Genomic DNA, 45,560 nt, shown 5'->3' on the forward strand with positions numbered 1-45,560 from the left:
GCGCGAGGCATGGCTGAAGGCGCGCAATCCCTATCAGGAGACCGAGGTCTACCGGTTCGGCAATCCGATCGTCGATGAGTGGGAGGGCAAGGTAAACGCCTGGCCGCTCGACGAGGGCCTGATCGATTATGTCGACCCGAGCTACGGCACGGAGAGCGATGAGAATGCGCTCTTCGTCGCCAATGTTATCGCCAGCAAGACGATTAAGATCGATGGCAAGGATGTCGATGCAACCAGAATCACGCCGGAATTTCTTGCCGGCACGCTGCAGGAGGCCGGCGGCATCGAGGCGAATGTCGCAACCGGCTATCACGCGATCGAATTCCTGCTGTGGGGCCAGGATCTGAACGGCACCGGCCCGGGCGCCGGCAACAGGCCCTATACCGATTTCGACACCAAGGCCTGCACCAACGGCAATTGCGACCGCCGCGCCGCCTATCTCAAGGCCGCAACCAGCCTGCTCGTCTCCGATCTCAAGGAGATGGTCGCCAACTGGACGCCGGAGGGCGAGGCCGCCAAGGCGGTCGAAGCCGATCCCAAGGCGGGCATCGCCGCGATCCTCACCGGCATGGGCTCGTTGTCCTATGGCGAGCTCGCCGGCGAACGCATGAAGCTCGGCCTGCTGCTCCACGATGCGGAAGAGGAACATGATTGCTTTTCCGACAACACCCATAACTCGCATCTGCACGACGCGATCGGCATCCAGTCCGCCTATACCGGTGAATATACCCGGATCGACGGCACGAAAATCGCCGGTCCCTCCCTCTCCGAACTCGTCGCCGCCAAGGACTCCGATCTCGACAAGGAGATGAAGGACGATCTCGCGACCACGGTCGAGAAGATGCAGGCGATGGCCGAGCGTGCCGAAACCATCGAGGCCTACGACCAGATGATCGGCGAAGGCAACACGGAAGGCAATGCGACCGTCCAGGCGGCCATCGACGGCCTGGTCGCCCAGGCCAAGACCGTCGCGCGCGCAATTACGGCACTCGACCTGGGGCAGATCGAGCTTGAAGGTTCGGACAGCCTGGATAATCCTAACGCCGTCTTCCAATAGGCGAAAGCCGGGCCGCTTCCGGTAGGCGGCGGCCCGATCCTTGTCCGATGAACGCACGCACCACCCGCTTCCTGGCGCTTCCGATTGCACTCCTCAGCCTCGCTGCATCGGCGGCGGGCGACGCTTCGCCCCACTCGGTCGGTACCCCCCTCTGCCCTGCCCGGTCCACCCTCCGCAGCTGCAGCGCAGCTGCTGCGGAGGACGGGCAGGGCAGAGGGGGGTGCCCCCCTAGGCAGATCGCAGATGCTGCGTCGCGCGAATCACCGAGACGCTCCAATCAAATTCCGTCGCGCTCCGAACGCGACGAGCTTTCAAACGACGATCTCGACCGCGTACTCAAGGTGACGCGGCCGACGACGGACTTCTCCAAAGCCGAACAATTCGAGGCCATGTCCGGGGGCGCGACGACGACGATCGCGTCGATCGATGAGAAGGTTTTCTCGCAGCTGCTCGCCAACCTGCCCTTTGAGGCCGAACAGAATTTCAAGCTCGGCAAGGCGCTGTTTGAAAAGCTCTGGGTCTCTTCCCCCTCCTCGACGCAGGCCTCCGACGGGCTCGGGCCGCTCTACAATGCGCGGGCCTGCGCGAGCTGCCATCCGCGGGACGGACGCGGCCGTCCGCCCGAGGGAGCGGTTGCGGACGCGACGTCGATGTTCTACCGCCTCGCCCGCCCGCCGCGCGACGCGGCCGAGCGGCAGATGATCGCCGCCCATGAGGTGCTCAACTTTCCGGATCCGGTCTATGGCGCGCAGATGCAGGACAGCGCCGTGCCGGGGCTCGCAGCCGAAGGCCGGATCGTCATAACCTATGAGGAAGTGCCAGTGACGCTTTCCGGCGGCGAGCCTGTTACGCTCCGAAAGCCGCATTATGCGGTGGCCGATCTCGGCTATGGCGCCATGGATCCGGAGACGACGCTGTCGCCCCGAGTGGCCCCGGCGATGATCGGCCTCGGCCTGGTCGAAGCGATCCACGAGGCGGATATCCTCGCCAATGCCGATCCGGACGACAGAAACGGCGACGGCATCAGCGGCCGGGCGGCACTCGTCCGTGACCGGCAGAGCGGCGCCGTCACGCTTGGCCGTTTCGGGTGGAAGGCTCAGAGCCCCACCGTTCTTCAGCAGGCGGCCGATGCCTTCGCTATCGATATCGGCATTTCCACCCCCGGTCTTGATCTGAGCCACGGCGACTGCACCGCGGCGCAGGCCGCCTGCCTTCGGCTCCCGACCGGCGTACAGCCGCGGCTCGGACCAGTGGAAGCCCCCGATCCTGTCCTCGGGCTCGTCACCTTCTATTCCGTCAGCCTCGCCGTGCCCGCCCGGCGCAAGGCGAGCTTTCCCGAGACGCTGAAGGGAAAGCGGCTTTTCTACGAGGCGGGCTGCCCTGCCTGTCACACGCCGAAATATGTGACCCGCCGCGACGCCGCGCACACGGAGGTGGCCTTCCAGTTGATCTGGCCCTATTCCGATTTCCTGTTGCACGACATGGGCGAGGGCCTGGCGGACGGCCAGCCGGTCGGGATCGCCAACGGACGCGAGTGGCGCACGCCGCCGCTCTGGGGGATCGGACTGACGAGGACCGTCAGCGGCCATACCTTCCTCCTTCACGACGGGCGTGCGCGAAATTTCGCCGAGGCCGTCCTCTGGCACGGCGGCGAAGCGGAAATGGCCCGCAACGCTTTCGCGGCCATGAGCGGGGACGACCGCAAGGCCCTCTTGACCTTCCTGGAGTCGCTCTGATGCGCCTGACCCTGTTCCTGCCCCTTGTACTTCTAAACCTTGCTATTGCCGGCGCCCCCGCGGCGGCACAGGAGGGCGAGGCCCCATTGCCACGCGTCCTCGACGAGGCAGCGCTTCCGGGGGTGATGGCAAGGGCGGTGGACGACTTCATCCTTCCCGGCTACCGCGATCTCTCGCAGTCGACGGCGGCCCTTGCGCAAGCAGGCGGAGCGCTTTGCGAGGCCCCTTCCGTCGCCATACTCGATGCGGCTCGGTCGGCCTTCACGGATGTCGTGGGAAAATGGTCCGCGGTCGAAATCATCCGTCTCGGGCCGGCGCTCGAACAGAATCGCTTCGAACGCTTTCTCTTCTATCCGGACCGGAAAAGCACCGGCCTGAAGCAAGTCCAGGCCATCCTCGCCAAAGGCGACGAGAGCGCGACCGACATCGAAAGCCTCAGAATAAAGAGCGTTGCGGTCCAGGGCCTCGGTGCGCTTGAATATGTGCTCTACGGCACGGGCTCGGAGGCGCTTTCGGGCGGCGAGGGCGGCTTTCGCTGCCGTTACGGCCGCGCCATTGCAACGAACCTCGAAACCATTGCCCGCGAACTGCTTGCCGCCTGGGAAAGCCCCGATGGAATCCAGGCCGCATGGAAAAGGCCGGGACCGGACAATCCGCTCTTCCGCGACGACCGCGAGGCCGCAACCGAATTGCTCGGTATCCTCGTCCACAGCGTCGAGATGGTGAAGGACCAGAGGCTACGTCCCTTCTACGCCGGAACGGTCGACGGCAGGCCGGGCAGGAACAATCCGAAACTCGCCATCTATTGGCGTTCCGGCAACACAATGGCGTCCCTGTCGGCAAATTTCCGCGGACTGCAGGCGCTCTTCAACCTGGCCGGGATGGAAAACCTGCTCCCCGCCGACAGCCGCTCGATCGCCGGCTCGGTGGATTTTCTCCTGAAGACGCTGGCGCGTGCTGCCGACCGGGTGGACGGGCCGATCGATGCTGCGCTTGCCGACGGCAGGCGGCGTGCGACGCTCGATTTCATCGCGCTCAACACCGCCGACCTGCTCGACAGGCTCAACCGCGATTTTGGCGGCGCCATCGGTCTTGGCGCAGGGTTTTCCTTCGCCGACGGCGATTGACAAGCGGCTCTTTTGGGCGCAAATCGCATCCGTGTCCGCACTGCGGGCATGATGTCACCCACAAGGATCAATTCAAATGAACCCCGACAGTCGAAGTCGAGCCTTCGTGCTCGCGGCCGTCCGGACCTGAATGATCAGGGCTCCCGGCGGTCGGACGACTTGGCCCCATGGAGCCCAACATGCTGCGCATCTACAAAAGCCAGAACAGCCATCTCGCGCTCGTCGACCACTCCGCCGGCTTTGCCGCCGAGGAGACCGTGACCTGGTTCGACCTCTTCAAGCCTTCCGCCGATGAGACGCGGCTTGTGGAGGGGCATCTCGGCATAGCGATCCCGACCAGCGACGAGATGCAGGAGATCGAGCTTTCCGATCGGCTCTATCAGGAGGACGGCGCCGAGTTCATGACTATCACGGCGACCGCCAAGCTCGACAGCGATCAGCCGGGCAAGGCGCCTGTGACCTTCATCCTCAAGGGGGGGAGCCTCGTCACCGTGCGCCACGCGGATCCGAAGCCGTTCCAGCTCTACGCCAATCGCATCCAGAAGCCGAACGGGGCCGTTTGTGAAACGGGCGAGCTCGTGATGCTCGGCCTGCTCGAGTCGATGATCGACCGTATCGCCGATGCGCTGGAGCGCGCCGGCGACGAGGTCGACGCGATCTCGCGCGAGGTCTTCCGCAAGTCTCATGTCAGCGCCACCAAGAAGACGCGCGATCTGCAGTCGCTGATCGAGCAGATCGGCCAGAAGGGCGACCTGCTGACGACCATCCGCGAAAGTCTCGTCAGCATAGGCCGGCTCGTCGCCTATCACGTCGCGGCCGAAGGGAGCGGCCCGCGCAAGGCGGGCAAGGAAAGCCGACAGCGGATAAAGCTGATCCAGCGCGATGCGACGTCGCTCGGCGATCACGCGCTGTTCCTGTCGAACAAGATCAATTTCCTGCTCGATGCAACGCTCGGCCTCATCAATCTCGAGCAGAACCAGATCATCAAAATCTTCTCGGTGGCGGCGGTGGTCTTCCTGCCGCCGACCCTGGTCGCCTCGATCTACGGCATGAATTTCCAGGCTATGCCGGAACTCGCCTGGCGGCTCGGCTACCCCTATGCGCTCGGCATGATGGTGCTTTCGGCGCTGGTGCCGTATCTCTATTTCAAGCGCCGGGGATGGTTGTGACAATGGCTCACTTCCTCCGCCCCGAAAATCAAATCTCAACCACGAACCTCATCGACAGACGCAGCTTCGTCAAGATGGCCGGTGCCGCGTTCGTGGCGACGCTCAGCTCCCGTAGCGCCTTCGCGCTCGATCGCGCAGACGCCGTCTTCGCCGCCGCCTTCATGGCGCCGGACGGCCGCTATGGCGTGGCGACGCTGACGGAAGCGGGCGAGATCGTCGAACGCACCCTCTTGCCGGCGCGCGCACACGGCATGGCCTTCTCGCCGGCGGGCCGGCAGATGGTCGCCTTCGCGCGCCGCCCCGGCACCTATGCGATGATAGGCGCAATGGACCGACCGGCCGAACCGGTGGTGATAACCGCCGCCGAAGGCCGCCACTTCTTCGGCCATGGCTGCTTTTCCGCCGACGGCCGGCTGCTCTACGCCACGGAAAACGATTTCGCCGCCAATCGCGGCATGGTGGGCGTCTATGACGGAACGGCGGGTTTTGCGCGGATCGGCGAGTTTCCGACCTACGGCATCGGCCCGCACGACATGGCGCTCTCTCCAGACGGGCGCACGCTGATCATCGCCAATGGCGGCATCGAGACCCATCCGGACTTCGGCCGCACCAAGCTCAATCTCGACCATATGGAGCCGAGCCTCACCCTTGTCGACACGGCGACGGGCGCCCTCGTCGAAAAGCACGCGCTGCCACCGGCATTGCGGCAGCTATCTACCCGGCATGTCGATATCGGCGCCGATGGGCGAGTCTGGTTCGCCTGCCAGTACGAAGGCCCGCGCAACGATCTGCCGCCGCTCGTCGGCCATTTCGAAAAGGGCGAGGCGCCGACCTTCGTCGACCTGCCGGAGCGCACCACGCTGGCGCTTGCCAATTATGTCGGCGCCATCGCCGTGAACCGCCGCGAGGGGCTTGTCGGCCTTACCTCTCCGAAGGGCAACACCGCCGTGACGCTCGAGGCGAAAACCGGCGCGGTGGTGAGAGAGGAGCGCATAGCCGACGCGGCGGGCGTAGCTGCGGCCGAACATGGCTTTGCGGTCTCTTCCTATCGCGGAAGTTTCAAGGGACATCCGAATGCTGTCGCCTGGGACCAGCATATCGTCAGGCTTGGCGGCTAAGAGACTTACAGACCATCGCATGCCGCTTAGATCACGCCGCCTCCGGCACCCGAAAGCGCCGCGAGATCGTCCCAGCGATAAGCGACTTGAACAAGGCGTTCCCCGCCGACGCCGACACGGCCCTCACCGACGGCGCGCGCGCCCACGCGTTCGTAGAATAGCCTGTTCGGATTGTCCGCCAGAACCCAGGCAAAAAGCGAGGAAGCTCCCATTTCCCGGCAATGGGCCGCAACCGAGCGCACCAGCGCCGAGCCGACGCCGGCGCCATGATAGTCCGGCAGGATGTAGAGCTCGTAGAGCTCCCGGTCGAAGGCCGGCGGCATGCCACGCGCCCGCCCATAATTGGCGAAGCCGATCACCCGGTCATCCGAAAGATCGACCGCAACCGTGAGGAAACTCCCCGGAACGCGCATCCGCCGCGCATGCCCGATGGCCTGGTTCCCGACCGTCATCGCATCGAGATAGGCATCGGATATGATGCCGCGGAAGGTTGCACGCCAGGTCGTGACCAGGACCGAGGCGACCTCCATGAGATCGTCGGGATCGGCCGGCCTGATCTCGATAGGCTTGATGCTTTTCATCTGGGAGATATATGGACGCGCCGTGCCTGACAAAAGCCTGCACGCCGCCCATTCGCACGGCAGTCCGCCATCTGGCGAAATGCGCTTGTTCTCCGGCAAGACGCGTGCAAGTGTCGGGCCTGAAGAAATGGGGTTTGCGCGAGGGGCAGTTGCATTGAAAGTGGACAGCGAACCATATGATTTTCGCGCTCGCGCCCGCGAGAGTTTCGGCCGCCAGGCGGCGATGCGCACGATCGGTGCGGAACTGACGCGCGTCGAACAGGGAACGGTCGAGATCGAGCTACCCTTCGACGCCAAGCTGACGCAGCAGCATGGTCTCCTGCATGCCGGCATCATTTCCGCCGCGCTCGATGCGGCCGGCACCTACGCGGCCTATTCGGTGATCGATCCGGACGCATCGCTGCTGACGATCGAGTTCAAGGTCAACTTGCTCTCGCCCGGCCGCGGAGAACGCTTCCTCTTCCGGGGCGAGGTCACGAAGCCCGGCACCACGATCATCGTCTCGGACGGGCGCGCCTATGCGGTGAAGCCGGATGGACCGGCAAAGTTGATCGCCTCGATGACCGGAACGATGATGGTCGTGCGCGGACGCGAGGGGATCGAGGGATGAGTTTCGAGCTGAAGACGGTGGCCGGCAGGAAGATCCTCTATGTGATGGCGGTGGACCCGGAATATGGACCCTGCCTCAACGCCCGCATCACGCCGCTGATGACCGGTGTCGGCCCCGTCGAGGCCGCCGTCGCGCTGACGAAGGCGCTGGCCGAGCTTCGTGCCGCCGACAAGCTGCCGGATCTCGTCGTTTCGCTCGGCTCGGCCGGCTCGGCAACGCTCGAGCAGGCCGAAATTTACCAGGCCAGCTCGGTTGGCTACCGCGACATGGATGCCTCCCCGCTCGGCTTCGCGAAGGGCGCCACGCCCTTCCTGGATCTCCCGGCCGTCGTGCCCTTGCCACTGCGTATCCCCGCAATAAAGGACGCGCGTCTTTCGACCGGCGCCAACATCGTTTCCGGAAAAGCCTACGACGAAATAGATGCCGACATGGTCGAGATGGAGACCTTCGCGGCCTTGCGCGCCTGCCAGGCCTTCGGCCTTCCGCTGATCGGGCTTCGTGGAATATCGGACGGCAAGGCGGAACTGAAGCATGTCGACGACTGGAGAGAGTATCTGCACATCATCGACGAGAAGCTTGCCGAGGCGATCGACAGGCTGGAAGCGGCCCTCGAAACCGGCGAAATCCGGCTCTGAACGTTCCCGCGGGCGCTAAATTGTCCGGGTGCAATGTAATCGTTGCGCCCGCCGCGGGCTTTCATTAAAGGCTCGACATCACCAAGCTTGAAGGCCCGCCATGACCGAGACAGCCCATCCCGATACCGTCCTCATCGTCGATTTCGGCAGCCAGGTGACGCAGCTCATCGCCCGGCGCGTGCGTGAAGCCGGCGTCTATTGCGAGATCGTGCCGTTCCAGTCGGCCGAGGAGGGCTTCGAGCGCCTGAGCCCGAAGGCGGTCATCCTGTCAGGCAGCCCGGCTTCGACCCTCGACATCGGTTCGCCGCGGGCTCCGTCCGTCATTTTCGAAAGTGGTGTCCCGGTCTTCGGCATCTGCTACGGTCAGCAGACCATGTGTGCCCAACTCGGCGGCAAGGTGGAAAGCGGCCATCATCGCGAATTCGGCCGCGCGTTCCTGGAAGTGGAGAAGGACTGCGAGCTCTTCGAAGGCCTCTGGTCAGTCGGCTCCCGCCATCAGGTCTGGATGTCGCATGGCGACCGGGTCACCGCGTTGCCGCCGGGCTTCGGGGTCGTCGCCACTTCGCCGAACGCCCCCTTTGCCTTCATCGCCGACGAGACACGCAAATATTACGCCGTGCAGTTCCATCCAGAAGTCGTGCACACGCCGGACGGCGCTAAGTTGATCGCCAACTTCGTGCACCACGTCGCCGGCATCAAAGGCGACTGGACGATGTCGGCCTATCGGGCCAGGGCGGTCGAGGCAATTCGGGAGCAAGTCGGCGACAGGAAGGTGATCTGTGCGCTTTCGGGCGGCGTCGACTCGTCCGTCGCCGCGCTCCTCATCCACGAAGCCGTCGGCGACCAGCTCACCTGCATCCTCGTCGACCACGGCCTGATGCGCAAGGACGAGGCGGCGAATGTCGTCGCCATGTTCCGCGAGCACTACAATCTCAGCCTTCTCCATATCGACGCCTCCGACCGCTTCATCGGCGAATTGGAGGGCGTCAGCGATCCGGAAACGAAGCGCAAGATCATCGGCCGGCTCTTCATCGAAGTCTTCGAGGAGGAGGCGAAGAAGCTCGGCGGCGCCGATTTCCTCGCGCAGGGCACGCTCTATCCGGACGTGATCGAAAGCGTTTCCTTCACCGGCGGCCCGTCGGTGACGATCAAGTCGCACCACAATGTCGGCGGCCTTCCGGAGCGCATGAACATGCAGCTCGTCGAGCCGCTGCGCGAACTCTTCAAGGACGAGGTGCGCGTGCTCGGCCGCGAGCTCGGCCTGCCGGAAAGCTTCATCGGCCGCCATCCCTTCCCCGGTCCGGGCCTTGCGATCCGCTGCCCCGGCGGCATCACCCGCGATAAGCTCGAAATTCTGCGCGAGGCGGATGCCATCTATCTCGACGAGATCCGCAAGGCCGGGCTTTACGATGCCATCTGGCAGGCCTTCGCGGTGCTGCTGCCGGTGCAGACGGTCGGGGTGATGGGCGACGGGCGTACCTATGAGTATGTCTGCGCATTGCGCGCCGTCACCTCGGTCGACGGCATGACGGCCGACTTCTACCACTATGACATGGAATTCCTGGGCCGCGCCGCCACCCGCATCATTAACGAGGTCCGCGGCATCAACCGCGTGGTCTACGACGTGACGTCGAAGCCGCCGGGCACGATCGAGTGGGAGTGAGGGACGGAGAGCAGGCGGCGTCTGTCTGCGGCATCAGGCCCCCTCTCCCTCCACGGATCTTGCCCCGTCCTGCGCCGCCATCATGCGTGCCGATGCCAGACCTTGTTGATAATCAGCCATCGGCCCTCTACCTTGAGCAGGGTCAGATAGTCCGTATGGCGCGAACCCGCGAATTCATTGACGACCTTCACGCTTGCCGCATCGCCGGTAATTTCGATCATCTCGACATCCATGAAGGGCTGGCTATCCGGCGGTGCCGCTCCCTCTTCCACTATGGCCGAGATGAATGCGTCGCGCGTCAGCCATTCGACGGAGTCCTCGTAATTGCCGACGATGGACGCGTTCGGATGGAAGGCCTTGCGCAACGCCGCCTCGTTGGCAAAAGCCATGCCGTCTACATAGAGATGGACAACCGCACTGACGGCCTGCTCTTCGGACATTCGTCAATTCTCCATTTCCCGCGGCCGGAACTCCTGACACCACTCGCGCCGCATGAGGACCCACAGCGCCGCGCGTCCTAGCAGACGCTCAAAGGTCGCTGCAGCAGTTTTGAATTGGTGCATGCCTCTAAATCGAGATCGATCAAAGGAGACATGCAATAGATAAGTAGGGTATCGCAACGGAATTGCGATACCCCACCGCCGGCACGGATCGCCGGAACAGTCAGAGCGTTCTCACCGATTTGTCAGAGCCAGAGATTGATCCGAGTAACGCTTGCCCGCAACAAGCTCCGGAGACATGGCGTTGCCGAGCTGGGCCCGTTCGTCTTCCGCGAGCACGATACCGGCGGCGGCAACATTCTGCTCCAGGTGATCGAGCTTTCGGGCGCCGGGGATCGGCACAACGTCATCGCCTTGATTGACGACCCAAGCGAGAGCGAGCTGCGCGGCCGTTACGCGCCTGTCCTTTGCGAGTTCCTGCAGCTTTTTCACCAGGGCAGCATTGGTATCGAAATTTTCCGCTTGGAAGCGCGGCAGCGATCGCCGGAAGTCATTCGTCGCGAGATCGTCGGCCTTGCGGATGGCGCCGGTCAGCATGCCTCGCCCGAGCGGGCTATAGGGAACGAAGCCGATGCCGAGCTCACGGCAGGTGGCAAGCACCTCTTCTTCCGGATCGCGCGTCCAGAGGGAATATTCGCTCTGGACCGCCGCGATCGGGTGTACGGCATGGGCGCGGCGGATGGTGGCGGCGCTCGCCTCCGAGAGACCGATCGCCCGCACCTTACCGGCAGTTACGAGATCCGCCATAGCGCCGATGGTTTCCTCGATCGGCACGGCCGGGTCCACTCGATGCAGGTAGAACAGGTCAATCACGTCGGTGCCGAGCCGCTTCAGCGACGCCTCGGCGACCGACCTGGCATTTTCCGGGCGGCCATCGACGCCCCTGATCGCCTCCGCGGCGGACACTCCCGGCTGGATGCGGAAGCCGAATTTTGTGGCGATCACCACCCGCTCACGACGATCCCTCAGTGCCTTTCCAACGAGTTTCTCGTTTTCATAGGGCCCGTAAACCTCCGCCGTGTCGAAGAGGGTGACGCCGAGCTCAACGGCGCGGTGGAGTGTGCGAATGGCTTCTCCCTCGTCCGTTGCACCATAGGCGAAGCTCATGCCCATGCAGCCGAGGCCAATCGCAGACACGGTGAGTTCGTTGCCGAGCTTGCGGGTTCTCATGGTGTTTCCTTTCAGGATTGGAGTCCGTGCTCCGGAGAGGCACGTAATACTCGCATCGATTAGGTTAGGAGGTCGCCGCACGGCGCAATCTGGCGCCGACGTTGACGACAAGGAGAAGATAAATCGGCAGCGTGAGGCTGAAAATCACTGTCAATCGTCACAGCTTGTTCTATTATTTCGATCAATGAACCGCACTCAACTTTCCCAGCTCGCCGTCCTTTCGGCCGTCGCAGCTGAAGGTAGCTTTCGCGGAGCGGCTAGGGAGCTCGGCATCGCACCATCGGCTGTCAGTCACGCCGTTTCCAGCCTGGAGGAAAGTCTTGGCATTCGCCTGCTCGCGCGCACAACGCGCAGCGTCGCTGCGACCGAAGAGGGAAAGCGGCTCTTGGAGCGGCTGCGACCGGCGCTCGATGAAATCGCCCATGCGCTTCAACGCGCGGCCGACGCGAGAGAGCGACCGGCCGGCAACCTGCGCATCACGGCGCCGCGTTTCGCTGCCGACCTTATCCTCGCGCCGCGCCTCGGCGCTTTTCTCGCCCGCTATCCCGATATCGTGCTGGAGATCGCCAATGAGGACGGTTTCACCAACATCGTCGAGGAGGGTTATGACGCCGGTATCAGGCTTGGCGAGAGCCTCCAGGCGGACATGATCGCAGTGAAAATCGGGCCGGACCTGACCAGCGCCGTCGTAGCTGCCCCCTCTTATTTCGAGCGCTTTACCCGGCCCCTCCATCCGCGCGACCTCGCCGTCCACCGCTGCATCCGTCGGCGCTTCTCCAACGGTGCGGTCTATCGCTGGGAATTCGAGAAAGGTGGAGAGGAAATAACTGTTTCGGTCAATGGACCGCTAATCCTGGGCGAAGACCGGCCGATCATCACGGCGGCCATCGGCGGGGCGGGCCTTGCCTATCTCTTTGAACCGCGGGTCAGCGGCCATATAGCCGAAGGTAGGCTGGAACGCGTGCTGCAGGATTGGTGTGCGCCCTATGCCGGACCCTACCTATATTACCCAAGCCGCCGCCAGATGCGCCCGGCGCTCAGAGCGTTCATCGACTTCTTTCGACACTTGGGGTGAAGTCTCATCTCCTGCTTTTGGGAAAGCGGGTGGTCAAAGCCCTCTGCAGTCATTAGCCTTTCCTTCCATTTGTCGGAGAACCTGGTCCCGGAGGAAGGATGAGAAAGCCGGCGTCAATGAAGTCGCTGGAGGAGCTTGGCCGCGTCCGCCTATCGGAGAACTTCTTCCTGCGGGACTTTCTGCATTCGGAGATTGCCGAATTCTACGGGATCCCGAACATTCCGGACGACCCGAACCTTACGATCGAGGCGGGCCGGAAACTCTGCGAAGAACTGCTGGAGCCGCTGCAGGCGAGTTTCGGCCGTCTGCACATCCGCTCCGCCTATCGGAACCGCGCCGTCAATGCCTTCGGCAATCGCAACAGGCTCAATTGCTCGACCAATGCGGCGACCGCCGCCGACCACATTTGGGACATGCGGGATGGCGACGGCTTGATGGGCGCGACGGCCTGCATCGTCGTTCCCTGGGTCTGGGACCGGGAGCGGCAAGACGGCGGCTGGCAAAGCCTTGCCTGGTGGATCCATGACCACCTTCCCTATGCCTCGCTCTGCTTCTTCCCGAAGCTTTGGGCCTTCAACATCCAGTGGCACGAGCGGCCATGCCGCACGATCCGCAGCTATGCCGAGCCGCGCGGACTCTTGACCAAGCCGGGCATGGCAAATCACGAGGGCAGCCATGCCGCCTTTTATCCCGGCTATCCCCAACCAGAGACGGCGGCCGCACCGGCACTATACCCTGCTATTCGCTGACGTCGTTCAACCGGCGGATCGCCTCGTCCGAAAGCTCGAGTTCTGCCGCCCTGATCAGGCTTGCCAGCTGCTCGACGCTGGTGGCGCTGGCGATCGGCGCTGTCACGCCCTCTCGAGTCATGATCCAGGCAAGCGCGATTTCGGCTTGTTTGGCGCCGCTTTCCTCCGCAATCTTGTCGAGAACGCCGAGAATGCGCATGCCCCGCCCGTCGAGATATTTTTCCACGCCGTTGCCGCGCGCAGACCCTTCGAGGTCCTTGTGCGAGCGGTACTTGCCGGACAGAAAACCTCGGGCGAGACCGAAATAGGTGATGACGCCGATATCTTCGGCGATGCAGAGATTGCGCAAAGGGCCCTCGAAGGACGCCCGGTCGTAGAGATTATATTCGGGCTGAAGCACCGCATAGCGCGGCAGGTCATTCGCAGCGGAAACGTCAAGCGCCTCTCGCAACTGTGCGGCGTCGAGGTTTGAGGCACCCACCGCACGGATCTTGCCTTGCGAGAGGAGCCTGTCATAGGCGGCGAGCGTTTCCTCGTAAGGCGTATCGGGATCCGGCCAATGCGACAGATAGAGATCGATGTAGTCGGTCCGGAGGCGGGTGAGCGAATCCTCGACCGCCTGCATGATCCACCGCCGCGAAAGACCCTTGCGGTCCGGCCCGAGTTCGGAGCCGACCTTTGTGATGATGATCGCGCTGTCACGGGCTCGTCCGGATTGCTTCAGCCATTTGCCGATGATCGTCTCGGACTCGCCGCCCCTGTTGCCGGGCACCCAGGCGGAATAGGCGTCGGCCGTATCGATCGCGTTGAAGCCCGCGTCGAAAAAGGCATCGAGCAGCGCGAATGACGTCTTCTCATCTGCCGTCCAGCCGAAGACATTGCCGCCGAAGACGAGCGGGGCGATCGAGAGGCCGGTCCGGCCGAGTCTGCGCATTTCCATGGTCTCGCTCCACTTGGATTGAATGAAACATGTGCGATCGGGAGGATTTTCGGAAGAACATAGGTCAGCTCCCGCGAGAGTGACAACGGCAGCCGGCGGTTTTCTCGTCCGCTTGCCGCTTGTCTGGGTACGTACCTCGGCTATAGTCTCGCGCGGTCTGACCACGGGAGATCCCGGTCAACCGCAAAAGAGGCGGGAGGGAGACCGCTTCCGATCACTCTTCCCGCTCCAGAAGGAGTCTGCCCCATGCTACGCTTTGGAATTCTGTCGACGGCCAAGATCGGCCGCGAGCTCGTCGTGCCCGCCATTCAGGACGCGGAAAATTGCGTCGTCTCGGCGATCGCCAGCCGCGATCCGGCCAAAGCGAGGGCCATGGCCGAGCGCTTTTCCGTGCCGCACGCCTTCGGCTCCTACGAGGAGATGCTCGCCTCCGACACCATCGACGCCGTCTATATACCGCTGCCGACCTCGCAGCATGTCGAGTGGGCGATCAAGGCGGCCGACGCCGGCAAGCATGTGCTGTGCGAAAAGCCATTGGCCTTGAAGGCCGACGAGATCGACGCGGTGATCGCGGCGCGCGACCGCAACAGGGTGTTGATCTCGGAAGCCTATATGGTGACCTACAGTCCCGTCTGGCGGAAGGTGCGCTCCCTGATTGCCGAGGGGGCCGTCGGCAGGCTCCGGCATGTCCAGGGCGCCTTCACCTATTTCAACCGCGATCCCGCCAACATGCGCAACATTCCCGCGCTCGGCGGCGGCGGCCTGCCGGACATCGGCGTCTATCCGGCAATCACCACCCGCTTCTCGACCGGCAAGGAGCCGCTGCGGGTGCAGGCCAATACGGAGCGCGATCCGGAATTCGGCACCGACGTCTATTCGAGCGTTCGCGCCGACTTCGGCGACTTCGAACTGAGCTTCTACATCTCCACGCAGCTCGCCGCCCGCCAAGTCATGGTCTTTCATGGCGACCAGGGCTATATCGAGGTGAAATCGCCCTTCAACGCCGACCGTTACGGCCGCGAGGAGGTTGAGCTTACCAATCAGAACCATGGCCAATCGCAGCTTTTCCGCTTCCAGGATGCCCGCCAATACAAGCTCGAGGCGGAGGCATTCTCGAGAGCAGCGCGCGGCGAAGCCGAGGAGGTGGTGACGCTGGAAAGCTCGCGTTTAAATCAGAAGTTCATCGATGCGATCTATCGCGCAAGCGAAAGGGACGGATGGGAGCGGGTCTGAAGCCGGCTAACGACATCGATCAAGGGGCGGTCTACCTATTTTGGGTCGCGGATATCAGGAATTGATGAGAAGCATGCCGCCGATGATGAGCACGGCGCCGGCGGCATAGCGAAGCGTGAGCGCCTCACCGAGAAACACAGCGGCAAAGATCGGGACGAAGCAGAACGTCAGCGCCATGAACGAGTAGGCGAGCGTCAGCGGCACCGTTTTCAAGATAAATATCGAGATCAAGGTGCCCAGTCCATAAAGCGCCAAGGCTATCAGGAGCGTCGGATTCGAAGCGAGCGACACCAGGTCCCGCAGGTTGAGACCGCCCGTCTTGGCGCTGGTCAGCTTGAACAGGATTTGCCCGCTCGATATCAGGACCGGGGCCACGACGGTGAGCGCCGCGTTCTTCCTGACGGTTCCGCCACATCTCTATGGCGCCGTGACATGCGACAGTCTTTCCCTCGCCTTCTTCTCGCTCTCGGCGCTCGGCGGTGGATTGCTTGCCGTCTCCGCCCTGGCGGCGAGCCGCCTTGGACGGGCCGGACGTTTGCTTGTCCTCGGCCTCAGCGGCGTCGTCATCGCCGGTTTCGCCTTCGCCATGGCGCCGCAGTGCCTCAAAAATCCGCTTGCCGATCTGGACCCGCTGCTTTGGGAACTCTGGCCCGACAACGTCACCGAGGCCCAGTCGTTCTTCGCCTTGGCGAAACAGGGGTCGGGTGGTCTCGGTGCCTTCTATTTCTCGGGTTTCTTTGCGCTCGCGATTTGCGGATGGCGGATCCAGCGCCGCGACCGCATTGCCCTGCACCTGATTCTTGGCTCGCTGGTGCTCGCTACCTGGTGCATCGCGCTGGTGCAGGTTCGCGGTGCCGTCTTTGCCAACCTCATCGCCATTCTGCCGGCCTCGCTCCTGCTCGTCGACTTGCGGGAAAACTCGATCCGGGAGCCGCAGCGAGTCCTTGCCTCCCTCTTCTACGTGGTCGCGGTTCTCATCTCCGTTCCGGCAGTCTGGGCACTGGCGGGCGAGGTGGCCACCAATGGCACTGCGGATTTGGCTGGCAATAGCGACAGACGCGGAGCATCGGCACGCTGCACTTCCGCTGAAGCAATGGCGGATCTTCGGCAATTCCCCGCCACGCTGGTTGTGGCCCCCTCGAATATGGGCGCCTCCATTCTCCGCTTCACCGACCATCGCGCCTTGAGCGCACCCTACCATAGAAATCCGGAGGGCATGCTGGCGGAGCTTCGTATCGGTTTGGCAGCGCCCGAGGAGGCGGCCGCCTTGCTGGGGCGGTTCGGATATCCGGTGATCGCCTTTTGCGCCAAGGATCCGCAAACGAGACTGGTCATCAAGAAGGCACCCGACGGGGTCTACAGCCAGCTCAATGCCGGCAAGGTCCCGGATTTCCTCGACGTTGTGCCGGTGACGGCCTCAACCGGCCTCAAGCAATTTCGGTTTGCGCCGGAATCGAGGGGTGCCTCGCCGGAAAATCCGTAGATAGGCGCGTCTTGCTGCTGATCTTCCAGGCATCGTCGGCTACAAAGAGCGCATGAGCTCGTTCTTTGATTCCGATTCTCCCACCAACGTCGCCGAGTATTCGGTGTCGGAGTTGTCCGGTTCGATCAAGCGCACGATCGAGCAGACCTTCGAGCATGTGCGGGTCCGGGGCGAGATTTCCGGCTATCGCGGCCCGCATTCCTCCGGCCACGCCTATTTTTCGCTCAAGGACGATCGCGCCCGGATCGATGCGGTCATCTGGAAGAGCGCGTTTGCGCGACTCAAGTTCCGGCCGGAAGAGGGCATGGAGGTGATCGCGACCGGCCGGATCACCACATTTCCCGGCTCGTCGAAGTACCAGATCGTCATCGAGTCGCTCGAGCCGGCGGGCGCCGGCGCGCTGATGGCGCTCATCGAGGAGCGCAAGCGCAAATTCGCGGCCGAGGGCCTGTTCGACGCCGCTTGCAAGAAGCCGCTTCCCTTCATGCCGCGGGTGATCGGCGTCGTGACCTCGCCGACGGGTGCGGTGATCCGCGATATCCTGCACCGGATCGCCGACCGCTTCCCGGTCCACGTCATCGTCTGGCCGGTGCGGGTGCAGGGCGACGGGGCGGGCGACGAGATCGCGGCCGCCATCCAGGGCTTCAATGCACTGGAGCCCGGCGGCGCCGCTCCGCGGCCGGACGTGCTGATCGTCGCCCGCGGCGGTGGCAGCCTCGAGGACCTCTGGTGCTTCAACGACGAGGCCGTGGTGCGCGCGGCGGCCGCCTCGGGCATTCCGCTGATCTCGGCCGTCGGCCACGAAACGGATTGGACCTTGATCGACTATGCGGCCGACCAGCGGGCGCCGACGCCGACGGGGGCGGCCGAAATGGCGGTGCCGGTCAAGGCGGAACTCGAGGCGCAGGTTGCAAGCCTCGGCGCTCGCCTCAAGGGCGCCGTGATGCGGCAGATGGACCACCGGCGCCACGGGCTGCGCGCGCTCGCCCGCGCGCTGCCGTCGCTCGACCAGCTGCTGGCGCTGCCGCGGCGCCGCTTCGACGAGGCGTCCGCCGGTCTCGGCCGCGGATTGGAGATGAACACGGCCAATAAGCGGCGCAGCTTCGAGCGCACGGCCGCCCATCTGCGCCCGGAGCTCATCGGAACGCGGATTGGCGATCGCCGGCAGCGCGTTTCCGATCTCGTGAATCGCGCAGAGCGGTGCGTCGAACGCCAGCTCGACCGGCGTCAGTCGCGCGTTTCCGCCGCCGATGCTTCGTTACGCGCACTGCCTTCGCGTCTCGTCGGACAGATCCACCGTGCCCAGGATCGCGTCTCGGGTCTCGGCGCACGGGGCGACGCAGCGATCGGGGCGGAGCTCCGCCGGCTGAAAGGCGCGCTCGCCGCGCAGGACCGGGTGCTTCAGTCCCTCTCCTATCGCAACGTGCTCGGGCGCGGCTTTGCGCTCGTGCGGGACGCCGAAGGTGAACCCGTCAAACAGGCGGCAGCCGTGAAGCCGGGCATGGTCCTCTCGGTGGAGTTTGCCGATGGTCGGGTATCTGCAGTCGCGAGCGAAGACGACGCACCGCCCACGCCGGCTGCACCGAAGAGGCGAGCGGCGCGGGCCGTGGAACCCTCCAAGCAGGGCAGCCTGTTCTGATTACAGCGACGCGCACCTGAAAAGACGCGCGGCGCTGCACTTCTTTGGATATGCGCATCAAAGTTTCCGAGAATCGGGTACGATTTTCGGGCCGATGCGCTGCCCGGCGCGGTTTCGTTTGGTTTCGTTCGAACGAGACGAGCAGCTTTTGGAGCAGCGCGTCAAGCGCCTGCCTGTCCTCGGCCTCAAGGCCATGCAATAGCCGACCCTGGTTCGCGACGTGGGCGGCCACCGCCATGTCGACCCGTTTCAGGCCTCCAGCCCCGCTTCGCCCTTAGCCTGCCGCGACAAGACATGCCGCGGCAGGGGTCGGGAACCCGTGCAGCCTATGCCCACTCGCCCCTGCGCATCACCGGCACGCGGGCGCCGTCGCTGCGAACGCCATCGATATCGACCTCGCCGGAGCCGATCATCCAGTCGATGTGAATGAGGCTCGAATTGCCACCTTGAGAGCGGATCTGCTCCTGGCTGAGACTGGCGCCGTCGATGAAGCACTCCGAATAGCACTGGCCGAGCGCGATGTGGCAGGCCGCGTTCTCGTCGAAGAGCGTGTTGTAGAAGAGGATGCCGCTTGCCGAGATCGGCGAGGAATGCGGCACCAGCGCCACTTCGCCGAGCCTGCGGGCACCCTCGTCGGTGTCGAGCACCTTCTTCAGCACCTCCTCGCCGCGCGCGGCCCTGGCCTCGACGATGCGCCCGCCTTCGAACCGCACCTCGATCTTGTCGATCAAGGTGCCCTGGTGCGACAGCGGCTTGGTGCTCGATACATGGCCTTCGACGCGCAAGGCATGCGGCGTCGTGAAGACCTCCTCGGTCGGGATGTTCGGATTGCAGGTGATGCCGTTCTTGGCGGTCGAGGCGCCGCCGTGCCATTCATGGCCGTCGGCCAGACCGACGGAAAGATCGGTCCCGGGGCCGGTGAAGTGCAGGGCCGCGAAGCGCTGCTCGTTCAGCCATGACGAACGCCGGCGGAGATTGGAATTGTGCTCGGCCCAGGCAGCAACCGGGTCATCAACCTCGACGCGGGAGGCCGCGAAGATGGCATTTGCCAGCTTCTCGATGGCGACCATCTCCGGGTCGTCGGGGAAGACCTGCCGCGCCCAGGAGGGATTCGGATAGGAGACGATATTCCAGTTGATGTCGAAGTTGGAGATTTTTTCGAGCGCCGGTTTGTAGGCGGTCGAGTTCGCCCGGTTGGCGCGCGCGACCTTCTGCGGGTCCTGCGAAGCGAGCAGCATCGGATTGTCGCCGGCGATCGCAAGCCGCGCCGCGCCATTGGCAAAGGCCTTGGCCATTCCCTGATAGAGCCAGTCGCTCGCGCGATCGAAGCTCTCGTCCGGCGCATGCGCGTAGCGGGCAAGCGTCGCCTCCTCATCCGCATAGAAGGCCGTGACCAGTCCGGCACCGGCCTTGTAGGCATGCTTGGTGATGAGGCGCGCCAGCGGCAGTGCGGCGATCGGCGCCGTCAGCACCAAGTCCTGACCTCGCTGCAATTGCAGGCCGACCTTGACGGCGAGTTCCGCCAGTTTTTCGAGCTTCAATGGATCGATAGCGTTTTTGGCGGTTTGAAGGGGGGCGTTCATTGCTGCTCCTGCTCTTCTCAGGGTGTCATCGCGGTTTTATACATACCGTACATGAGGTTGCTGCTCCCCGGCGGGCGGGTGACCCTTTCGCTGGTGATTCGTAGGAACGAATGGAGAGCGGCGATGACGATGTTTGCAGGATTGGATGTCGGTGGCAAGCGGACGGCCGTATGCGTAGTCGAGGCGGCGGGCAAGGTCGCGTGGCGCGGGATGGTCGACACGCGTCCCGGAACCGATAGAGCTCCTGCGGCGGGCTTCTCGGGCTGTCTGGCGCCTCGAGATCTTTGGTCCTCGGGTTAACCGGAGGATGCAAAAGCATCGTTCCTAGCCAGACAGCCCGATCGAGCCGGGTCCTATCGGTTCCTATCATCGGGACTTGGTATTATTTAGAGCCCGTCGAGCCGAAGCCGCCGGCGCCGCGTGCGGTGGCACTGGCCCCGTCCGCCTCGCGGATGTTCGCCTGGATCACGGGCGCGATCACCATCTGGGCAACGCGCATGCCGCGCTCGACGAAGAAAGCCTCTCCGCCGAGGTTGACGAGGAGCACCTTCACTTCGCCGCGATAATCGCTGTCGATCGTGCCCGGCGTATTAAGGCAGGTGATCCCGTGCTTGAAAGCGAGGCCGGAGCGTGGCCGAACCTGTCCCTCAAAGCCGGTCGGAATCTCGAAGATGAAACCGGTCGGCACCAGGGCTCGGCCGCCCGGCGAGATATTCAACGGCGTCTCGGCCGGTACCGCCGCGCGCAGGTCCATGCCGGCCGCGCCCACTGTCTCATAGGCCGGCAGGTCGAGGTCCTCCGCATGCGGCAGGCGGATGAGGGTGAGGGCGGGGTGGTTTTCGGGCGCGCTCATAGTCATGCCGCCCATAAGGGCGATGGGCCCGGCTGCAGTCAATTGCATATTGGCCTGCGAGCCTGTAAAGGACGCCGCAACTCACAGGATACTCGATCATGGCCGAAAGCATTGCCGAGGCGGTTTCCCGCCGCCGAACATTTGCGATTATTTCGCACCCGGACGCCGGTAAGACCACGCTCACCGAAAAGCTGCTGCTCTTCGGCGGCGCGATCCAGCTCGCCGGCGAAGTCAAGGCCAAGAAGGATCGCATTCAGACCCGATCGGACTGGATGAAGATCGAACGCGAGCGCGGTATCTCGGTCGTGACCTCGGTGATGACATTCGAATACGACGACACGGTCTTCAACCTGCTCGACACGCCCGGTCACGAAGACTTCGCGGACGACACGTACCGTACGCTGACGGCGGTCGATGCCGCTGTCATGGTCATCGATGCAGCCAAGGGTATCGAGCCGCGGACCCTGAAGCTCTTCGAGGTCTGCCGGCTGCGCGACATCCCGATCATCACCTTCGTCAACAAGATGGACCGCGAAAGCCGCGATACCTTCGAGATCCTGGACGAGGTGGAAGAGAAGCTGGCGCTCGACTGCGCGCCGGTCACCTGGCCGATCGGGCGTTCGAAGACCTTCTGCGGCACCTACCATCTCGCGACGAACGAGGTGCGCGGCGCCGATACGCAGGAGCATCTGACCAAGGTCTCCGATCCGGAAATGGCCTCCCATCGCCTGCCGGAGAATGAGCGCGACGCTTTCATCGAGGAGACGACGCTCGCGATCGAGGCCTGCAAGTCCTTCGACCGCAAGGCCTTCCTCGAAGGTCATCTGACGCCGGTCTTCTTCGGCTCGGCGCTCCGCAATTTCGGCGTCCGCGACCTGATCAACGCGCTCGGGGAATTCGCGCCGCCGCCGCGCGCCCAGGTCGCCGACATTCGCACTGTCGAGGCAACGGACGCCAAGATGACGGCCTTCGTGTTCAAGATCCAGGCGAACATGGATCCCAACCATCGCGACCGCATCGCTTTCGTGCGCGTCTGCTCGGGCAAGCTCGAGCGCGGCATGAAGGCGCGGCTCTCGCGCACCGGCAAGCAGATGGGGCTGACGGCGCCGCAATTCTTCTTCGCCTCGCAGCGCCAACTCGCCGACACCGCCTTTGCCGGCGACGTCGTCGGCATACCGAACCACGGCACGCTCCGGATCGGCGACACGCTGACCGAGGGCGAGCCGCTCGTTTTCCAGGGCGTGCCGAACTTCGCGCCGGAAATCCTGCGCCGTGTCCGGCTTGAGGACGCGATGAAGGCGAAGAAGCTGAAGGAGGCCTTGCAGCAGATGGCGGAGGAGGGCGTCGTGCAGCTCTTTTCCCCGGACGACGGCGCGCCGGCGATCGTCGGCGTCGTCGGTGCGCTGCAACTCGACGTCCTGAAGGAACGCCTGCAGGCGGAATACGGCCTGCCCGTCTCCTTCGAAATGCCGCGCTTCTCCGTCTGCCGCTGGATTTCCGCCGACAGCCCGGCCGACCTCGAAAAGTTCGTCTCCGCCCACCGCGGCGACATCGCGCGCGACCTCGATGGCGATCCGGTTTTCATGGCGCAGGACGGTTTCTCGCTGCGCTACGAGGCGGAGCGCTATCCGGCGATCAAGATGGTCGCGATCAAGGAGTACCACGTCGCCAAGGCGGCGTGATATCGCAGAGGCCTTTTCATCATACACAGGCTCTTCGCTTTCATCTGGCTTCGGATTGTCTTTTCAGGCGGCTCCGCTTCCTGGGGACAGGGAGCGCCAAGATGGCGACCGCGGCAAGGACGAAGCCGATGCCGAGCATCTGGTTGGAGGTCAAGGGCTCCCCGAGTATCACGGCGGCAAGGAGCACGGCGGAGACGGGCGCAACGGCCGTGAAGACCGAAGCTTCGGTGCCGCTAACTTTCGCAAGCCCGGCATACCAGAGCAGGAAACCCCCAACCGTCGGCACGAGGGCGTAATAGGCGACGGCGACGAATGCCGACGCGGTGACCGTTTCCCGCACGGAAAGCTCCGCAAGCGCAAGCGGGGCGGCGATCGCCAGGCCGAGGATCGCCATCAACGTCGACAGGGCGAGCGGTGGGATCGCAGCTTCAAGCCGCTTGTTGAGGAGGATGAACAGGCCTTCGCAGACGACCGCGCCGAAGATCAGAAAGCTGCCGGCGAGCGAATAGGCGCCGCCGGTATGCGGCCGGAAAACGATCGCCAGAACGCCGGTCGCGGCAAACGCGATGGCCAGAAACACGAAAAGGTGGGGGCGCTCGTTGAGCACGACGACGGCGATCGCGGCGGAGACGACCGGAAGCGTGCCGATGATCACACCGGCATCGGCGGCGGAGGTGAGTTTCAATCCGGCAATTAGCAGCGTCGTATAGCCGACGCTGCCGGCTCCCGCCTGCAGCAAGAGTATCAAACGGTCGCGTCTCGTCGGCCGCGGCCATCGCGTCCCGGTTGCCCGCATCAGCAGCAGAAAGAGGGGCAGGGCAATGGCAAAGCGCAGCGCCGTTGCCGTGAAGGGCGGCAGGCCGGAGGCGATGACCTTGCTCGCCACCACCGTGCTGCCGACCAGTGCCATCGCGAGCGACAAATAGAGATAACCGTGAAGCTGCCTTGTCATTTCCGCTGCCATTTCGAGATCGACGGCGGCAGAAGAGCCGATCGGAGCGTGCCGGTCTTGAACAAAATTGCAGGGATCTCAATTCATGGCTTGCGCATAGGCGCCGGGCGTAAAGCCATACTTGCGCACGAAGACGCGCGTCATATGGCTCTGGTCGGCAAAGCCGCCTGCGACCGCGGCGTCCGCCAGCGGCGTACGCTTGGCGATCAACTGCCGCACGATGTCGATCCGCCGCTGGACGAGATAGGCGTGCGGCGTAAGACCCGTCGCCCTTGTAAAGCCGCGCACCACCTGGAATCGGCTCAAGCCGCTTTGACGGGCGAGGTCCGCGAGCGAGAGAGGCGCCAGTGGATCGTCGTCGATCAAGCTGATGGCGGCGGCGATGGCTCGTGGCTCCCTGAATGACGAGCTTCCTCCGGGGACAAGCCGCAACGCCTGCGCCAGCAGGGCGAAAGCCGAAACCTCCCAGCGCAAAGGCGAGTCCGCGCAATCCGTCGCCGTCGCGGCAGCAAAGATCGAGCGGAAGCGGGCCGCAAGCATCGCATCGCTGATCACTGGATCTGCGAATTCGCCGCGCATCCTTCGCCCTTCCGTGATATCGCTGACGATTCCTTCAACGAGAAACGGTTCCAGATACAGCATTTGCCAGGTACGTCCGGCATCGCCAATCGGCATGCCGTCATGCACTTCTCCGGGATTGACCGTGATCACGTCTCCCGCCTGCGCCTCAACGGTCCCACGGCCGCTCAGCGATTTCTGGGCTCCGTGCTGGATCAGGCCGATGCCGAACTGATCATGCGTGTGGCGCTGGAAGCTACAACTGGTCTGAGCCTCCACGACGTCGACGCCGGCGATGCGCCGCGGCAGCACTCTGAATTGGCCGTTCCTCACAATGCGTCCGGATTGTCTTTCGTTGAGCCCGATCCTGATATAGCGTTTTCCGCTCCTGCGGCAAAGCGGAGACGACCGCGCGCTTCATCCAAGGAGGTTCCCGATGTCTTTCACTGCAAGGATGCTGAGGCGTCTGCGGCTCTTGCGCGGCATGAAGCAGAGCCATGTGGCGGAACTCCTGAACGTGACGCAGGCAACCGTATCGCGTTGGGAGGCGGGTCTCTTGAGGCCTTCGGAGCGCCAGCAGATAGCCCTCGAACGCGTTTTTGCAGAGCTCGCCCCGTCGGCCGATGCCGCGCTGAAGCGGCTGGTCGAGACCTCGTCTGTCCGGCTTCATCTGATTTGCGACCTTTCTCACCGGCTGCTGGCGGCTTCGCCTCTCCGCCGCTCGGAGTGGCGGCGCGAGATGCTGGGGATGCAGATGTTCCGTTACGCATCGGAGGAAATCCGCAGCGCGGAGAGCGCGCTTGAGAGCCTCGGCTGGTACGAGAGCGGCACCGCATCGCTGGTGGTCGAGACAGGGCCGAACGGACGCGACGATGTGCCGATCGCTGCCGGACAGGTGCTTTGGGAGCGAATTCCGCTTGCGGATGGCGCCATGGCCCGCCTCGTGACGACGCTCGGCTGATTGCGACGCATAATTTATGCCTTGTCTCCCAAGTCGCGCCGCAACTAAGCAGGCTCGGAAAGGTGTATTAAAGCCAGGAGTGACGAATGACGATACTGGTGACGGGAAGCGCCGGGCATCTCGGCGAGGCGTTGATGCGCACGCTCCGCGGACAGCGTCGCCCCGTGTGCGGCATCGATCTCAAGCCTTCGGCCTTCACCGATCTCGTTGGTTCGATCACCGATCCCGCCTTCGTCCACCACGCACTGAAGGGGACGCGCGCGGTGGTCCATGCGGCGACGCTGCACAAGCCGCATGTCGCCACGCACAGCTATTCCGAGTTCGTCGACACCAACATCGCCGGAACGCTCAACCTGCTCGATGCGGCGGCGAAAACCGGGGTCGACGCTTTCGTCTTCACCAGCACCACCAGCGCCTTCGGCTCAGCCTTGACGCCGGCTCCCGACGCGCCGGCGGCCTGGATCACCGAGGAAGTCGCATCCATTCCGCGCAATATCTACGGCACCAGCAAGGTGGCTGCCGAAGGCTTCTGTGAGCTCTTCGCCCGCCGACATGGGCTACCGGTCATCATCCTGCGCACCTCGCGCTTCTTTCCCGAGGCGGACGACGACGCCGATATCCGCAGCCGCTTCGAGACGGCCAACGCCCAGGCGAACGAGCTGCTCTATCGCCGCGTCGACATAGAAGACGTGGTAAGCGCCCACTTACTCGCGGCGGATCGGGCGAAGGCCGTCGGATTCGGCCTCTTCATCGTCTCGGCGCCGACGCCGTTCGCGCGCGATGATCGTTTGGAACTGCGCCGCGACGCCCCCTCCGTCGTCCATCGCCTCTACCCCGAATGCCAGGCGCTCTATGCTGAGCGCGGCTGGCAGCTCTTCCCGTCGATCGACCGGGTCTATGTCAGCACGCGCGCCGGCGAAACGCTTGGATGGAAGCCGAAATACGACTTTCGCCACGTACTCTCCTCGCTTGCTCGCGGCAAGGATTTCCAAAGCCCCCTGGCGCGCGCGGTCGGCTTGAAGGGCTATCATGGCACGGTCTTCGCCGATGGACCCTATCCGGTCGCGTGAGGTCATCTAGGACTCAGGTCTGCCCGGCAGTTTGCCGACATCGATCCAGGGCAGGGCGGACGAGCACCAGATCTGCGAGCGCGGCGTCAAACCCCGCCGCTGGTTGATCGTGCCTACGCGAATGCCGATCTCCTCGGCATCGTCACCTTCACCCGTCGTATAGATCGGCGAGCCGCATTCCGGGCAGAAGAATTGCAGCCGCTTACGGCCGTTGTCGGCGATCTTGATGTAAAGCTTCGGCTCGCCTCCGGTCAGCCGAAACGAGGAACGCGGCGTGCCCACCGTGACGCGAAAGGCCGAGCCGGTCAGCTGCTGGCAGTCGGTGCAATGGCAGATCGATACCTCGTCCGGATCGATTTCCGCCTCATAGGTCACAAAGCCGCAATGGCACTGGCCGTCGATATGCATGGAAAGCGCCTCGTTTCCATCAGATTTTCAATCGGTCTCTATTCAATGCCAATTAGGCGGCGATTTCAAAATGCAACAGCGCCGCACGTCGGAAATGACGCACGGCGCGCTAGTCGAATACGACTGACGTTCGGAGGCTTCCGGACGGCCGACCGGCTCAAATGCCGGTGAACAACCACTCGTGTTCCTTGGCGTTGTGGAACTTCCAGATACGCCTCGGCCCCGCCATGACGTTGAGATAGTAGGAATCATAGCCGTGTACCGTGGCAACCGGGTGATACCCTTTTGGCACTAGCGTGACGTCGCCGTCTTCCACCGCCATGGTTTCATCGAGCGAGCGGTCGTCCGTATAGACGCGCTGCATCGCGAAGCCTTGCGGCGGGTTCAGGCGATGATAATAGGTCTCCTCGAGATAGCTTTCGGCTGGCAAGTCGTCCTGGTCGTGCTTGTGCGGCGGATAGGAGGAGGTGTGCCCGCCGGGCGTGATCACCTCGACCACGAGCAGCGACTGCGCCGATCCGTCATCCTCCGGCATGATATTGGTGACGTAGCGGGTATTGGTACCCTTGCCGCGGGTCATCCGCGGATGCGTACCGGGGCGGATGACCTTCGACTTGAAGCCTTCGCCGCCGGGCGCTGAGCAGACGGCGAGATCGAGATCGGTCGTCGCCTCCGCCTGCCAGCGGCTGCCTTTCGGCACATAGACCGCATAGGGTTGCCCCTCGAAGGGCGTCATGCGTTCGCCGAGCTCTCCGAACGCCTCGCCATCTACGGAGATCTTCGCCTTGCCACTGACAAGTACGAGGCAGAGTTCCTTCTCGCCGGCCTCGCCACCAGTCGTCTCGCCCGCCTTCAGGCGGTTCAACGCGAAACCGACATAGGTCCAGCCAGCGCTCTCGGGCGTGACATCCTGCATCAGGCCGGACTGTGCCTTGGGTTTGACGAGCAGTTTGGACATTTCGGTCTCCTGATCTTGCGTACTTGTGTGCCTACCCCCTCTCCCCGCTCGCGAGGAGAGGGGACGCGGCGGCGGCGCGGCATATCCCTTCTCCCCGCAAGCGGGGAAAAGGTGCCCGGTCCACCCTCCGCAACTGCTGTGGAGGACGGGCAGGGCGGATGAGGGGCGTTCCTGCCAGGCGCGGCGGCCGGATGAGCTTACCTATCCAACCCCGCCTCCTTCGCAAACGCCTTCAGCGACTTCAGCCCGAGCGACTGGTATTCGAACGGGTTGCGCACCGCCGAATCCTGTTCGGCCTCGATGACCAGCCAGCCGTCATAGCCGTGCTCGGCGGCGATTTTCAGCACCGGCAGGAAGTCGACGCCGCCCTCCGCGTCACCGGGCACGGTGAAGACTCCGCGCCGCACCCCTTCGAGGAAGGAGAGCCCTTCGCTCTCGACCACCTTGCGGACGGCCGGGCGGACGTTCTTGCAGTGGATGTGGCGGACGCGATTCATGTATTTGCGCGCCAATTCCGCCGGATCGGAGCCCCCGAACAAAGCATGGCCGGTATCGAGCAGCAGCTTGGTCGCAGGACCCGTGTGCTGCATCAGAAGGTCTATCTCTTCGCCGGACTGGACGATCGTGCCCATGTGGTGATGATAGACGAGGTCGATACCCTGGGCGGCGCAATATTGTGCGACCGCCTCGAGCTCGGCGCCGAACTTCTGCCACTGGTTCGCCGGCAGCACCGGCTTGTCCTTGACGAGCGATTTGGAGTCGTCGCCGTGGATCGCGTTCGAGGTCTCGCAGACGATCGCCACCTTGCAGCCATTGTGCTTCAACAGGTCAAGATGCGGCTGGATCGCCTTCTTCTCGGCCTCGACGTCATGGGTGAGCAGGTTGGTGGAGTGCCAGCCGGAAACGAAGACGAGGTCGTAGGAGGCGAGCTTCTGCTTCAATTCCTCCGGATCGGCGGGCATCTTGTGGCCCTTCTCGATGCCGTCGAAGCCGATCCTCTGGCAATCGGAAAGGCAATCCTCGAGCGTCAGATGCGCGCCGATCGTTTGGTCGTCGTCATTGCTCCAGGCAATCGGGTTGGTTCCGTAGCGGATCATCGCTTTTTACTTTCTGTTTCGCGTCTGCTTGATAGTTCGTTGTCTGTTGCGGGCGGGGGCGACGGCGCTCCTCATCCGGCTGCCCGTGCTCCGCAGCAACTGTTCCTACAACTGCGGAGAATGGGACCGCCACCCTCTCCCCGCTTGCGGGGAGAGGGCTAGTCCCGGGTTGAACCCGAGGAGAGGGGCCATTGCCGTGCTTAGCCGAAGCGCTGCGACATCAGCGCCTTCTCGTAGCCCTTCCGCGCCGTTTTTACCTGTTCGCGCTCAGAAACCTCCGGAACCGCCACGTCCCACCAGTGACCTCCGGCTTCCGTCGTGATCAGCGGGTCCGTGTCGATGACGATGACGGTCGTGCGCGGTTCGCTGGCGGTTTCCGCAAGCGCTGCTTCCAGTTCCGGGATCGAGCCGACCTTGCGGGTGACGGCGCCCATCGCAGCGGCATGCGCGGCAAAATCGATCTGCGGCAGTTCCACGTGGTGGGTGTCCCTGAGCAGATTGTTGAAGTTGGCGCCGCCGGTTTCCACCTGGAGCCGGTTGATGCAGCCGTAGCCGGCATTGTCGAGGAGCACGATGGTGAACTTTGCGCCGAGCATGATGGACGAGGCGATCTCGGAGTTCAGCATCATGTAGCTGCCGTCGCCGACCATGACGATCACGTCGCGCTCCGGCTGGGCGAGCTTGACGCCGAGGCCACCCGCCACTTCATAGCCCATGGTCGAGAAACCGTATTCCAGATGGTAGCCGCCGGGCTCTTCCGCCTGCCAGAGCTTGTGCAACTCGCCGGGCAGCCCGCCGGCCGCGCAGACGAGCGTCGTCTTCCGGCCGCCGCGGGTGCGTTGCACGGCGCCGATCACCTGGGCGTCCGAGGGCAGGGCCGCATTGGTAGTTGCCGTTGCCTTGTCGGCGGCCTCCATCCACTCGGCCTTCGCAGCCTTGGCCCTCTCGGTCCAGGCGCTGTCGGCCTTGTGCTCACCAAGCCCCGCCGAGATTCGGGCGAGCCCGACTCGCGCGTCTGAGATCAACGGCAGGCCGTCGTGCTTGGCGGCGTCGAAGGGCTGGATGTTCAGGCCGACGATCTTCAGTCCGTCATTCTTGAAAAGCGCCCAGGAACCGGTGGTGAAGTCCTGAAGTCGCGAGCCGACGGCAAGCACCACATCGGTCTCTTCCGCAAGCCTGTTGGACGCGGAGGTTCCGGTGACGCCGACCGAACCCATATTGAGCGGATGCGAATGCGGCAGCGACGACTTGCCGGCCTGCGTCTCGACCACCGGAATGCCGTGCTTCTCCGCGAAGGCGGCAAGCTCCGCGCTCGCCTCCGAATAGAGCACGCCGCCGCCGGCGATGATAATCGGCTTCTTCGCGCCCTGAAGCGTCGCGATCGCCGCGGCGAGCTCGTCGGGATCGGGCTCGATGCGGCGTGGCACCCAGACCTTCTCATCGAAGAAGGATTGCGGATAGTCATAGGCCTCCGCCTGGACGTCCTGGCAGAGCGAGAGCGTCACCGGGCCGCAGTCGGCCGGGTCGGTCAGAACCTGCATGGCACGACGAAGCGCCGGTATGATCTGCTCGGGCCGGGTGATGCGGTCGAAATAGCGTGAGACCGGCCGGAAGCAGTCATTGGCCGAGATCGAGCCGTCGCCGAAGCTTTCGACCTGCTGCAGCACCGGATCCGGTCGGCGATTGGCGAAGACGTCGCCGGGCAGGAACAGGACGGGCAGACGGTTGACATGGGCAAGCGCTGCCGAAGTCACCATGTTAAGCGCGCCCGGACCGATCGAGGTCGTGCAGGCCATGAAGCGACGCCGGAAACTCGCCTTGGCAAAGGCAATGGCTGCGTTTGCCATGCCCTGTTCGTTCTGGGCACGGTAGGTCGGCAGGGTTTCGCGCACGGAATAGAGCGCCTCGCCGACGCCGGCGACGTTGCCGTGGCCGAAAATAGCGAAGACGCCACCGAAGATCGGTACGCGCTCGCCCTCGATCACCGTCATTTGCCGTGTGAGGAACCGCGCCACGGCCTGTGCCATGGTCAGGCGCACGGTTTTCTGACTCATTTCCTGTTTCCTCCTGGTGGCGAAGTCTTGGCTTCGCCCTTTTTTACTTGATGCCGCAGGCAGGTTATCCCTTACGCAGCCTTGGTTTCACCCAGTCGCAGCCACAGATCCACCAGCGCCTTGAACTTCGCCGCCATGTCGGCGACGGCCTGTTCATCGCTCATCGAGCCGGTGAGCCAGGCCTTGGCGGCATCGGCGAAGATCGTCCGGCCGACCGCGAACCCCTTCACCGTCCTCGATGTCCTAGCGGCGGCAAAGCCGTCCTTCAGGACCTCATAGGGCGCTTCGAGTCCCAGGAGGACGACGCCCCGGCAGAGGGGATCGCGCGTTTCGATCACGGCATCGATGGCAGCCCAGGCCGCGCGGCTTGCCTGCGGCTCGAGCTTCCACCAATCGGGCTTCAGGCCCGCATCATAAAGCTCGTTGAGCGCGCGCGGAATGGTCTGGTCGTCGAGCGAGCCGTGCTTGCCGGCGATGATCTCGATCAGGATCTCGCGGCCGACCTTGCGAGCGGCCTCGAAGGCAGAGCGCAGCTTGGCTATCTGCGCCGCCTTGAGCTCGGCCGGGTCGTCTGGATGGAAGAAGGAGAGCACCTTGATGCAATGGTCGACGGGCCAGTCGATCAGGCGGCTACCGAGATCCTGACTGAATTCGAACTGCAGCGGACGTGAGCCTGGAAGTTCGATCGGCTTGGCAATCCAGAAGTCGCGATGGGCGCCGGCGGCGAAAAGCGCGTCGCGACCATATTTGTCGTCGATCAGCATGCCGAATCCGGGGCGGCCGCCCGCAACATCCGCAGCCGCCTTGACGGCCAAGGCCTTGAAGGCCGGAATCCGCTCCAGGAGCTCCGAATTTCCTTCGGCGATGTCCTCCAGCTGGCTGCGGTGGTCGATGGCGAGCGCCATCAGAAGCGGGATCTCGCGCCGGCGTGTCGTCGCCCAGTGGACATGGTTGATCGCCTCGTCCTTTCGCAGCGCCTTTTCCTTGCTGCCGTGCTCGAGGAAATACTGCAGTTCGACCCAGGTCGGGATCTCCGGTGCGCAGAGCAGGCGGGAGACCGCGAAGGCGCCGCAGGCGTTGGCCCAGGTGGCGGACGTCGCGTGCGGCTCTCCGGTGAGCCATCCGCGCAGGAAGCCGGACATGAAGGCGTCGCCGGCGCCGAGCACGTTATAGACCTCGATCGGGAAGCCCTTGCCGACGATGCCGTCTTCGAGATTGTCCGAAATCGGCCCGTCATAGACGATGCAGCCCATCGGGCCGCGCTTCAGTACGATCGTGGCATCGGAAAGCGAGCGGATGGTCTTCAGCGCCTGGAGCAGATCGCTTTCGCCCGACGCAATCAGAACCTCCTCCTCCGTGCCGACGATGAGGTTGCAATCGCCAAGCACCGTCTTCAGATGCGCCGAGACGAGATCCGAAGCGATGTAGCGGCTCTCGCCCGCGTCATGACCGGCAAGGCCCCAAAGGTTGGGGCGATAGTCGATGTCGAAGACGATCCTGGCGCCGTTTTCCTTGGCGATTCGCATCGCCTTGCGCTGGGCGGCATCCGTATTCGGCTTGGAGAAATGGGTACCGGTGACAAGGATCGCCCGAGCGGCGCGGATGAATTCTTCCGAGATGTCGTCTTCTGAGAGCGCGTTGTCGGCGCAATTGTCCCGGTAGAAGAGCAGCGGGAACGATTTCTCGTTTTCGACAGCCAGGATCGCCAGCGCCGTCAGGCGCTCCGGATCGGTGACGATGCCCCGGGTCTCGACACCTTCGCGTTGCAGCTGCTCGCGAATGAAGCGGCCCATCTGCTCGTCGCCGACGCGCGTCAACAGCGCCGATTTCAGTCCGAGCCGCGCCGAGCCGACCGAGATGTTGCAGGGGCAACCGCCGACGGACTTGGCGAAGCTTCCCACGTCTTCGAGGCGAGTGCCGATCTGCTGGCCGTAAAGGTCGACCGAAGCTCTGCCGATGGTGATGATGTCGAGGGGCTTGGCGCCCAATTCCGATGGAATTCCGGCCGATGGAACCTGGCTCACTGCTTCCTCCCCGCGGGCGCCCTGCCGGCGCCGACAGTTATCCATATGTAATGGGCGATGAGGTTATGAAACATAAATTCCGTCACTTCGTCAATATGGAATTTCTATTCTATAATGGTTTCCCGGCTTCGGCGTGGCGGCGGCGCTTCTCGGCGATCGCCACGGTAAGCGCCATGGCGAAGGCCATGCTGGCGGAAAGCGAGCGAAAGCCGGCATGATCTGCCTCCACCAATTCGAACCAAACCTTGGAAGATTCGGCGAGCGGGGAAAATGCGGAGTCGGTCAGCGATACGACCGGCACTTTGCGATTGGCGAGGAAGCGTGCCTGGGTGGCGCTCTCCGAGGCATAGGGCGAGAAGCTGACGGCGAAGGCGGCATCCTGCCTCGTCGCCATCGCCAGCATGTCGTCGTCGATGCCGGCGGCCGTGCCCACATGCTGGTACTTCACCCTAAGCTTGCCGAAGGCATAGGCCATATAGCTGGAGATCGGATAGGAGCGGCGTTTGGCGATCAGATAGATGGTATCCGCCTTGGCGAGGATGTCGACAGCCCGTTCGAAAGCCTGCGGACCGATCGAGGTTGCAACATTGTCGAGCGAACGGTGGGCGGCCGCGACGAAGCCGTTGAAGATCGAGCCGCTTTCGAGCTTGCTGTGATCGTTGCCGCGCAGCGCCTTCAGCCGGTCCTCGTAACCGGGCGTGCGCTCGCGCAGGCGCGCGCGAAAGATCTGCTGCAGGCTTGAAAAGCCCTCAAAGCCGAAATGTTGGGCAAAGCGCACCAACGTCGAAGGCTGGACATCGGCGGACGTGGCAATGCTCGCCGCCGTGCCGAAGGCGATTTCGTCAGGATGATCGAGCGAATAGGCGGCGACCTGCTTCAGGCGCTTCGGCAGTTGCGCCTTGCGCTCGAGAATGACGGCCTTCAGCGCCTCGAAGTCCTGGGGGATATCGGTGCTCGACTCCGGTGTTGGCATCGTTCAGCGTCTCCAAGTCCTCGCGTGCGCGCTCGTGTTGCGTTTGCCTCATCGTAATCGATCAGGAGCGTTCTGGATAGAACGGACGTTCCATTTTAAGTGCCTTTCCCAGGCCTTACAGCGCCGCGCGTCAGACGCGTCAGACGCGCAAAGGACGCCTTAACTCTTTGAAGCCGCGCATCGTACGTCCCGAAAATCGGGCCCGACCTTCGGGTCGATGCGCTGAACGCGGATCAGCCGACGTCGACCCACCTGTTGCTGCGAGCGGATTGATACGTAGCGGATAGCACTTTCTGAACTTCGTAGCCCTCCCGGAAATCCGTCGTCGGCCTGCGGCCATTGACGATGGCGTCGAGGAACTCGTTCACTTCGATCGCCTTCAACTCGTTGAAACCGATCTGATGGCCGGGCGCCACGCAGAACGCACCATAAGGGGGGTGCTCGGGTCCCGCCCAGATGGTGCGGAAGCCGCGGCTGCGTACATCGTCGCCGGCATAATAGATCCTGATTTCGTTCAGTCGCTCCTGGGTAAAGACGATGCTGCCCTTGGAGCCGTAGATTTCGAAATCATGCTGCATCTTCCGGCCGGTGGCTATCCAGTTCGCCTCCAAGCTGCCGCTCGCGCCGCTATCGAAGCGGACGAAGGCGCGGGCGATGTCGTCGACCTCGACGGCGCGTGTCTCGGTCGCGCCTCGCGAAACGGGGCGCTCGGGGATATGGATGACCGTCTCGGCGAGCACCGACCTGATCGGCCCGACAAGGTGGCGCATGCAGGCGATCATATGGCTGCCGATATCGGCGAGAGCCCCGCCACCGCTGCGCGGGTCGAGGCGCCATGCCCAGGGAATACTGGCATCGGCCATGAAGTCTTCCGCGTGGACGCCACGGAAAGAGCGGATATCGCCGATCTCGCCGCTTTCGATGATCTCCTTGGCAAGGAAGATCAGCGGATTTTTCAGATAGTTGAAGCCGACCTGCGTGACGACGCCGGCCCTTTCGGCAGCGGCGAGCATCTCAGCGCAGTCGTCGACCGTAGGCGCCAGTGGCTTTTCGCAATAAACGTGCTTGCCATGCGCGACCGCCGCAAGCGCCATCTCCTTGTGCATCAGGTTGGGCGTGGTGATGTCGATGACGTCGATATCGGGGTCGGCCAGGAGCTCGCGCCAGTCGGCCGTCGCCTTGCGGAAGCCGAGCCGCGCGCGTGCGGCTTCGGCGCTCTCGGCAGTCACGTCCGCCACCGACACGAGGTCGATTTCGTAAGGCAAGTCGAAGACCCGCGCCGCGATGGTGAAGCCGAGCGCATGGGCTTTGCCCATGAAACCGGTCCCGATCAGGCCTACACCCAATCTGCGTTTGTCGCTCATCTCGTCTCCTCCCGGGGCAGCGGCCTCATGATCGAAGAAAATGAAATGAACTGTGCGATCAATGTCAATATGGAATATTTATTCGAAAACTTCCTCGGCAGCTGGGGAATGCAGCGCCGCGGGTCTTTTCAGACGCGCAAAGGCCGCTGTAGCACTTTGAATTGCTGCATGTCCTTTTCCTCGAATGGAGGTCGATTAAGGAGAGATGCAGTAGCGCGTCAGGCCGCCGGACGTCATCACCAAAAGGCGAATTCGTTAACGCAATTTTACCATGTTTCGCGGCAAGATCGCCGCTGACGATGGTTGACGAATCGCCCCATTACCGCGCGGATTGGGGAAAACGTCCAGACGTACCGGAGTGATTGACGCATGTGCCGTTGGGCCGCCTATCGTGGAGAACCGCTCTATCTGGAGGAACTGGTAACGTCTCCGGCGCACTCGCTGATCGAGCAATCCCATTGCGCGACCCGTGCAAAGACGGCCACCAATGGCGACGGCTTCGGCATCGCCTGGTATGGCGATCGTCCGGAGCCAGGGCGCTATCGCGACATCCTGCCCGCCTGGTCCGATTGCAACCTGAGAAGCATCGCGCGGCAAATCCGCTCACGCCTGTTCCTCGCCCATGTGCGCGCGGCGACCGGCGGCGGTACGCGCCGCGACAATTGCCACCCCTTCGTCCATGGCCGCTGGTGCTTCATGCACAATGGCCAGATCGGCGATTTCGAGCATCTGCGCCGGCCGATGGAAAACATGCTCGACAACGATCTCTACGCGGCGCGCACCGGCACCACCGATTCGGAACTGCTCTTCCTTCTGGCGCTGCAGTTCGGTCTCGACGGCGATCCGCTCGGCGCCATGGCGGAGGCGCTCGGCTTCGTCGAGCGGCTTGCCGAAGAGATGGAACGGCCGGCACTCGTCCGCTTCACGGCCGCCTTCTCGAACGGAGATGAACTCTATGCGGTTCGCTATGCCTCCGACCAGAAGGCGCCGACGCTCTACGCCGCACCGATGGGGGAGAATGGCGGCTATTGCCTCGTGTCCGAGCCGCTCAACGACGATAATGCCTGGGCCGAGATCCCCGACGGCTCCGCGGTGGTCGTCGGCGAAAACGGCGTCGATGTGCTTCTCTTCGGGGCAGCCGATATTGCCGTTCGCGAGCGTCTTGCGGTCGCGGCGGTTCCGCCTGCTGCGGCAGGCAATCTGCAATTGAACTGAGTAGATATCAGACGGAAAGTCTCGCGGCGATCAGCGCCGCGAGTCTCTCGGCCACCTCGTCCTTGCCCATCTCCGGCCAGTCCTCCGTGCCGTCGCGGCCGACCAGCTTCACCGTATTGCGCTCGCCCCCCATGATCCCGGTTGACGGCGAAACGTCGTTGGCAAGGATGTAATCGGCGCCTTTCCGTTCGAGCTTCGTTCGGCCGTTGTCGGCGACATTCTCCGTCTCGGCGGCAAAGCCGATCACCAGCTTGGGGCGCGAGGCGTGGTGGCCGACTGTCTTCAATATGTCCGGGTTCTCGGCAAGCAGGAGCGGCTGCGGGGCCTCGCCCGGCCGCTTCTTGATCTTGTTGCCGGCGGTCGCGGCCACGCGCCAGTCGGCGACGGCGGCGACCATCACGGCAATATCGGCCGGAAGTGCGGCGAGCACCGCATCGCGCATCTCCTCGGCACGCTCGACGTGGACGACGCGTACACCCACGGGATTCGGGATCGTCACCGGCCCCGACACGAGGGTGACCTCCGCTCCAAGTCTCGCAAGCGCCGCCGCGATCGCATGACCCTGCTTGCCGGAAGAGCGATTGGCGATATAGCGCACCGGATCGATGGGTTCATGCGTCGGCCCGGAGGTGACGATCGCCTTTCGCCCGGCAAGCGGTCTTTCTTCCCGGACGAGCAATCGCTCGATCGCGGCGACGATCTCGAGGGGCTCGGCCATTCGGCCTTCGCCCGCCTCGCCGCTCTCGGCCATTTCCCCTGCGGCCGGGCCGACGAAAAAGATGCCGTCGCCGGCAAGGGTCGCACGGTTGCGGCGTGTCGCCGGGTGCATCCACATCCTCGGGTTCATGGCCGGCGCGGCGAGCACCGGCCGGTCGGTCGCAAGCAGCACGGTCGAGGCAAGGTCGTCGGCATGGCCATGGGCCATCTTCGCCATCAGATCCGCCGTGGCGGGCGCAACAACGACGAGGTTGCAATCGCGGGCGAGGCGGATATGGCCGACGTCCTGCTCGTCCTCGCGCGAAAAGAGATCGGTGAACACATGGGAGGCGGAGAGCGCGCCGACGGCGAGCGGCGTCACGAATTGTTGCGCACCGGCCGTCATCACCGGCCGAACTTCCGCCCCGCGCTCGCGCAGTCGCCGGATGAGGTCGAGGCTCTTATAGGCCGCGATACCGCCGGAGATGATGAGAAGAATGCGCTTGCCAGCCAATGTCGTTTCGTTTGGGATCATTCCGCTTCGGCCTGTCGCCGCTCCCGTTCTTTGACGGCGAACCTAGCGCAACGGCCCGAAAATCGGAACCGATTTCGAAAGGCTCGATGCGCAGATTCAAAGAGTTGCAGCGACTTGGCGCGTCTGAAAAGATGGGCGGCGCCGTGGCCGAGGGGGCGGCCGTGTGCGTTGGAGCGCCCCCCCCGAGCGGGGCGGAAGGAAAATGCGCCAGCGGTGGGGAGCCGCCACCGGCAGGGCACTTTGCCCGGAGTGCGCGTCAGCGCTCGTATTCGACCTCGATCGTCGCCTGGTCGAGTGAATTTGCCCGGACGAAGAAACCAACCATGGCGGCGGGTACCTTGCCATCGAGGGGGAGCTTGTCGAGCGACAGCGCGTGCACGGTGAACTGGTAGCGGTGCGGTCCATGACCTTCGGGCGGGCAAGCACCGCCATAACCTGAGGCGCCGAAATCGGTGCGGCCTTCCACCGCGCGTGCTGGAAGTTTCTTGTCTCCGCTCGCTCCGCTTGCGAGCTCCGTGACATTGGCGGCGAGGTTGAACACCGTCCAGTGCCACCAGCCGGAACCCGTGGGCGCATCCGGATCATAGGCCATGATGGCGAAGCTCTTGGTGTCCGCCGGCGCACCCGACCATGAAAGGTGCGGCGAGATATTCCCCCCGCTGCAACCGAAGCCGTTGAAGACTTGCGCATTGGCCATGGTCTCGCCGGGCGTCAGATCCTTCGAAGTCAGTTTCATTTCGGCCTGGGCGGCCGTGGCGCCGAGCAAGCTCAGGCCGAGAATTGCAATGATGAAGCGCATGGTGTTTTCCTGCAGTTACGAACGCAGCAGGCCTACTGCTCAACGGAGATTTCGTCTCTCCCGATCCGCGCAACTTCTGTCCCAATTCGCTCAATTATATCCGGATCTCCCCGCACGTCGCGCGGATTGACGCCAAATCGCTCCTTGAAGCGTACCGCAAATTGGGATGGAGAGTCGTATCCGACTGCCAAGGCGACGTGGGCGACGGGCAGGGTCGTCGTATGCAGGAGAGCCAGGGCACGTGTCATGCGGGTGTCGCTCAAGGTTTCGGTGAAACTGGTATTTTCCGCGGCCAGCTTGCGCCGCAACGTCGCCTCGCTCATGTGGAAGCTGCGGGCGGCGTGCCCGGAAGTCCAGTCGTAGGCCGGGTCCTTCTCGATCATCTGGCGCAGGCGGTCCTGCAAAAGCAGGTCTCCACGCTCGCCCAATATGGCCCCGCCGAGCGCGAACCAGGTAATGAGTTCCATCAGGCGCACCGAAGCCACGGCGGCGGGCAATGTCGCCAATCTTTCGGGAGAAGAGCAAAAGTCGAACAGCGCCACCGCCTCGACGGGTAGATCCCGAGCCTTCATGGGAACCGCCGTCCGCGGGGGCGTGATGCAGCCGACGCGAAGATAGGTCTCTTCGAATAAGGAACGGGGGATTGGCAGGACACGCGCTTCATAGTTCTGAGGTGACTTGGGAATGTTCTCCATCGTCATGGGCCGATGGTCGGGCAACAGGCCAAATTCGCCGGCCAGGAGGCGCAGAGAGGTATCGCGGACGACCACGACCTTGGTTCCCGAACGCACCTGGACAAGAACCGGCATTGTGCTCACGAGACGATGAAAACATGCTCGTCCCCTTTGGCGGAGGAAGGCACCGTTTGGAAGAGAAGGGGCTTCGTGCTTCATGAGTCTTCTGGTCTTCAGTTGTCGGACGGCATGACATTTTCGGAGGGCCGCCGCAAGGAGCAGGGGCTGTGACCGGTCCGCTCTTGCCTGCCGGCCGGAAGGGCCGCTTTCCGACTACTCTCTGATCCGCGCCATGGCGAAGACGTCCGCGAGCATCCCGTCACGCAGAGCGTAGGATTTCAATACGCCCTCCGTGACGAACCCCGCCTGGCGGTAGAGCCCGATTGCCGCCTCGTTCTCGGTGAAAACCGTAAGCTCGAGGCGCGCGATGCCGAGCCAGCGGTCGGCGGCCTCGATCAGGGCGTTGAGCATCGCCCTGCCGATACCGCGTCGGCGATAATCGTCGTGGACCGACATGCCGAGTTCGGCGGCATGCTGGCGCCGGCCTTTGTGACGATGCAGTCCCGCAAGGCCGACGATCGTTTCCTCGATCTCCGCGACGATGACCATGTCGCCTTCTCCTCGGTTCTCGAGCCATTCGCGCGTCCGTTCCGGCGGTGCGAAGGGTTGGCGCAGCGTTCCTGCCCGGACGCCCGGCAGATCCCTGAGGAGGGCGAGCGCCTTCCAGTCGGCAACGGATGCGGCACGAATGTGGAGATCAGGCGATGGTGCATTCATTGTCTCGTTTCCTCTGTCGATAGATCCGAGGAAACAGAGCCCGGCCCTGCTCGCTCGGCAGGGTTGGCTGGAGAACAGTTCGCTTAAGACAACAGCTCTCCCGCATGCCCTGAGGTCTGCGCGGTCACCATCATCACGAGCAAGAAGCGACTGTCCATGGGCGGACATTATTCCACGTTGCGGGAATTGAGAAGAGCTATTTGGCGCTCAAACGAGCCGCCAGGCGATATAGACGAGCGCCGCCGCGATCACCCAGAGCGCGATGCGGCCCGAGCGTGCGTGGCGCGCTTCCGCCTTGCCGATCGCCTCGGCGGTCGCCGCATCGAACCGCAGGCCTTTCTCGCTCATCGCCATGATGTCCTTCGAAAAGCGCTCCGTGCGGGCCGCGATTTCGGGAACGGCTTCGGCGACGCGAAGGGCTGCGTGCAGGCCGTCGCGCAGGTCGGTGACGATGCGCTTCGGGCCGAGATTGTCGCGGATCCAGCTGCCGACGACCGGCTCCGATGCCCGCCACATGTTGAAGCGCGGGTTGAGCGTGCGGGCGACGCCTTCGACGACGACCATCGTCTTCTGCAGCATGACGAGCTCCGGGCGCGTCTGCATGTCGAAGAGCTCGGTCACCTCGAAAAGCAGGGTCAGGAGCTTTGCCATCGAGATCGTTTCGGCCGGCTGCCCGTGGATCGGCTCGCCGATGGCGCGGATCGCCTGGGCAAAGCTTGCGGCGTCGTGATGCGACGGCACATAGCCGGCCTCGAAATGGACATCGGCAACGCGCTGGTAATCGCGCATGATGAAGCCGTAGAGGATCTCGGCGAGGAAGCGGCGCTCCTTCTTGCCGAGCCGGCCGACAATGCCCATGTCCACGGCGACGATATGGCCCGCCTCGTCGACGAAGAGGTTGCCCTGATGCATGTCGGCATGAAAGAAGCCATCGCGTAAGGTATGCCGCAGGAAGGACTGGATCAGCGTCTCGGCGAGGCTGTTGAGATCATAGCCGGCGGACCTCAGGCCCTCGATATCCGACATCTTGATGCCATCGATCCATTCCATGGTGACAACGTCGCGCCCGGTCCGCTCCCAATCGACCTTGGGCACGCGGAAGCCGGAATCTTCTTTCGTGTTCTCGGCGAGCTCGGAAATTGCCGCAGCCTCCAGCCGCAAGTCCATCTCGACCTTGGTCGTCTGCTCGAGCGTCCGCGTCACCTCGACCGGCTTCAGCCGGCGGGTATAGGGCAGGAACCGCTCCTGCATGCGCGAGACCAGATACATAGCCTCAATATCGGCGGCAAAGCGCTGGCGGATGCCGGGCCGGATCACCTTGACGGCGACCTTCTCGCGTCGGCCTTCACGCAGGATGACGGCCGGATGGACCTGGGCGATCGACGCGGCCGCCATGGGCTCGTGAAATTCCGCGAAGAGTGTGTCGACGCTGCGGCCGAGCGAACCTTCGATCGCTGCCTTGGCCGCACTCGGTGGGAAAGTTGCCATCTGGTCCTGCAGTTGCGAGAGGTCGGCGGCGAGTTCCGCGCCGACCACGTCAGGACGCGTCGCCAGGAACTGGCCGATCTTCACATAGGAGGGCCCGAGCCGCTCGACGGCGCGGGCAAGCCGGCCGCTGCGCTCTTCGAACCGTGCCTTGCGGCGGGCGAGCAGGCCGGCGACCTTCTTTGCGAAGCGCGCGGAGGGAGGCAGGTGCTCAGAGGGGATCGCTGCAAATACGCCTTCGCGCGTGAGCACCCAGCCGATCCGCACGAGACGGAAATATGCTCCAGGCGTGCTCATGCGTTCAGATTTTCCAGCCCGAATGCAGCGCTGCAATGCCGCCGGTGTAATTGGTGAAGGAGACGCGGGCGAAGCCCGCCTCGTGGATCATCGCCGCGAAATCGCGCTGGTTCGGGAATTTGCGGATCGACTCGACCAGATACTGATAGGGCGCGTGGTCGCCGGTGATGAGCTTGCCGAATCTGGGGATCGCATGGAACGACCAGGCATCGTAGAAGCTGTCGAGCAAAGGCATCTCCACCTCGGAGAATTCCAGCACCAGCAGCCGCCCGCCGCGCTTCAGTACCCGATAGGCCTCTCTTAGCGCCACCTCGATGCGCGGGACGTTGCGGATGCCGAAGGCGATCGTGTAGGCATCGAAGGAATTGGCGGCGAAGGGCAGGTCCTCGGCATTGGCTTCGACGAATTCGAGACTGGCGTCGAGCCCCTTCTTTCGCGCGCGCTCGGCGCCGACCGCAAGCATCGAGCCATTGATGTCGAGTACGGTCGCATGCGCCTTTCGGCCGGAAGCCTCGACGATGCGGAAAGCGATGTCTCCGGTGCCGCCGGCGACGTCGAGCACCCGGTAGCCTTCTCGGCGTGGCGGGTTGAGGGCAGCGATCATCGCATCCTTCCAGACCCGATGCAGGCCCGCCGACATCACGTCGTTCATGATGTCGTAGCGTTTCGCGACCTTGTGGAAGACATCGTTGACGAGCGGCTGCTTTTCGTCCGCGCCGACTTCGCGAAAACCGAAGGAGGTCTCCATTCCGCCATTCGCCGATACGCGCTCATCCGTCATCCGAATACTCCACTTCATACAAACGCGCCGGCACCATAGCGAAAACACCCGATCCGCGCTATCTCAGCGACGAGGTTCCGGCTGCGGCATAGCGCACCTATAGGTCATTGCTCCGGCGATGGGAATGCATGTATCCGGACGGAATGAACAGAGGATAAAGGAAGACGGCGGTGCCCGAATTGCCCGAGGTGGAAACGGTCAAGCGCGGATTGGCGCCGACCATGGAGGGGGCGCTGCTGCTGCGCGCCGAATTGCGCCGGCCGGACCTGCGCTTTCCTTTTCCTGAAAACTTCTCTGCCACCGTTTCCGGCCGCCGTATTGTTTCGCTGTCCCGGCGCGCCAAATATCTGACGATCGATCTGGAGGGAGGCGACGTGATCATTGCGCATCTTGGCATGTCCGGCTCTTTCCGAATCGAGAGCGGCGCGTCGCCCGCGACCCCCGACGCCTTCCACCACCCGCGTGGAAAGGACGAGAAACACGACCACGTCATCTTCCACCTCGATGCCGGGGTCGGGCCGGCGCGCGTCATCTATAACGATCCGCGCCGCTTCGGCTTCATGGATCTGGCAAGGCGCGATACGCTCGCTGATCACGCCTTCTTCCGCGACCTCGGCGAGGAGCCGACGGGGAATGCGCTCGACGCCGCCTATCTGGCGAGCCGCCTTGCGGGCAGGGCGCAGCCGCTGAAAGCGGCGCTTCTCGACCAGAGGACCGTTGCGGGTCTGGGCAACATTTATGTCTGCGAGGCCCTGTGGCGAGCCGGGCTTGCGCCCACTCGGCCGGCGGGCACGCTGGTCGACAGCCGCGGCCGGGCGAAAGCGGGCCTTTCCGGCCTGGTGGAGGCGATCCGCGCGGTGATTGCCGACGCGATTGCCGCCGGCGGGTCCTCGCTCAAGGACCATATCCAGGCGGATGGCAGCCTCGGCTATTTCCAGCATGCCTTCTCCGTCTACGACCGGGAGGGCGAGGCTTGCCGGACGCCCGGCTGTGGCGGTACGGTCGCCCGCATCACGCAGGCGGGGCGCTCGACCTTCCATTGCCCGCGCTGTCAGAAATAGCCTTGGAACGCCGATTCTAGGAGGAGACGACAATGAGCTACGAGACCCTGCTGGTTGAGATGCACGGGCGTGTGGGCCTGATCACCCTCAACCGTCCGCAGGCATTGAATGCGCTGAATGCGACCGTCATGCGCGAGCTCGACGCGGCCCTGAAGACCTTCGATGCCGACAGGAATATCGGAGCGATCGTCATTGCCGGATCGGAAAAGGCCTTCGCCGCCGGTGCCGACATCAAGGAAATGCAGTCGCTCGATTTCGTCGACAGCTATCTCGGCGATTTCCTCGGCGGCTGGGAGCATGTTGCGGACGCCCGCAAGCCGATGGTCGCGGCGGTCTCCGGCTATGCGCTCGGCGGCGGTTGCGAACTCGCGATGATGTGCGACTTCATCATTGCTTCCGAAACCGCCAAGTTCGGCCAGCCGGAAATCACCCTCGGCGTCATCCCGGGCATGGGCGGGTCGCAGCGCCTGACGCGCGCCGTCGGCAAGGCGAAGGCGATGGACCTGATTCTCACGGGCCGGATGATGGATGCGGCCGAAGCCGAGCGGGCAGGGCTGGTTGCCCGCGTCGTCGCGCCGGAGAGGCTCGTGGAAGAGGCGCTCGCCGCCGCCGAGAAGATCGCCTCCTTCTCGCTTCCCGCGGTAATGATGGCGAAAGAGGCGGTCAACCGCTCGCTCGAAGTGACGCTCGCCGAAGGCTTGCGCTTCGAGCGGCGGCTCTTCCAGTCGCTGTTCGCGACCGAGGACCAGAAGGAGGGGATGGCCGCCTTCGTCGGCAAGCGCAAGGCGGAGTTCAAACACCGCTAGGGACGTTTTCTCAAATTGCGCGTTGACGCGGGACTGGTTTCCCTTTATACGCCGCCCACAGTCTGGAACGCCTCACGCGGGCTTTCCGAGAATGCTCCCGAATTGCTTGGATGACAGGTCGCAGTGACCCGGCACGGCGAAGGCGGAGTTCATGTCAGGTTTTCGAAGAGAGGCATCAATGGCCAATACAACTTCGGCGAAAAAGGCGACCCGCAAGATCGCACGCCGTACCGCAGTGAACAAGGCCCGTCGTTCGCGCGTCCGTAGCTTCGTCCGCAAGGTTGAAGAGGCGATCGCTTCCGGAGATCAGGCCGCCGCCGCCGCCGCCCTCAAGGCGGCTCAGCCGGAACTGATGCGTGCTGCCACCAAGGGCGTGCTGCATGCCAACACGGCATCGCGCAAAGTCTCCCGTCTGGCGCAGCGGGTGAAGGGTCTTTCGGCCTAACCCGGCTAAATAAAAATCTGTTTACAAACAGCCTGGCGTCTTGCGCCGGGCTTTTTCGATTCGTATTTCGGCCATAGTCATGGTTAATTTGTCCACTAATGCTTGTGTCATTGGTGTGACAGAAATTATTAAGTGATTACAGCGGTTTGCGCGAGCTTGTCGGACTCGGGGCATCGGTTTTGGTGCACGTATCGGCTGCAAAATGAGTCAAGCGATTTTTTATTTTTTTCTTTTTCGCCAGCTAAGCAAGAAGGGCGAAAATCAAAACCCTTGATTCAAAAGCGATTCTTTTGAGACTCGGGACGCGCATGCAAAACCCAGCATGAGAGTCAACCGGCCGCGCTTAAAGAGCGGTAAAAAACCCGATTGATCTTGCCCGCCGATCCTGCCTAAATGGCTTCCACAGGGGACACGGACCACATCTGTTTAGAAGGTCTTCGAAGTCATTTCCTAGAAATGGCTTACGGGCTTTCTGTTCCCTGCGGCGGGGCATATCCACGTCGCTCAATCAAAAAAGCCGAGGTAGAGAAGCCGAGCGAGTCTTCGCGTCGGAACGAGAATTCTTCGCCTTATGATTGCAGCGCGGGTGTGGCCTCGGATTTGTTTTGAGTCGAGGCGTTGGAGGAAGAAGATCAGGTTGCCCGCACATGCGAGGGTGTGGAGCAACTGCGATGAGGAAAGTCTGCCCTTCGGTCAGAATGCTGCCGCAGGGTAGCCAAGTGCAAAGCGCAGGGGACATCCGCTCGGCACGATGAGCGGGTGAGCGCGACGCGCACCGCGACGGGATTATGAGGAGCCCGGATCGGTGTCATGGGCGTCCGTTCGACGCGGCATGGCCTTCGAGGAGGCGGCCGCGGCCGGCGGGCATAAGAAGATGAGGCCGGCAGCGATGACGGCATCGGAGAAT

General features: G+C 63.5%; 43 protein-coding genes (1 of these 43 cut by a window edge). 21 read left to right on the forward strand and 22 right to left on the reverse strand.

What is annotated here, in order from left to right; all coding sequences use genetic code 11:
- From EKH55_RS17385 to EKH55_RS17405, 5 genes are all read left to right on the forward strand, one after another.
- Positions 1-1,057: the 3' portion of an imelysin family protein gene (locus tag EKH55_RS17385; protein ID WP_069459796.1), read on the forward strand. It extends 224 nt beyond the left edge of the window; the window shows 1,057 of its 1,281 coding nt (coding positions 225-1,281); its start codon lies off the left edge, out of view; it ends in the stop codon at positions 1,055-1,057.
- Positions 1,058-1,104: 47 nt separating this feature from the next.
- On the forward strand, positions 1,105-2,793 hold the full coding sequence (locus EKH55_RS17390; protein WP_225191360.1) for a di-heme oxidoreductase family protein: 1,689 nt from the start codon (positions 1,105-1,107) through the stop codon (positions 2,791-2,793).
- Entirely contained in the window at positions 2,793-3,920 is a 1,128-nt protein-coding gene (locus tag EKH55_RS17395) for an imelysin family protein (protein ID WP_069459795.1), read from the forward strand. The genes EKH55_RS17390 and EKH55_RS17395 overlap by 1 nt, the downstream gene beginning before the upstream one ends.
- Before the next feature lie 179 nt (positions 3,921-4,099).
- Positions 4,100-5,089, forward strand: a complete 990-nt coding sequence (locus EKH55_RS17400) for a magnesium transporter CorA family protein (RefSeq protein WP_069459794.1) — start codon at positions 4,100-4,102, stop codon at positions 5,087-5,089.
- Between the two features lie 32 nt (positions 5,090-5,121).
- On the forward strand, positions 5,122-6,207 hold the full coding sequence (locus EKH55_RS17405) for a DUF1513 domain-containing protein (RefSeq protein WP_083265393.1): 1,086 nt from the start codon (positions 5,122-5,124) through the stop codon (positions 6,205-6,207).
- A gap of 26 nt (positions 6,208-6,233) precedes the next feature.
- On the opposite strand, the gene EKH55_RS17410 is transcribed toward EKH55_RS17405, so the two are convergent.
- Positions 6,234-6,788, reverse strand: coding sequence for a GNAT family N-acetyltransferase (locus tag EKH55_RS17410; RefSeq protein ID WP_069459792.1), 555 nt, complete (start codon positions 6,786-6,788; stop codon positions 6,234-6,236).
- 127 nt (positions 6,789-6,915) lie between these two features.
- Between EKH55_RS17410 and EKH55_RS17415 the strand changes: the two genes are divergently transcribed.
- The 3 genes from EKH55_RS17415 (at position 6,916) to guaA (ending at position 9,696) form a co-directional block, all read left to right on the forward strand.
- The gene (locus EKH55_RS17415; protein WP_069460021.1) at positions 6,916-7,398 is read left to right on the forward strand and encodes a PaaI family thioesterase; all 483 of its coding nucleotides are present in this window, start codon (positions 6,916-6,918) and stop codon (positions 7,396-7,398) included.
- Entirely contained in the window at positions 7,395-8,033 is a 639-nt protein-coding gene (locus EKH55_RS17420; RefSeq protein WP_069459791.1) for a 5'-methylthioadenosine/S-adenosylhomocysteine nucleosidase, read from the forward strand. Before EKH55_RS17415 ends, EKH55_RS17420 begins: the two co-directional genes overlap by 4 nt.
- 100 nt (positions 8,034-8,133) lie before the next feature.
- Positions 8,134-9,696, forward strand: coding sequence for a glutamine-hydrolyzing GMP synthase (gene guaA, locus EKH55_RS17425; protein ID WP_069459790.1), 1,563 nt, complete (start codon positions 8,134-8,136; stop codon positions 9,694-9,696).
- Positions 9,697-9,776: 80 nt separating this feature from the next.
- On the opposite strand, the gene EKH55_RS17430 is transcribed toward guaA, so the two are convergent.
- Both EKH55_RS17430 and EKH55_RS17435 read right to left on the reverse strand, forming a co-directional pair.
- A complete protein-coding gene (locus tag EKH55_RS17430; RefSeq protein WP_069459727.1) occupies positions 9,777-10,136 on the reverse strand; it encodes a nuclear transport factor 2 family protein in 360 nt (119 codons plus the stop codon).
- Positions 10,137-10,370: 234 nt separating this feature from the next.
- Entirely contained in the window at positions 10,371-11,366 is a 996-nt protein-coding gene (locus EKH55_RS17435; protein WP_069459726.1) for an aldo/keto reductase, read from the reverse strand.
- A 184-nt stretch (positions 11,367-11,550) separates the two neighbouring features.
- On the opposite strand from EKH55_RS17435, the gene EKH55_RS17440 reads away from it, so the two are divergent.
- The gene (locus EKH55_RS17440; RefSeq protein WP_069459725.1) at positions 11,551-12,441 is read left to right on the forward strand and encodes a LysR family transcriptional regulator; all 891 of its coding nucleotides are present in this window, start codon (positions 11,551-11,553) and stop codon (positions 12,439-12,441) included.
- Positions 12,442-12,539: 98 nt separating this feature from the next.
- On the forward strand, positions 12,540-13,190 hold the full coding sequence (locus EKH55_RS17445; protein WP_151611902.1) for a hypothetical protein: 651 nt from the start codon (positions 12,540-12,542) through the stop codon (positions 13,188-13,190).
- Here the strand turns inward: EKH55_RS17445 and EKH55_RS17450 are convergent.
- Positions 13,180-14,130 carry an aldo/keto reductase gene (locus tag EKH55_RS17450; RefSeq protein WP_151611903.1) on the reverse strand — a complete coding sequence of 317 codons (951 nt, stop codon included), beginning with the start codon at positions 14,128-14,130 and terminating at the stop codon, positions 13,180-13,182. The genes EKH55_RS17445 and EKH55_RS17450 overlap by 11 nt on opposite strands.
- A 246-nt stretch (positions 14,131-14,376) precedes the next feature.
- Between EKH55_RS17450 and EKH55_RS17455 the strand changes: the two genes are divergently transcribed.
- Positions 14,377-15,363, forward strand: a complete 987-nt coding sequence (locus EKH55_RS17455) for a Gfo/Idh/MocA family protein (protein WP_151611904.1) — start codon at positions 14,377-14,379, stop codon at positions 15,361-15,363.
- Between the two features lie 54 nt (positions 15,364-15,417).
- Here EKH55_RS17455 and EKH55_RS17460 read toward each other — a convergent pair whose 3' ends face one another.
- The gene (locus EKH55_RS17460) at positions 15,418-15,738 is read right to left on the reverse strand and encodes a DMT family transporter (protein WP_151611905.1); all 321 of its coding nucleotides are present in this window, start codon (positions 15,736-15,738) and stop codon (positions 15,418-15,420) included.
- A gap of 4 nt (positions 15,739-15,742) precedes the next feature.
- Here EKH55_RS17460 and EKH55_RS17465 point away from each other — a divergent pair, with 4 nt between their 5' ends.
- Together EKH55_RS17465 and xseA are read left to right on the forward strand one after the other, a co-directional pair.
- A complete protein-coding gene (locus tag EKH55_RS17465; RefSeq protein WP_151611906.1) occupies positions 15,743-16,846 on the forward strand; it encodes a hypothetical protein in 1,104 nt (367 codons plus the stop codon).
- A gap of 52 nt (positions 16,847-16,898) precedes the next feature.
- Positions 16,899-18,485 carry an exodeoxyribonuclease VII large subunit gene (gene xseA, locus EKH55_RS17470; protein ID WP_151611907.1) on the forward strand — a complete coding sequence of 529 codons (1,587 nt, stop codon included), beginning with the start codon at positions 16,899-16,901 and terminating at the stop codon, positions 18,483-18,485.
- Between the two features lie 326 nt (positions 18,486-18,811).
- On the opposite strand, the gene EKH55_RS17480 is transcribed toward xseA, so the two are convergent.
- Together EKH55_RS17480 and dut are read right to left on the reverse strand one after the other, a co-directional pair.
- Positions 18,812-20,068 (reverse strand): aminopeptidase, encoded by a 1,257-nt coding sequence (locus EKH55_RS17480; RefSeq protein ID WP_151611908.1) that lies wholly within the window; start codon positions 20,066-20,068, stop codon positions 18,812-18,814.
- Between the two features lie 382 nt (positions 20,069-20,450).
- On the reverse strand, positions 20,451-20,921 hold the full coding sequence (gene dut / locus EKH55_RS17485) for a dUTP diphosphatase (protein WP_151612016.1): 471 nt from the start codon (positions 20,919-20,921) through the stop codon (positions 20,451-20,453).
- Positions 20,922-21,019: 98 nt separating this feature from the next.
- Here dut and EKH55_RS17490 point away from each other — a divergent pair, with 98 nt between their 5' ends.
- Positions 21,020-22,603 carry a peptide chain release factor 3 gene (locus EKH55_RS17490; RefSeq protein WP_151611909.1) on the forward strand — a complete coding sequence of 528 codons (1,584 nt, stop codon included), beginning with the start codon at positions 21,020-21,022 and terminating at the stop codon, positions 22,601-22,603.
- Positions 22,604-22,643: 40 nt separating this feature from the next.
- Here EKH55_RS17490 and EKH55_RS17495 read toward each other — a convergent pair whose 3' ends face one another.
- Positions 22,644-23,555 carry a DMT family transporter gene (locus tag EKH55_RS17495; protein WP_151611910.1) on the reverse strand — a complete coding sequence of 304 codons (912 nt, stop codon included), beginning with the start codon at positions 23,553-23,555 and terminating at the stop codon, positions 22,644-22,646.
- A gap of 78 nt (positions 23,556-23,633) precedes the next feature.
- A complete protein-coding gene (locus EKH55_RS17500) occupies positions 23,634-24,446 on the reverse strand; it encodes an AraC family transcriptional regulator (RefSeq protein ID WP_151611911.1) in 813 nt (270 codons plus the stop codon).
- A 103-nt stretch (positions 24,447-24,549) separates the two neighbouring features.
- Here EKH55_RS17500 and EKH55_RS17505 point away from each other — a divergent pair, with 103 nt between their 5' ends.
- Positions 24,550-25,074: a helix-turn-helix domain-containing protein gene (locus EKH55_RS17505; RefSeq protein WP_151611912.1), complete on the forward strand. Its 525-nt coding sequence runs from the start codon at positions 24,550-24,552 to the stop codon at positions 25,072-25,074.
- Positions 25,075-25,160: 86 nt separating this feature from the next.
- Positions 25,161-26,144, forward strand: a complete 984-nt coding sequence (locus EKH55_RS17510; protein ID WP_151611913.1) for an NAD-dependent epimerase/dehydratase family protein — start codon at positions 25,161-25,163, stop codon at positions 26,142-26,144.
- Positions 26,145-26,150: 6 nt separating this feature from the next.
- Here the strand turns inward: EKH55_RS17510 and EKH55_RS17515 are convergent, their stop codons facing one another.
- The 7 genes from EKH55_RS17515 to EKH55_RS17545 all read right to left on the reverse strand — a co-directional run bounded on the left by EKH55_RS17515 (position 26,151) and on the right by EKH55_RS17545 (position 35,022).
- The gene (locus tag EKH55_RS17515) at positions 26,151-26,552 is read right to left on the reverse strand and encodes a GFA family protein (RefSeq protein ID WP_151611914.1); all 402 of its coding nucleotides are present in this window, start codon (positions 26,550-26,552) and stop codon (positions 26,151-26,153) included.
- Positions 26,553-26,709: 157 nt separating this feature from the next.
- Complete coding sequence (gene iolB, locus EKH55_RS17520; protein ID WP_151611915.1) at positions 26,710-27,510, reverse strand: 5-deoxy-glucuronate isomerase; 801 nt, start codon at positions 27,508-27,510, stop codon at positions 26,710-26,712.
- Positions 27,511-27,707: 197 nt separating this feature from the next.
- Positions 27,708-28,607 (reverse strand): myo-inosose-2 dehydratase, encoded by a 900-nt coding sequence (gene iolE / locus EKH55_RS17525; protein ID WP_069459709.1) that lies wholly within the window; start codon positions 28,605-28,607, stop codon positions 27,708-27,710.
- 200 nt (positions 28,608-28,807) lie between these two features.
- Positions 28,808-30,661 carry a 3D-(3,5/4)-trihydroxycyclohexane-1,2-dione acylhydrolase (decyclizing) gene (gene iolD / locus EKH55_RS17530; protein ID WP_151611916.1) on the reverse strand — a complete coding sequence of 618 codons (1,854 nt, stop codon included), beginning with the start codon at positions 30,659-30,661 and terminating at the stop codon, positions 28,808-28,810.
- Between the two features lie 71 nt (positions 30,662-30,732).
- Positions 30,733-32,685, reverse strand: coding sequence for a bifunctional 5-dehydro-2-deoxygluconokinase/5-dehydro-2-deoxyphosphogluconate aldolase (locus tag EKH55_RS17535; RefSeq protein WP_151611917.1), 1,953 nt, complete (start codon positions 32,683-32,685; stop codon positions 30,733-30,735).
- Positions 32,686-32,794: 109 nt separating this feature from the next.
- A complete protein-coding gene (locus EKH55_RS17540; RefSeq protein WP_151611918.1) occupies positions 32,795-33,658 on the reverse strand; it encodes a MurR/RpiR family transcriptional regulator in 864 nt (287 codons plus the stop codon).
- 233 nt (positions 33,659-33,891) lie between these two features.
- The gene (locus tag EKH55_RS17545) at positions 33,892-35,022 is read right to left on the reverse strand and encodes a Gfo/Idh/MocA family protein (RefSeq protein WP_069459705.1); all 1,131 of its coding nucleotides are present in this window, start codon (positions 35,020-35,022) and stop codon (positions 33,892-33,894) included.
- A gap of 27 nt (positions 35,023-35,049) precedes the next feature.
- Between EKH55_RS17545 and EKH55_RS29460 the strand changes: the two genes are divergently transcribed.
- A complete protein-coding gene (locus tag EKH55_RS29460) occupies positions 35,050-35,319 on the forward strand; it encodes a hypothetical protein (RefSeq protein ID WP_083265376.1) in 270 nt (89 codons plus the stop codon).
- A gap of 72 nt (positions 35,320-35,391) precedes the next feature.
- Positions 35,392-36,237 carry a class II glutamine amidotransferase gene (locus EKH55_RS17550; protein ID WP_151611919.1) on the forward strand — a complete coding sequence of 282 codons (846 nt, stop codon included), beginning with the start codon at positions 35,392-35,394 and terminating at the stop codon, positions 36,235-36,237.
- A 7-nt stretch (positions 36,238-36,244) separates the two neighbouring features.
- Here EKH55_RS17550 and coaBC read toward each other — a convergent pair whose 3' ends face one another.
- The 6 genes from coaBC to ubiE form a co-directional block, all read right to left on the reverse strand.
- Positions 36,245-37,468, reverse strand: a complete 1,224-nt coding sequence (gene coaBC / locus EKH55_RS17555) for a bifunctional phosphopantothenoylcysteine decarboxylase/phosphopantothenate--cysteine ligase CoaBC (protein ID WP_069459703.1) — start codon at positions 37,466-37,468, stop codon at positions 36,245-36,247.
- A 256-nt stretch (positions 37,469-37,724) separates the two neighbouring features.
- Positions 37,725-38,267, reverse strand: a complete 543-nt coding sequence (locus tag EKH55_RS17560; RefSeq protein ID WP_151611920.1) for a YbhB/YbcL family Raf kinase inhibitor-like protein — start codon at positions 38,265-38,267, stop codon at positions 37,725-37,727.
- 32 nt (positions 38,268-38,299) lie between these two features.
- On the reverse strand, positions 38,300-39,160 hold the full coding sequence (locus tag EKH55_RS17565; protein WP_069459701.1) for a helix-turn-helix transcriptional regulator: 861 nt from the start codon (positions 39,158-39,160) through the stop codon (positions 38,300-38,302).
- Positions 39,161-39,274: 114 nt separating this feature from the next.
- Positions 39,275-39,778, reverse strand: a complete 504-nt coding sequence (locus EKH55_RS17570; RefSeq protein WP_069459700.1) for a GNAT family N-acetyltransferase — start codon at positions 39,776-39,778, stop codon at positions 39,275-39,277.
- A gap of 207 nt (positions 39,779-39,985) precedes the next feature.
- Complete coding sequence (gene ubiB / locus EKH55_RS17575) at positions 39,986-41,560, reverse strand: 2-polyprenylphenol 6-hydroxylase (RefSeq protein ID WP_069459699.1); 1,575 nt, start codon at positions 41,558-41,560, stop codon at positions 39,986-39,988.
- Positions 41,561-41,564: 4 nt separating this feature from the next.
- Positions 41,565-42,341 carry a bifunctional demethylmenaquinone methyltransferase/2-methoxy-6-polyprenyl-1,4-benzoquinol methylase UbiE gene (ubiE, locus tag EKH55_RS17580; RefSeq protein WP_069459698.1) on the reverse strand — a complete coding sequence of 259 codons (777 nt, stop codon included), beginning with the start codon at positions 42,339-42,341 and terminating at the stop codon, positions 41,565-41,567.
- A gap of 170 nt (positions 42,342-42,511) precedes the next feature.
- Between ubiE and mutM the strand changes: the two genes are divergently transcribed.
- From mutM to rpsT, 3 genes are all read left to right on the forward strand, one after another.
- On the forward strand, positions 42,512-43,402 hold the full coding sequence (mutM, locus tag EKH55_RS17585) for a bifunctional DNA-formamidopyrimidine glycosylase/DNA-(apurinic or apyrimidinic site) lyase (protein ID WP_069459697.1): 891 nt from the start codon (positions 42,512-42,514) through the stop codon (positions 43,400-43,402).
- Between the two features lie 32 nt (positions 43,403-43,434).
- Positions 43,435-44,208: an enoyl-CoA hydratase gene (locus EKH55_RS17590; protein WP_069459696.1), complete on the forward strand. Its 774-nt coding sequence runs from the start codon at positions 43,435-43,437 to the stop codon at positions 44,206-44,208.
- Between the two features lie 178 nt (positions 44,209-44,386).
- Positions 44,387-44,653, forward strand: coding sequence for a 30S ribosomal protein S20 (gene rpsT / locus EKH55_RS17595; RefSeq protein WP_069459695.1), 267 nt, complete (start codon positions 44,387-44,389; stop codon positions 44,651-44,653).
- Positions 44,654-45,560 lie beyond the last annotated feature (907 nt).

It is taken from the genome of Sinorhizobium alkalisoli (assembly GCF_008932245.1).
In the GTDB taxonomy this organism is placed as follows: Bacteria; Pseudomonadota; Alphaproteobacteria; order Rhizobiales; family Rhizobiaceae; genus Sinorhizobium; species Sinorhizobium alkalisoli.

Bases quoted from the DNA above. Each gene is read 5' to 3' on its own strand.
- EKH55_RS17545 (WP_069459705.1), bottom strand. From the start codon at position 35,022: ATGAGCGACAAACGCAGATTGGGTGTAGGCCTGATCGGGACCGGTTTC.
- EKH55_RS17455 (WP_151611904.1), top strand. From the start codon at position 14,377: ATGCTACGCTTTGGAATTCTGTCGACGGCCAAGATCGGCCGCGAGCTC.
- guaA (WP_069459790.1), top strand. From the start codon at position 8,134: ATGACCGAGACAGCCCATCCCGATACCGTCCTCATCGTCGATTTCGGC.
- EKH55_RS17395 (WP_069459795.1), top strand. From the start codon at position 2,793: ATGCGCCTGACCCTGTTCCTGCCCCTTGTACTTCTAAACCTTGCTATT.
- iolD (WP_151611916.1), bottom strand. From the start codon at position 30,661: ATGAGTCAGAAAACCGTGCGCCTGACCATGGCACAGGCCGTGGCGCGG.
- EKH55_RS17495 (WP_151611910.1), bottom strand. From the start codon at position 23,555: ATGACAAGGCAGCTTCACGGTTATCTCTATTTGTCGCTCGCGATGGCA.
- EKH55_RS17490 (WP_151611909.1), top strand. From the start codon at position 21,020: ATGGCCGAAAGCATTGCCGAGGCGGTTTCCCGCCGCCGAACATTTGCG.
- EKH55_RS17420 (WP_069459791.1), top strand. From the start codon at position 7,395: ATGAGTTTCGAGCTGAAGACGGTGGCCGGCAGGAAGATCCTCTATGTG.
- iolB (WP_151611915.1), bottom strand. From the start codon at position 27,510: ATGTCCAAACTGCTCGTCAAACCCAAGGCACAGTCCGGCCTGATGCAG.
- EKH55_RS17445 (WP_151611902.1), top strand. From the start codon at position 12,540: ATGAGAAAGCCGGCGTCAATGAAGTCGCTGGAGGAGCTTGGCCGCGTC.
- EKH55_RS17560 (WP_151611920.1), bottom strand. From the start codon at position 38,267: ATGCGCTTCATCATTGCAATTCTCGGCCTGAGCTTGCTCGGCGCCACG.
- EKH55_RS17515 (WP_151611914.1), bottom strand. From the start codon at position 26,552: ATGCATATCGACGGCCAGTGCCATTGCGGCTTTGTGACCTATGAGGCG.
- EKH55_RS17505 (WP_151611912.1), top strand. From the start codon at position 24,550: ATGTCTTTCACTGCAAGGATGCTGAGGCGTCTGCGGCTCTTGCGCGGC.
- ubiB (WP_069459699.1), bottom strand. From the start codon at position 41,560: ATGAGCACGCCTGGAGCATATTTCCGTCTCGTGCGGATCGGCTGGGTG.
- EKH55_RS17565 (WP_069459701.1), bottom strand. From the start codon at position 39,160: ATGAAGCACGAAGCCCCTTCTCTTCCAAACGGTGCCTTCCTCCGCCAA.
- EKH55_RS17590 (WP_069459696.1), top strand. From the start codon at position 43,435: ATGAGCTACGAGACCCTGCTGGTTGAGATGCACGGGCGTGTGGGCCTG.
- xseA (WP_151611907.1), top strand. From the start codon at position 16,899: ATGAGCTCGTTCTTTGATTCCGATTCTCCCACCAACGTCGCCGAGTAT.
- EKH55_RS17570 (WP_069459700.1), bottom strand. From the start codon at position 39,778: ATGAATGCACCATCGCCTGATCTCCACATTCGTGCCGCATCCGTTGCC.
- iolE (WP_069459709.1), bottom strand. From the start codon at position 28,607: ATGATCCGCTACGGAACCAACCCGATTGCCTGGAGCAATGACGACGAC.
- dut (WP_151612016.1), bottom strand. From the start codon at position 20,921: ATGAGCGCGCCCGAAAACCACCCCGCCCTCACCCTCATCCGCCTGCCG.
- EKH55_RS17415 (WP_069460021.1), top strand. From the start codon at position 6,916: ATGGGGTTTGCGCGAGGGGCAGTTGCATTGAAAGTGGACAGCGAACCA.
- EKH55_RS17400 (WP_069459794.1), top strand. From the start codon at position 4,100: ATGCTGCGCATCTACAAAAGCCAGAACAGCCATCTCGCGCTCGTCGAC.
- EKH55_RS17410 (WP_069459792.1), bottom strand. From the start codon at position 6,788: ATGAAAAGCATCAAGCCTATCGAGATCAGGCCGGCCGATCCCGACGAT.
- EKH55_RS17390 (WP_225191360.1), top strand. From the start codon at position 1,105: ATGAACGCACGCACCACCCGCTTCCTGGCGCTTCCGATTGCACTCCTC.
- EKH55_RS17510 (WP_151611913.1), top strand. From the start codon at position 25,161: ATGACGATACTGGTGACGGGAAGCGCCGGGCATCTCGGCGAGGCGTTG.
- EKH55_RS17480 (WP_151611908.1), bottom strand. From the start codon at position 20,068: ATGAACGCCCCCCTTCAAACCGCCAAAAACGCTATCGATCCATTGAAG.
- EKH55_RS17440 (WP_069459725.1), top strand. From the start codon at position 11,551: ATGAACCGCACTCAACTTTCCCAGCTCGCCGTCCTTTCGGCCGTCGCA.
- EKH55_RS29460 (WP_083265376.1), top strand. From the start codon at position 35,050: ATGATCGAAGAAAATGAAATGAACTGTGCGATCAATGTCAATATGGAA.
- ubiE (WP_069459698.1), bottom strand. From the start codon at position 42,341: ATGACGGATGAGCGCGTATCGGCGAATGGCGGAATGGAGACCTCCTTC.
- EKH55_RS17435 (WP_069459726.1), bottom strand. From the start codon at position 11,366: ATGAGAACCCGCAAGCTCGGCAACGAACTCACCGTGTCTGCGATTGGC.
- EKH55_RS17540 (WP_151611918.1), bottom strand. From the start codon at position 33,658: ATGCCAACACCGGAGTCGAGCACCGATATCCCCCAGGACTTCGAGGCG.
- EKH55_RS17430 (WP_069459727.1), bottom strand. From the start codon at position 10,136: ATGTCCGAAGAGCAGGCCGTCAGTGCGGTTGTCCATCTCTATGTAGAC.
- coaBC (WP_069459703.1), bottom strand. From the start codon at position 37,468: ATGATCCCAAACGAAACGACATTGGCTGGCAAGCGCATTCTTCTCATC.
- EKH55_RS17550 (WP_151611919.1), top strand. From the start codon at position 35,392: ATGTGCCGTTGGGCCGCCTATCGTGGAGAACCGCTCTATCTGGAGGAA.
- EKH55_RS17450 (WP_151611903.1), bottom strand. From the start codon at position 14,130: ATGGAAATGCGCAGACTCGGCCGGACCGGCCTCTCGATCGCCCCGCTC.
- rpsT (WP_069459695.1), top strand. From the start codon at position 44,387: ATGGCCAATACAACTTCGGCGAAAAAGGCGACCCGCAAGATCGCACGC.